Genomic DNA, 57,671 nt, shown 5'->3' on the forward strand with positions numbered 1-57,671 from the left:
GCCCCAACAGCAGACATCGCGACAGCATGCGCTTTGCCCATATAGCCACCACCGATGATCCCAATTCCTATTTCTTTCATGCCGCTGAGTCTTTCTTTTCAGATTCTATTTGCAACCGGTTGCAAAATTAGTATCTTCGGATTCGAAAGCGCGCAAGCAACAATCGCAAAATCGATCAGCGTGAGGAAGAATTAAGCACATGACAAACAAAACTATACATCTGACAACAGCGCAGGCGATCATCAAATATCTCGACAATCAATTCATTGAAATTGACGGTCAAGAGATGCGCGTGTGCGGTGGCGGCTTTGGCATTTTTGGCCATGGTAATGTGACCTGCTTGGGCGAAGCGCTCTATGATGTACGTGACACGCTGCCTTTGTATCGCGGCCAAAACGAGCAAGGCATGGGATTCGCGGCTGCGGCCTATGCCAAACAATGGTTGCGTCAACGTTTCATGCTTTGCACCGCAAGTGCGGGCCCCGGCACAACGAACCTTTTGACGTCAGCGGGACTGGCCCACGCCAACCGTTTGCCGATGTTGTTGCTCTGCGGGGATGCCTTTACCACCCGCCTGCCCGACCCTGTTTTGCAACAGCTTGAGCATTTCAACAATCCCACCGTTGGCGTAAACGACGCATTCAAAGCCGTTACCCGTTTCTGGGACCGGATCACGCATCCGGCACAAATCTTGCAATCTTTGCCTGCGGCACTGGCCACCATGATGGACCCAACGGATTGTGGGCCTGCATTCATTGGATTGCCGCAGGACGTCCAAGGCTGGACATACGAATATCCTGAAAGCTTTTTCGAGAAACGCGTTCACCGTATGCGCCGCCAAGCTCCTGATGTGGCGGATGTGGCAGATGCAATTTCTGTGCTGTCCAAAGCGGAACGCCCAATGATCATCGCTGGCGGTGGCGTTCAGTATTCTGGCGCAGTGGCGGAACTCACGGCGTTTGCCGAAACTCATAACATCCCCGTGGTGGAAACCATCGCAGGTCGCGCCAATTTGCTGCAAGATCACGCGCTGAACATCGGGCCTGTTGGTGTGACAGGCTCGAACAGCGCCAATTCCATCGCAGAAAAGGCGGATGTGATCGTCGCAGTCGGCACGCGCCTGCAAGATTTCACCACTGGATCGTGGACCGCCTTCGCGCAAGACGCCAAAATCATCGGCGTCAACGTCGGTCGTCACGACGCGATGAAACACATGTCTGTGCCTGTTGTGGGCGACGCGAAACTCAGCTTGCCTGCTTTGTCGGCAGCCCTTGGTGAATACGCGAGCCCCGCCACTTGGACAGCCTTTGCCAAAGAAGAGCGCTTCAAATGGGTTGCCTATACAGATAAAGTCACCACAGTCGGAAATGGACCGAACTCTTATGCTCAAACCATTCGCGTGGTGAACGATCTGTGCGATCCACGTGACCGCGTTGTCGCCGCGGCAGGTGGCTTGCCTGCAGAGGTCACAGCCCATTGGCAGACCAAAGACATAGGCACAGTTGATGTGGAATTCGGGTTTTCCTGCATGGGGTACGAGATCGCAGGCGGCTGGGGCGCACGTATCGCGCAGCATGAGCGCGAGCCAGAGCGCGACACCATCGTGTTCACTGGCGATGGGTCTTACATGTTGATGAACTCGGATGTGTATTCATCCGTTTTGTCAGGCCACAAGATGATCATCTGTGTCCTCGACAACGGTGGCTTTGCCGTGATCAACAAACTGCAAAACAACACCGGCAACGAGAGTTTCAACAACCTGCTAGAAGATTGCCCAACGATCAAAGCGCCTTTTGCCGTCGATTTTGAAGCGCATGCCAAATCCATGGGTGCCAATGCCGAAACCGTGGCAAACCCGCATGAGTTCGGCGAAGCCTTCAAACGCGCACAGGCGTCAGACAAAACATGCGTCATCGTGATGAAGGTCGACGCCTATGATGGCTGGACTACCGAAGGTCACACATGGTGGGAAGTGGGCACGCCGCATGTCACCACGCATAAAAAGATCGCCGAAAAGCATCTAGAGACCGAAGCCTCGCGCACCAAACAACGAAAGGGTGTGTAATGGACGTACTTGCAGGCATCAAAAAGAATAACTTCGTTGTCGTCGGTCGCGTGGGCATGGACCTGTTCACAGGCCCTGATGGCGCGACCGAAACGGCAGATCAGTTCACAGCAGATATGGGCGGATCGTCTGCCAATATTGCGGCGGGCGTTGTGAAGCTTGGCGGTAAAGCCTCGCTTGTAACCCGCGTCTCAGACGACGCAGTGGGGCGATTTTGCACCAACAAGCTGGATCACTACGGCGTTGGCCGCGACCATGTGAAACCCATAGGGGGCGAATTTCGCAACTCTCTGGCGCTGTATGAAAGTCGTATCGAAGATCATCAATCGGTGATCTACCGCAATAGTGCCGCTGATTTTGAAATGACCGTCGAGGATGTGGAGGCCGTTGATTATGCTTCTTACGGCGCTTTGGTCACGGCGGGCACCGTTTTTGCGGCAGAGCCATCACGGTCTGCAACATTTCGGGCCTTTGAATTGGCGCGAGCGGCGGGTATTCCGATCATCTTTGATGTCGATTACAGGCCTTACAGCTGGCCCTCAGCAAAGGTCGCCGAAGAGGTTCTGTCAAAAGCTGGCGCGCTGTCTGATGTCATCATTGGCAATGACGAAGAGTTCGGCTTTATGGCTGGCGGCATCGACAAAGGCATGGACAAGGCCCGCGCCCTTGCCGCCTCAACAGCAACCATTGTTGTTTACAAAATGGGCGAACATGGCGCTGTGACCTTTGCCGATGGCGCAGAAATTCGCACCGGTATTTTCCCCGTCACGGCTCTCAAACCCACCGGTGCTGGCGACAGTTTTATGGCAGGGCTTTTGGCCTCTATCGCTGATGGCTATCCGCTCAAAGATGCCGTGCTGCGCGGCTCGGCTTGTGCGGCCATCGTGGTTGCAAAACCCGGTTGCGCCCCTGCAATGCCTTTCCCTGCCGATCTCGAAGATTTTCTGGTCAATCATCCTGGCCCAACCCAAGTTACCTAAGGAATTCAAATGCATATCGCCCCATACGACAATAAAAATATTCCCATTGTAGACGCAGATGATGCGACAGTTCCACTCAACTATTTGAATATCGTCAAGCTGAAAGCAGGCGAAGCCTTTGAATATCAAGTGCCCGGATACGAAACCTGCATCGTACCTGCCACAGGCACCATCGACGTGAGCGTTGAAGGCGCTGAGTACAAGGCCATCGGCAACCGTACTTTGGATGTTTGGGACGGCGAACCAGAGGGCGTTTACGTGCCAGTTGGCGCGAAAGTGACTTTCGTGGCGATCCGCGATACCGAGACATTCATCGCAGGTGCGCGTTACGACAAAGTGCTTGAACCTTTTGATGTGCGTGTAGCGCAGTTGGACAAAGTACAATATGGCTCAGACGACACCAAAACGCACCGCAAGATCAAGCACATCTTGGGTCAAGCGCATCACGACAAAGTCGGCCGCTTGCTGGTGTCTGAACTGTTCACGGTTGGTGAAGGCGGCTGGTCTGGCTTTCCTGCGCACAAACATGACACGGACCGCAAAGACGCCGATGGCAATATCATCGAGACACGCCACGACGAGACCTATAATTTCCGTTTCCGTCCGAACCACGGCTCTGGCGTACAGATCATTCAACACGAAGAAGGCAAACCAGGCGATGCCTACCAGTTGATGGATAGATCAACGATTTTGCTGCGCAGCGGTTACCACCCATGTGTCGCGATGCCGGGCTACGAGATGTACTATTTCACCATTTTGGGCGGGCTTTCACAGCGCAGCTTGGTGCAGTTCTTTCAGCCAACACATGCCTACCAAATTGAAACGATCCCTGGGATCAAAGACATGGTGGCGAAATTTAAATGACACTGGTCACACTCGCACAGGCCCTTCAACCAGCCCTCACAGGTGGTTACGCTGTGGCCGGTTTGGTCACGCTTGGTTGGGAAGACATGCGCGCCTATGTGGCTGCCGCAGAAGCAGAGGGCTGTCCAGTAATTTTGCAGGCTGGCCCATCTTGTCGTGCCCATACGCCTTTGCCAATCTTGGGCAAAATGTTCCGGCATTTGGCTGAAAATGCCAGCGTACCGGTCGTCGCACATCTTGATCACGGATATACCTTTGAGGAATGCCAAGAAGCACTGGATTCAGGCTTTACCTCTTTAATGTATGACGGGTCGCGAAAGCCCTTGAACCAAAACATTGATGAGACAGCGCGAATCGCGGAAATGGCCCATAAGGCGGGTATTTCTTGCGAAGGCGAAATCGGTTTTGTTGGTTACGCCGATGGTGAAAATTCCGCAGGGACTGATCCTGAAGAGGCGGCGAAGTTCGCGACTGAGTCTGGCGTAGATGCAATGGCGATTTCAGTCGGCAACGTGCATTTGCAGCAAGACAAAGAGGGCGGCTTGGACATGCAGCGCATCCGTGCAATCGAGGCGGTGACAACTGTTCCGCTTGTCATTCATGGCGGCTCTGGCGTGCCTGTAGCGCAGCGAACCGAACTTGCGACAAGCTCTAAAATCTGCAAATTCAACATTGGCACCGAATTGCGGATGGCCTTTGGTGCGGCCCTGCGCGAGGCTGTAAATGCCGACCCATCCCGCTTTGATCGCGTGACCATTTTGAAAGAAACCCACGATCCATTGGTCGCGGCGACACGAAACGTTTTGCGGGCCTTTGGTCCTGCCAACAAAGGATAGCGCCATGCTGAACATTGGAATTTTGGGCTGCGGCCGCATCGGGCAAGTGCATGCGCGGTCCCTGATGCGCATGCCTGACGCAAAAATAGTCGCCCTTGCCGATGCCTTTCCCGCCTCAGCAGAAGCGCTGGCGGGCACCACGGGGGCACAGGTTCGCGACGTCAATACGATCATCGCCAGCGACGATGTGGACGCTATCATCATCTGCACGCCAACAGACACGCATTACGATTTGATCCACGCGGCGGCGAAAGCAGGCAAAGCGATTTTTTGCGAAAAACCGATTGATATGTCGGCAGACCGTATTCGCGATTGTATCAAAGTGGTCCAAGATAACGATGTCGCTTTTATGACCGCATTCAATCGGCGTTTTGATCCGAACTTTGCCAACGTCCAAGCGCGCATTGCGGCGGGCGAAGTGGGTGATGTTGAAATCGTGACGATCCTGTCGCGCGATCCTGCCGCGCCCCCTATCAGCTATATTGAAAGCTCGGGCGGCATTTTTCGTGACATGATGATTCATGATTTCGATATGGCGCGTTTTTTACTTGGGGAAGAGCCTGTGCAAATCTTTGCGGTCGGGTCTGCTTTGGTAGACCCCGCGATTGGCGCGGCAGGCGATGTTGATACAGCTGCGGTGACGTTGACCACGACAAGCGGCAAAATCTGTCAGATTTCAAACTCGCGCCGTGCCAGCTATGGCTATGATCAACGTCTTGAAGTGCACGGGGCCAAAGGCATGTTGCGTGCGGAGAACCTGCTTGAAAACACTGTGGAAGTTGCGACTGAAACAGGCTTTCGCCGTGCGCCAACGCTCAACTTTTTCCTGGAGCGTTACGAGACGGCTTATCTGTCTGAGATGCAGCATTTCATTAATGCTCTGACCAATGGCACCCCAGTAATGCCAAGCATCACAGATGGTTTGAAAGCTCAGCTTTTGGCAGATGCAGCCACGGAGTCGTTCAAGACAGGCAAGCCTGTCACTGTTTAATATAGATTATCATAACATATTGAAACGGGGGCCCTTTTGGAGCCCCCGTTTTGCATTGATTGCCTGTAAAACTGTAATAGTTACGCAGCAGAATCCGTGTTGAACATCAGATGCACCTTGACGGCTTGAGTACGATCGCCCGCCAATTCAAAGGCTTCAACAGCCCTGTCCAATGGCATTTGCGCCGTGATCATCGGACGCACGTCGATGCTGCGAGTCGATATAGCAGTCACGGCTTGTTGGAACTCATTGTAGAACCGGAAGGTGCCGCGATGGGTCAATTCTTTGGCCACTAAAACCCCAAGCGGAATGGCTGTATCGCCGCCCATACCGACCTGAACTATGACGCCGCGCGGACGCAAGGCTCCCAACGCGCTAACCAGTGCAGGCGCAGCACCTGTACATTCGAAAGCTGCATCGAAATAGCCTTTACCTTGGGCATATCCGGCCATGGTTGTGGTGTCGCTCATAACATTAATGGTTGTCGTAGCACCCATGTCAGAGGCGACTTTTAACGGCACATCTTGCAGATCAGCCACGACAATCTCGGACGCGCCAGCCGCTTTGGCCAAAGCCGTACAGAGCACACCAATCGGCCCTGCCCCCATCACCAATACGCGCTTGCCTTGTAAATCACCCGCAAGGCTATGAGCATGCATGCAGACGGCCAAAGGTTCTGAACAAGCCGCCTCAGCCACAGACACATCGCCTGTCACCGGTACACATTGCGCCGCAGGCAGAGTGATTTTATCGCGGTACATCCCTTGCACATGCGGCGTCCGCATCGCCGATCCGCTAAAGATCATATCGGTGCAATGCATCTCAAGCCCCTGCGTGCAATATTCACATGTGCCGCAATTGATGCTGGGGTTCAGCGCAACCATATCGCCCACTTTTAGCCCCGTTACACCTTCGCCAATCGCCTCGACGAAACCTGCAGCCTCGTGCCCCAAGATGATAGGCTCCTTCACGCGGATGGCTCCAAAACCGCCATGCTGATAATAATGCAGATCAGATCCGCAAATTCCACCAGCGCCAAGCGCCACACGCACTTCACCCGCTTTGGGCGCGACAACATCACGGGTTTCGATACGCAGATCTTTTGCCTCATGAAGGCAGCACACTCGGGTTTTCATAAACGTTCCTAAGTCTAAAATTGGATTACGGCGCGGGCTTGTCAATCGCCACAAAGCGCAACGGTTTTCTTATACGACAGATCTTTCGACAGACTGATGGTGCAATCATCGTCGACAAATTACAGCGTAATGTATGCGCATACATTTTTGATTGTCAACGTACTCAAAAGCCCCTTGCGGCGTCACATTTAATGCCTAATGATCACAAAATGGCAGATGGAATTTTTAACAAAAGAGACACAAGCCGCGTGACGATGACAGACGTCGGACGCCTTGCTGGGGTAACCCAAGTGACGGTATCACGCGCCCTCTCACATCCAGACAAGGTCTCAAAGGATACATTGCGTCGCATACAAGACGCCATTGATGCAACAGGATTTGTACCCAATGCGGTCGCAGGGGCATTGGCATCCAAACGATCCAATCTGGTGTCCGCATTGATCCCGTCTTTGACAAATGTCGTCTACACCTCTTTCATGGCCACGTTTTCACAACATCTGCGTCAACATGGGTATCAGGTATTGCTGTCAGAAACCGGATTTGATGCTGCATCTGAGGACGCATTGATTGCCACGCACCTGTCGCGCAGACCTGATGCCATACTATTGACCGGCATTCACCACAGCGACAAAGCCCGAAAACAGTTGCAGGGCGCAGGTATTCCAGTTGTTGAAATTTGGGACATCACAGACGATCCGATTGATATCTGCGTAGGCTTCAATCATCACGCCGCAGGGCGTGCCGTCGCGGAATATCTAAAAGCAAAAGGTCACGCCTTTGCTGCAACCATAACCGCTGATGATGAACGCGCCTTGCGCAGACAGTCAGCCTTTGCCGAACGGTTTACTGCGCTCTCTCAAAGCGCGGTGCCAGATGCAAATACAGGCGGCACCGCCAGCATAGGTGCAGGACGCGAGGCTATGGCACACCTTATTGATCATAGTGATTTTCGCAAAGGCGCGGTGTTTTGCAGTTCTGATTTATCTGCTCATGGAGCCATAATTGAACTGCACACACGTGGATATAAAGTGCCCCAAGATATCGCTGTGGTTGGTTTTGGCGATCAGGATTTCGCAGGCGATATCGACCCAGCCTTGACCACGGTTGCCGTGGATCGACTGCAACTGGGGCATCTCGCGGCCAATTCCGTGTTGGACAAATTGGCGGGACGGCCTACAAAATCCGTCCACGACCTTGGTTTTAAAATTTTAACACGCCTGTCAGCTTAGCCCTTTGGGGAAAGCGGTTCTAACAGCCGTGGCTGTGGGGAATAGGCAAAGCTCGAACCGTGTTTTAAATCTCTTTATCTTCCTCAGGTGTATTCAGCGTAGACCATGTATCATCACGCGCTGGCGCAGGCGGCGTTTCACACTCGCCGCGATGAATGTTCGCCTTAGCGATAAAGTTGGCCGAAATAGGCGCTGTGACGAATAAGAACGCCATGATCAACAACTCATGCACAGATCCTTCGCCCAGAGCAAAGGAATGAAGGGTCGAGGCCAACAATAGCATCCCAATACCGATGGTGCCAACTTTCGTGGGCGCATGGAGCCGCGTCATAGGATCGTTGAATTTCAAAAGCCCGATCACGCCAATAATGATAAAGCCTGAGCCAATCAGCAAAGACAGCGCTGCGAGGTAGGTTCCGATGATTTCAAAAGTCATTCGATAATATCTCCGCGCAAGATGAACCGCGCCAAAGCCACGGTTGATACGAACCCTAGCATGGCGATCAACAATGACACTTCAAAATAGATATGCGTGCCCTGTTGAATCCCCAAGACAACCACCAGACCCAGCGCGTTCACAACCATTGTGTCCAGCGCAAGGATGCGATCCCCCGGTGTTGGCCCTAAAACCAGTCGAACCATGGATAGGACTTGCCCAAGCGCAAGGGCGACAAAAGCGATGATCAATGCGATGTCCATAACGGATGAAGCTGTCGTCATGAGAAGATCTCCTTCAGTCGATCTTGGTATCGGGTCATGATGTCGTCGCGCACGGCGTCAGGGTCATCTGTGTGCAGCACATGCACCAAAAGGCTATGCCCTTCGTCAGAAACATCCGCAGACACGGTGCCCGGCGTCAAAGTGATCGTTCCAGCCAAGAGTGTGATGGCTTCGGGCTGTTTCAATTCAAGCGGCACTACAATCCAAGTCGGTTTCAGTTTGGAATTTGGCACGGTCAATACGACCCAAGCCACTTGAATATTGGCAACAACAATGTCCCAAACGACCATAAAGCTATAAGAGCACAGCTTACCCAAACGCAAACTTTTAGGCCTATCAGGCCACCAAATTGATGTGCCCCAAGGAATCAAAATACCAAGGATGACACCAAAGACAGCCATGCCCGCAGTGACTTCCTTTTGTAGAATAACCCAGACGACAGCCAAAAGCAGCGTCAGAAAAGGATGCGGCATCAGCCATTTAAAGGTGCGGACCATATCAGTGACCCTCCTCTTGCGTGCTTGAATGATCATCGGATGCAGGAGTGCTCAACTTACCTGCTGTGTCCAAAACCTTAGACATGTAAGGCTGCGGCGCGAAAAGTTGCGCAGCCATCGTTGTAGCATATCCATGGACCTGACCGGCAAAGACGGACAGCGCAATCAACAGTGATAGCAAACCACCGACCGCGACATAGGACAACACAGTCGGGCGCTCGAACTCTGATGGATCTTCAAGCGGTGTCTCGCCTTGGGCTTTCCAAAACACAATACTGCCAGCGCGCACAAATCCGACGATGCCGATAAGGCTTGATCCCAACACGATCGCCCAAATCCACACCATAAGGCCGGATTCATAGGAAGCATTCAGCACCAAAAGTTTCCCAAAGAAACCTGACAACGGCGGCAAACCTGCCATGGCAATCGCGCCCACAAAAAACAATCCTGCGGTCAAAGCATTGCCGAGGACAGGCGGTTGTGATGTCAGGTCAAGATTGGCCCGCCCTGTGCGCACCAAATCAACGACCAAGAACAAAGCAGCGCCCGCCAAAGTTGAATGAATGATATAGTAAAGCGCTGCCGCGATCCCTTCAGGCGTGAACAATGAAATCGAAACCATGACCATGCCCATCGATCCGATCACAGCAAAGGCGACCAAACGATCCAGTTTTTTCGCAGCCAAGATGCCCACCATACCAACAGCGACAGATATCAACGCCGCAGGCATCAACCAAACATCGTGCAAACCCGCTGTAACTGATAGGTCTGGCGGAAAGATCATCGTATAAACGCGAATGATCGCATAGGCCCCGACTTTGGTCATAATCGCGAACAAGGCGGCCACCGGCGCAGGCGCCTCGGCATAGCTTGATGGCAGCCAAAAATGCAACGGCACCACGGCGGCTTTGATCGCAAACACAAGCAGCAACAGCACTGCTGCGACGCGGATGCCCACTGTGTCAGCCGCCCCGATCATCGCCACGCGATTGGCCAAATCAGCCATGTTCAACGTGCCTGTTTCTGCATAGATCGACGCCAGTGCGAACAAGAACAGGGTGGAGCCGATCAGGTTGAACAGCACATATTGCACGCCCGCGCGCAATCGCGGAGTACCGCCCCCATGGATCATCAACCCATAGGAGGCAATCAACAGCACTTCGAAAAACACAAACAAGTTGAACAAGTCACCCGTCAAGAATGCGCCCATGATGCCCATTAATTGAAATTGGAACAACGCGTGGAAATGCCGTCCGCGATTGTCCCAGCCGGACCCTATTGCATAAAGCAACACAAACAGCGCCAAGACAGCCGTCAGTAAGACCATCATCGTCGACAGGCGGTCTCCGACCAAAACAATCCCAAAGGGCGCGGCCCAGTCGCTGAGTTGGTATAATAAAATTGTGCCATCCGAGACCTGGAAAACAAGTCCCAAGGCAATTGCAATCAGTGCCAAAACACCCGCAACAGAAAAACTTCTTTGAATGCCAATGTGATAGCGCGCGGCCAGCACAATAAAAGGCGCCAACAATGCGGGCAAAACGATGGGTGCGATCAACCAATGGGTCATGACTGCCCCTCCGCTTTAGAATCCGACGTTTCAGGCTGATCATCCACGTGATCGTCATCAGACCCCAAAAAGGCCCCCAAGCCGATCATCACCACAACGGCTGTCATGCCAAAGGAAATAACAATAGCGGTCAGCACCAAAGCTTGTGGCAATGGGTCTGTATACGTGGTGACGCCATCACTTAAGATCGGAGGTGCGCCGACGGTCAAACGCCCAGAGGCAAAGATAAACACGTTCACAGCATATGTGAGCAGGGAAATCCCCATGATCACAGGGAATGTACGCAGGCGCAGCGTGAGATAAATACCGCCAGCAGTCAAAATGCCGATGGCTGATGCAACGAGAAATTCCATGTTACACCTCCTCCTTTGCTTGACCGCTTGTGGCGGAATCTGGGTCGTCTCTTGAGGGATCAATATCCATTGGGTATTCGTTGTCCGCCATATTGGCCCGTTTGGCCAGACGCGAGAAGCTTTCCAGCGACAGCATCACCGCGCCGACCACCGCCAAGAAAACACCTAGATCGAACAATGCAGCCGTGGCCAATTCGAACTTGTGGAACGGCGGAATGCGCACATAGGTAAAGGCCGAGGTCAAGAAGGGCTTGCCGACGAACCAAGACCCAATGCCCGTGAACCCAGCGATTAAAACGCCAGCGCCAATCACCCCATGATAGGGATATCTCAAACGCGACGATGTCCAAGCAAAGCCACTGGCCATATACTGCATAACAACCGCGATCGACACGATAAGCCCCGCGATAAAGCCGCCACCCGGTTCATTGTGGCCGCGCAAGAAGATGTAGAACCCAACCAACAGAACCACAGGCATGATCACGCGGGTCAGGACGACCATCATTATCGGATGCTTATTACCTGCCCGTTTTTGATCAGGTTTGCGGTTCAACAGACGCGCCCGCACAGGCCCGCCAAGCAATGTTTCAGTCAGCGCGTAAATTAACAAAGCTGCGATCCCAAGCACGATGATCTCGCCGTAGGTATCAAAGCCACGAAAATCGACCAAGATCACGTTGACAACATTGTTGCCGCCCCCACCCTTGTAGGAATTGGCCAAGTGGAATTCGGAAATTGGCGGCGCAACGGATGTGCGCAACATGTAGTAATAGGCCAAGCCGAATGTCGCCAAGCCACCAGCAATTGCCACGCCAGCATCACGAACACGGCGTAAAACTGTACTTTCGACGGGGGTGAATTTCGGCAAAAAGTTAAGCGCTAAAAGCAGCAGGATGATGGTAACAACTTCGACAGTGAATTGCGTCATCGCCAAATCAGGCGCGCTGAAGAACACGAAACCGATAGAGACCATAAGGCCCACGATGCCGATCAAAATCAGCGACAAAAGTCGATTGCGGTGCATCAAAACCAACCCTGCCGTTGCAGCGACAAGCATCACCCAGCCTGCAATCACAACAGGGCTAGCGGCTTGGGCTTCACGCGTTGGCGCTCCAAGTGTTCCTGTTGCCCAAGCATGAAATCCAGCAGCTATGATCGTGATCGCGCCGATGGCAGCAAAACGTGAGAATGCGCCATTGTGTAGCGGCAAGATCAACAAACGCGCGCCTTGCGTGACAAACTCAACAATGGCCTCAAAGATCGGTTTGGCTTCAGGGCGCGGAGTGCGATCCCACAGACGCAGCGCGGGATTGAACACTGCAATCATGACCAAGCCACCCGCGACAGCAATAATCGACATGAACAAGGCAGGCACCAATCCGTGCCAAATCTTGAAATGCGCGCTTGGCAAATCGGCGGCACCGCCCAGCACAGATGCAGTCACGAGTTTGACGAAAGGTTCTGCGACAAACGGAGCAACTCCAATGACCACGACCAACACTGCCAAAATCGCAGGTGGCATCCACAGGCCGGGATTTGGATCATGTGGTTTGGCAGGGTAATCGTCGCGCACAGGCCCAAAGAATACATGGCCGATCAAACGGAAACAATAAGCGGCTGAAAAAACAGAGCCGAAGGTGGCCAGTGCCGGCACCAGCCAATGCGACCCAAACAGAACCGTGTGATGGGCTTCCTCTAACATCATTTCTTTGGACAAGAACCCGTTGAGCAATGGAATGCCCGCCATCGATAGGGCCGCCAGTGACGCAATCATAAAGGTCACAGGCATCAGTTTTCTCAAGCCCCCCAACCGACGGATGTCGCGGGTGTGCGCTTCGTGATCGATAATCCCTGCGGACATAAACAAAGCAGCCTTGAAGGTCGCGTGGTTTAAAATATGGAACACGGCGGCCATGGCGCCGAAGGCTGTGCCTGTGCCCAAAAGCATCGTGATCAGACCAAGGTGGCTGACCGTTGAAAAGGCCAAGAGCGCTTTCAGATCATGTTTGAACAAGGCGATCACGGCACCCAGCACCATTGTGATCAAGCCAGCAGAGGTCACAATCACAAACCATTCTGGCGTGCCTGACAAAACGGGCCACATGCGCGCCATCAAGAAAATACCCGCTTTCACCATCGTCGCAGAGTGCAAATATGCCGAAACGGGTGTGGGAGCTGACATCGCGTGCGGCAGCCAGAAATGGAACGGAAACTGCGCTGATTTGGTGAAGCAACCAAGGAGAATCAAGATCAACGCCGTCACATACAGCGGATCAGCTTGGATCAAATCGCGGTTTTGCAAAATCACGCTTAGATCATAACTGCCCACGATCTGACCCAAGATCAGCATCCCACCGATCATCGCCAAACCGCCCATGCCAGTAACCGTCAACGCCATCCGCGCGCCTTGGCGTCCTGCGGGCAGATGTTTCCAATATCCGATCAGTAAGAAAGACGATAGTGATGTAATTTCCCAGAAGACAAGCAAAAGCAATATGTTGTCACTCAGAACAATCCCGACCATCGCCCCTTGGAACAACAACAGATAGGTGAAAAATTCACCCATATTATCGTCACGGCTGAGATAATTGCGTGCATAGGCGATGATCAAAAGACCGATCCCCAAGATCAGCGTGGCAAAGAAAAAGCCCAATCCGTCCAGCATCAAGGTAAAGTTCAAGCCGAGCACAGGCATCCAGTCGATGCCCACCATAACCACGTCGCCCGCAAGGACTGTGGGAAGGTTGCTCAACAGGCCAATAAAGGCGAGCAGTGAAACCGTAAATGTGACGCCAGCACAGGCCGAGCGACCAGCGGAATTCATAAGGCCGGGCAAAAGAGCGCCAAAGAAGGGCAAAGCAACGATGAAAAAGAGGGACACGAGAGCTCCTTATTTGGACGTTTTTGTCACTTTGGCAAAACTAAAGCCGTTTCCCAAGACTGCAAGTCCATTTGACAAAATTAGTCGTGAATTACGCTCTTATTAGTACGACCTTTTTCAGCGCGAAAAATAATCGCATAATCACCACTCTCAAGAGGCTCATCTTTGCAAAATAAGTCAATCCCGTGCCACTATCGAGAACATGACCGAGCCTTTCAACAACTATGGCATGCGCGCCGAAACACGCGTACAATGTCCCGATGAACGATGTGCGCACACTTTCTCCAGAACATATCTTGGTCTGCCCGCAATGCGATGCAGCCTATAATTTGGCGCGCCCGAAAACAGGCGAACGTGCCGTCTGCGCAAGGTGCCACACCGTACTCATTCGAAACAAACATGAAGCTGGTATCCAAATTATCGCGTTATCATTGGCCATCGCGATTTTGATTGTTGCTGCAACGTTTTTTCCGTTTCTGACGATCAATGCCGCAGGGGCCAGCAACTCAGCGTCTTTGTTGGATGCAGCCTTGGCCTTTAGCGACGGGCCCTTGATGATTTTATCACTGACCACCGCAGCCTTGATTGTTGTGGTGCCTTTTGTGCGTGTTATTTTAACAGTCTACGTGTTGTCGCCGATTGTCTTAAATCGCCCCCCCGCACGCGGAGCCATGGGTGCATTTCGCCTTTCAGAAGCCCTTAGACCGTGGTCTATGGTGGAAATATTCGCGCTTGGCTGTGCTGTCGCTTTGATCAAAATCAGTGACCTCGCAGATGTATCTTTTGGTTCGGCATTTTGGATGTTTGCCGTACTTGTCTTTTTGGTTGTCATTCAAGACAATTTGATTTGTAGGTGGTCGATATGGGACTCGCTGGAGACACCCAAGAAATCTTAAGTGCGAAAGACATCGGCGTCATTGCATGCACGCGATGTACCCGCGCTTGGCCTGCGGGCACCACAACCTGTGGGCGTTGCGGAGCATCCATAAAGCCCAACAATAACAAAAGCCTGCAACGGGTTTGGGCGCTATGGCTGGCAGGTCTCATGTGCTACGTGCCCGCCAACATGTACCCTATGCTGCAAACCCGTACGCTGCTTCAGGTTCAACAAGATACCATAGTCGGAGGCGCAATCGAGCTTGTTCATCACGACGCAATTGGTATTGCGATCGTCATCTTGCTTGCAAGTGTGGTCATTCCTCTGGGTAAATTTATCGCCATCGCCTTCCTAGCAATTTCTGTGACCAAACGGTCGTCAATGTCCAACCATCAACGGCAACTCTTGTTTGAAATCGTAGAAGCCATAGGTCGCTGGTCGATGATTGATATCTTTGTCGTTGCGATCATGTCATCTTTGGTGCAACTGGATACTCTGGCGGCCATTAATCCAGGTATTGCAAGCCTGTTTTTTGCCCTATCTGTGATTTTCACTATGCTTTCTGCGCAAGCCTTCGACACCAAAATGATCTGGGATACGCCCCAAAAGCGTCAAGGAACAACTGAACATGACTGACACCCCGACAACCGTCACCATCGAGCCTGTGCGCGGATCTTTATTAAGCCGCCTCTCCGTTGTGTGGATCGTCCCGCTGTTGGCGCTGGTGATTGCTCTTGGCGTCGCGTGGAAATCCTACAGTGACCGCGGGCCGCTCATTTCCATTGAATTTGAAAACGGTGCGGGCATTGCCAAACGCGAAACAGAGCTACGGTATCGTGATATCGCGGTCGGGGTTGTCGAAGATGTCAAATTTTCCAAAGGCTTAGAGACTGTGGTCGCATTTGTGCGACTTGAAAAAGACGTGGCCCCGTATGTTGATGCCGCCTCCTCGTTTTGGGTTGTACAGCCCGAACTCAGCACGCGTGGCGTCACAGGGCTCGATACGGTTTTAAGCGGTGTCTATATCGAAGGCTCATGGGACAGTGATATCGATGGCGCGCAAGATCATTTTATTGGATTATCCGATGCGCCGTTGTCTCGCCATGGCAAAGAAGGCTTAGAAATCACCCTGCGCACAACACCCGGTGGCTCGATCACAGATGACAGCTCGATCTCTTTTCGCGGCATCGAAGTCGGGCGCGTTGGCACTGCAACCATTTCCGAGCAAGGCAATTTCGCAACAGCCAAAGCGATCATTTATCACCCCCACAGTCGGTTGATTTCTCCGTCTACGCGGTTTTGGGATACCTCCGGATTTACATTTTCTGTTGGTCCAAGTGGTGCCGAGATCGATTTTTCATCCGTAGCCACATTGATTGGCGGCGGACTGACGTTTGATACCTTTGTGTCAGAAAGCGGCGTCGTGCGCGAAGGCGCTGAATTTGATGTTTACGAAGATGAAACCTCGGCGCGAAACAGTCTTTTCAATGCCTCCGAAGTGGAGGTGTTGGAAATGCGCGTTGTCTTTGATGAAAGCGTGTCCGGACTGGCCGTGAACGCCCCTGTTGAGCTGAACGGGTTGCGCATTGGTAAAGTGGGCAGCGTCTCTGGTATTGTCGGACAAGACGCCGCAGGACAACGCCGCGTATTGCTGAATGCTGTTTTATCCATCCAGCCTGCCCGCCTCGGCTTACAACAAGACGTTACCCCAGAAGCCGCGCTGAACTTTTTAACAGAACGTATCAACGACGGGCTGCGCGCACGTCTTGCCTCGGCGGGGCTTTTGTCGGCGGGACTTAAAATCGAACTGGTGCAAGTTGAGAATGCACCGCCCTATGAGGTCGAATCTGGCCCCGGCATTGTTCCGGTCATTCCGACCACCGAGAGCCAAATTTCCGATGCCACAGCAACAGTTGAAGGCGTGATCAACAGGATCAACAACCTGCCGATTGAAGCACTTATGTTCAGTGCCATTCAGTTGCTGAACAGCTCTGAGGCCTTGATTTCAGACACGGATTTGCGCGAAACACCGCAAGATTTACGAGCCTTGCTGAACGATGTACGCGGGATTGTAGCCTCGCAAGACATGCAAAAAATTCCCGTCACCTTGAATGCGACAATCAGCCGTTTCGAGACCCTTTTGACCCAACTTGAAGACGGACAAATGGCCTCAAAACTGGTCACGGCGCTGGACGCAGCAGCCAAAGCCGCAGACGGGGTGAATACATCTGTCGAAGGTGTGCCCGCGCTCATCACGCAGCTCCAAGCCGTCGCCGCAAAAGCGGAAAGCCTGCCTCTTGCGGATTTGACAACACAGTTGACCGCGCTCACGTCTTCTGCCGATCAAATACTTGGAACAGAGGCGGCAAAAAAATTACCCGCAGACCTTGGCGCGGCGCTGAATGAACTTAACGAGACATTGGCAGAACTGCGCAGAGGTGGCGCTGTGACAAACATAAACGCAACGCTAGACTCTACGCGTAAAGCCGCTGATGCTGTTGCAATCGCGACCCAAGACCTGCCAACACTGGTCGAACGTATTCAACGTGTTTTGACTCAAGCAAGTGCCACCATCGAAGGCTATAACAAGGGCGATGTGATCAGCCGCGACGCACAAGCTGCCCTGCGTGACATTTCGCAGGCTGCTGACGCCATGACATCACTGGCACGCATGCTAGAACGCAATCCAAACTCACTCATTCGAGGACGATAACGATGACCCTTTTCAAAGCTGCCCTTGTTGGAGCCACCCTCGTTCTCGCGTCCTGTGGAGCCGCCCCAGACCGCTATACTGTGACGGCCCCTGTTGTGACAGAAAAGCTGCGCATCGGATTTAGCGCTGTTGAAGTGAGCGATGTCTCATTGCCAACATATGCAGCAGCCGATGAAATTGTGGTTCAAGATGCCACTGGGAAACTGGTTCCTAGCGGCGCGGCCCTTTGGGCCGATACCCCAGAGCGCTCTGTCGCCTTGGAACTCACTCGCAATCTCGCCAAGCTTACAAATGCCCGCGTGGCCTCTGAGCCTTGGCCGTTTGAGGCTTTCCCTGATGCCCGTTTAGATGTTCGTTTTGAAAGTCTTGTTGCTCAAGCTGATGGGCAATTCCGCGCCACGGGACAGTATTTTGTCGGCGTCACAGATGAACGACGCGAACGTTCGGGGCTGTTTGATCTAACCGTGCCATTTGACACAACAGGCGGCCCCCAAGCTGTGGCGCAAGCACGCGGCCAAATCATTTTGGATCTCGCAACTTATATCGCCAGCAAGGGCCTGAAATAACGTAAATCGCGGGCTGTAAGCGACCAAAATCGACGCACATGTAAAATTTGGCTAGCCGCAGTGTCTCACTGTCGGCAAAAACGTGGTGAGGTTATAAGCGCGGATCACAGGTCGGCAGTCACTCCGTATCATTTCCGATTTCGGTATGCAGTTGTTCCACATCAGTTCCGTTGCTCTCACCCCTCGCACCAACTGTCTTGTTTTGTAACACTCTCCATTTCCTCAGTCTCGAATTCAAATAGTTTCAATTTATCGGATGTGACTTAAACGAATCTTCACTCCTTCAAGGCATTCCTCAGAGTTTATGGACACTCGCGTCCAATTTCACTGCAACTCGCACCGGACCTCTGTGGACAATTATCCTGCGCGATGAGGAGAGACTGATGAACGTTTTTAAGAAAATCAAATTAGCGCAAAAATTGCCCATGGCGATGATTGGCTTAACGGCCTTGGCAATCTGTGTGTCTGGGGTCGTTTCCTATTCGCATGCCTCTAAGGCCCTCTTGCGCGAAGCTGAAGAAAAACTCTCAACCATTGCCGAGGCGCGCCAAATAGAATTACAATCATTGTTAAACGGCATTGATGGTGATCTACGCAGTCAATCAAATAACCCAACGGTGCTGTCCGCAATACGTGGATTTGGCGAAGCTTGGCGCGTTCTTCCAGATGATCCCACAGCCTATCTTCAAGGCGTTTATATCGATCAAAACCCGAATATCGAAGGCGAAAAGCACCTCCTCGATGCGGCAGAAGATGGGTCTGGCTACAGTCGGGTCCACAAGCTTTATCACTCTTATTTTCGCAACATCGTTGACGAAAAAGGCTATAATGATGTCTTCATTTTCAACTTAGACGGCGACCTCGTGTACTCCGTTTTCAAAAAACACGATTATGCAACGAACTTTATCAACGGCCCATTCAAAGACACCGGTTTGGGAGCCACTGTAAAGGCTGTTATCGCAGCATCGACTGATTCCGCCGCCATAGAAAATACAAACGTTATATTTGAAGATTTTCAAGCTTATGCCCCCTCTCACGGCGCACCTGCGTCCTTTATTGGAGCACCTATCGTCGACCGACGAGGTGCACACAAAGGCGTCATAGCGTTTCAAATATCAATGGATCAATTCAATTCAATCACACAACGCATGACAGGCCTAGGCAGCACAGGCGAAACATATCTCGTGGGATCTGATTTGAAATTGCGAAACGACCGGATCCACTCAGAAGGCAGTGCTGCCTTGGTTCCAACCGTGGACAACCAAGCTGCACGCCAAGCAATCGCCGGTGAAACAGGTTTGGTACGTGAAACTGAGGTCGCCTCAGAGTTAGGCCATGTTCACGAACATCTCGCAGCTTATCTTCCGATTGATTATCATGGAATACGCTGGGGTTTTATTGCCGAGCAGACGATCGAAGAAATTTTATTACCCGCCAATCACTTACGCAATGAAATGGTCCGTGATGGCCTATTGATGATCATTGCCGCGGCCATAATCACCTATCTCATTTCTCGAACGATTTCCAATCCTCTGTCTCGTGTTGAAAACTCCATGCGCAAAGTCTCCGCAGGTGATTTCTCTGGTGATGTGCCTGGTACCCACCGCGGCGATGAAATTGGCGGCATCGCCAACGCTCTTGATGAATTTCGCAACGCTCTGGGGCGAGCTGAAAAAGCCACAAGCGACGGCCTATTCAAAGGCGCCGCATTTGAAGGGTCTTCCGCCGCTTTGATGATGATAGACCAAGACTTCACCATCACATATATGAACACAGCGGCCCTTACGCTTATGATGGATCATCAAGAAACATTCCAAGGCCTGTTCCCTGACTTTGACGCTCAAGACCTTGTCGGGAAAAGCATCGACGTTTTCCATAAATCGCCCGAACACAATCGCAAAATTCTTTCTGATCCTTCAATGATGCCATATGCGACTGACATTAAAGTTAGAGATGTATATTTCTCTCTGGACATCAATTCGGTCAGCGATCTCGATGGCAAACAAATTGGATGCGTCTTGGAATGGAAAGACGTTACAGAAATCAGAACCAGCGCGGCCATCATTGCAGCTCTCGACGCCAATCAAGCGAAAGCAGAATTCGATCTCTCAGGCAATTTGGTCTGCGCAAACAAGAGCTTTACACAAATGACTGGGCTTGAAAACGAAGCTCTCATCGGGCTTAAACATGATGATTTATTTAAGTCTTATCCCGTCCAAGAACCTGAGCATGAATCCATTTGGAAACAATTGCTGGATGGCGACAGCATTTACGGACGCTTCAATTTTATATCGAAGAACGGCGACGGGGCCGTGTTAGATGGAACATTCTGCCCAGTCAAAGACGCTAGCGGCAAACCATTTCGTATTATTATGCTCGGAACAGACATAACTGAAAACGAAAGGGCACTCCGCGATGCTCAAATCGAGCAAGAGAAAATGAAAGCTGAGCAGGATAAAGTTGTTGAGAGCCTGAGAGTTGGCTTGAAACGCCTTGCAGATGGCGATCTAACGAACACGATCACCGAACCTTTTTCTCAGGATTACGAAACACTTCGCTGCGACTTCAACCTCGCGATGACAAACTTATTGGATGCGATGAGCAGCGTTGTCGAAAACGCAGGCAAGATCCGTGGTGAAGCAAGTGAAATTTCGATCGCGGCAGATAATCTATCTCACCGTACAGAACAGCAAGCTGCAACTCTTGAAGAAACTGCCACGGCTTTGGATCAGCTAACATCATCCGTGAGCTCAGCTGCTGAGGGCGCAAATGAAGCAAGTGAAATGGTCGCCTCAGCCAAAGCAAACGCTGAAGCATCCGGTGTCGTAGTGCAAGAAGCCGTCGAAGCTATGAGTGAAATTGAAACCTCCTCAAATCAAATTTCAAAAATCACTTCGGTCATTGATGATATTGCATTCCAAACCAATCTCCTTGCTTTAAATGCCGGCGTCGAGGCGGCAAGGGCCGGCGAGGCTGGCCGTGGGTTTGCTGTTGTCGCCTCTGAAGTTCGAACCCTTGCACAAAGATCGTCGGAAGCGGCACGTGAAATCAATGATCTTATATCTAAATCAGGTTCCTTAGTGAAACGAGGGGTCGGTCTCGTCGGCCAAACAGGAGACGCTTTGAAAGGCATTGTGAGCTCAGTATCCGAAATTGCGAACAATGTTTCCGAAATTGCGGAATCGTCTCGTGAGCAATCAAGCGGACTTGCCGAAATCAATGCAGCGGTAAATCAACTAGATCAGGTCACTCAACAAAATGCGGCAATGTTTGAGGAAACCACTGCTGCCAGTCACGCTCTCACAAGAGAGGCGGAAAACTTGAATGTTACGACATCACGATTTGTGACCACTTCCATCGATACAAAAAGTCCCCCTAGTGTCGTTAAGGCAGACTTCACAACAAAAGTTCCTGACACAATCAACCACAAGACACATCCAACGGAAAGTGTCCAACGCGTGGCAAATCTACCAGACCAATCGACACGAAACATGATCAGCGATGACTGGGAGGATTTCTAGCTTACTCATCGCACTTCCATACATCACCAAAAACAATATTACAGGAATGTCATGTGAACCAATATCGTGTACTTATAGTCGATGACTCTCCCACAATGCGGCGCTTAATTCGCTCTCTCCTTGAAAAAGATTCGAGGGTTTTGGTTGTCGCAGAGGCTGGCACCGCGCGAGAAGCACGAGATGCCGTCAACACGTATAAACCGGACGTAATTTCACTTGATGTTGAAATGCCGAATATGAGTGGGCTTGAGTTTTTAGAAAAACTGATGCGACATAGGCCAATGCCTGTGGTGATGGTCAGCACGTTGACAAAAAAAGGCAGTTCAATTGCAATAAAAGCACTTTCCCTTGGTGCAATTGAATGCGTTGAAAAACCTAAGCTCGGCCAGCAGAAAGACACATTCTCAAACCTAGCAGACTCCATAGTTATGGCAGCGCAGGCTAGGATGAGTTTACGCCCATCGAGACAGCTCACTCCCACAATAAAACCCCAAAGACGTTTTAAAAGAATTTGTTTACTTGGGGGATCAACGGGAGCAGTCGACGCATTGGAGCGTGTACTACTTAAATTTCCTGTAAATTGCCCGCCTACGCTCATTACACAACATATGCCAGAGCCATTTCTTGTTAGTTTTGCCGCGAGATTAAATCATATAATGGCACCCAAAGTATCGTTGGCGCAAGACGGGCAGTCAATTCTACCAGGGACTGTAATGATTGCACCAGGCGGTAACTTCCATTTAAACATTTCGAAACAACATGATTATCGTGCGACTTTACTTAAGGGGCCTCCGGTTTCTGGCCACCGGCCGTCAGTTGACTCAATGATGCTCTCCGCAGTTCACGCAGCTCCACAAATTGTTGCAGGGATATTAACTGGTATGGGGCGCGATGGAGCAAAAGGTATGTGCGAATTGCGTGCGAATGGCGCAAAAACTTTAGGTCAATCGAAAGAGACTTGTGTTGTATTTGGTATGCCCAAAGTGGCTGGGCAATTGGGAGGGATCGAAAAGTGGGTAGATATTGACAACTTCGGTGATGAAATGCTTGCTTTAGCGGAAATTCCGGCTCGGGCGGCTGCCCTATGACAAATACTTCACAAAAAACATTGCAAGGAAAGTCAACTTATATCTCCCAAGGAGAATTTGCTGTCGAAAGTTCGCCTGATGTGACTATTTCCACCATCCTTGGTTCTTGTATCGCGGCCTGCATTTGGGATCCCGTCGTACAAGTAGGTGGGATGAACCATTTTCTGTTACCCGGTGGACCTCAAACCTCAGAAGAAGGTGTCAATTCGCTTGGCGCAAATGCAATGGAATTGTTGATCAATACCCTGACGCGTTCAGGGGCTCAAAAAAAACGTCTCCGAGCGAAAGTCTTTGGCGGTGCGGAAATGTATCGCGGCCTGACTGATGCAGGCCCCCGTAACGTAAAATTTATTCTAAGCTACTTGGAGCGTGAAGGCATCCCTTGTGAGGCTCAAAGCTTGGGGGGATCACAAGCTAGACGTATCGAATTCACCCCCGCAAACGGCCGTGCGCGTCAGAAATTAGTTGAAGATGCTCACATCATAGAAACCGAGCCAAAGGTTGCATCATCGAGTGATGTTGAATTGTTTTAGTTCGAAATAGCACCTTTCAGCCTTTTATTTGGTAATCCTTGCTGCAACAAAGACAGTTTTAACTCGGTTACATTAGCAGACCATGCCGCGCTGTTAGATCATTATCTGGTCACTTACGCTCAATGCGGTTGGTGTTTCTTATGGGCGGCACCATATAACCAAAGAACCGAATGAAAGCAGCGCGCCATAGCCTCAGTTGCGCTGCGCGCATCAACTTTATTGGTTACCGAATCCGCAACTGGCTATCAGGATCAAAAAAGACAGCTTTTCCCATATTAAACGACAGCGTCGTATACGTTTCTGGGACCACTTGTGCGTCTGCACGCAGCCGCGCAATCACTTCTTTACCGCCCAATTTTGTCACCGCGAAGGTGTCAGACCCTGCGGGTTCGACCACTTCGATCAAGCATTCTGCGTCGACAACATTTTGAGCTGTACGATCAGCACCTTCAGGGTCCGTCAAAGCCTCAGGCCGGATACCAAAAATCACTTGCTTGCCGACATAAGACCGCATCGCCGGTGTGTCTTCCACAGGTAACAAAATTGGCGCGTTTTCTGTATCCGACAACTGCACTTTCAGCCCATCTTCGTCTATAATCTGAGCAGTCAAAAGGTTCATGGATGGCGAGCCCATGAACTCCGCCACAAACATGTTGGTCGGATTGTTGTAAACATCGTCTGGCGTACCAAACTGTTGTAGATACCCATCTTTCAATACGGCAATTTTAGTCGCAAGCGTCAGGGCTTCGATCTGATCATGGGTGACATAAACGATTGTTGTGCCCATGCGCTTGTGCAAGCGCTTGATTTCGGTCCGCATATCAACACGCAATTTCGCATCAAGGTTCGACAACGGTTCATCGAACAAAAACACCTGCGGATCGCGCACCAAAGCACGCCCCATCGCAACACGTTGCCTTTGACCACCGGACAATTGACTGGGCTTACGATGGAGAAGCTCGCGGATTTGCAATGTATCGGCGACCTTGTTGATGGCCTCTTCACGTACGGCTTTGTCGATCTTGCGGATTTCCATACCAAAGCTGATATTTTGAGCCACTGTCATATTGGGGTAGAGCGCGTAGGATTGGAACACCATAGCGATGTCTCGCTGCGACGGGTGAAGCCCCGCGACAGATTCAGGGCCGATTTTGATGTCGCCAGAGGTGATTTCCTCGAGGCCTGCAATGGTGTTCAAAAGCGTGGATTTCCCACATCCCGATGGACCAACCAGCACCAGAAAGCCACCGTCTTCGATTTCGAGATCAATGCCCTTTAGGACTTCGACGGTCCCGTAGGATTTTTTAAGATTCTCAATTGTTAGAGATGCCATGTCTTTATCCTTTGACTGCGCCGGCCATCAAGCCGCGCACGAAGTATCGTCCTGAGACGATGTAAACAAACAGTGTGGGGAGCGCAGCCATGATCGCGCCAGCGAAATGTACGTTGTACTCTTTCACCCCAGTCGAGGAATTCACGAGGTTGTTGAGCGCCACGGTCATCGGCGTCGAATCGAACCCCGAGAAAGACGCACCAAACAAAAAGTCATTCCATTGATTGGTGAACTGCCAAATCACTGTAACCACGATGATTGGCCCAGAACTCGGGAGCAAAATACGCATGAATATCTGCATGAACGACGCGCCGTCGATCTGAGCCGCACGGATCAATTCGGTTGGGAATGCTGCATAATAATTGCGGAAGAACAGCGTCGAGAACCCAATTCCATAAACAAAGTGAATAAGGATCAAACCTTGAATCGTACCCGAGATGCCCAAGAACCCAAGAACTTTTGCGGCGGGAATCAATACGATTTGGAAGGGAATGAAACAGGACAGTAGAAGCATGGCAAACACAGCGCCATGGCCTTTGAACTGCCACTTCGTAAGCACATACCCATTCAACGCCCCTACAATCGTCGACAAAGTAACGGCCGGAATAACGATCATAAAAGAGTTCATGAAGTAGGGTTTTAAGCCTGTCGCCTCGACACCAATCTGCGCGTTGGACCATGCATCGCGCCAAGGCTCCAACGTCCAAACATTCGGCAGGGCCATCAAATCACCGCCGCGGATTTCATCAAGGGGCTTGAACGAATTTGCGACCATCACGTAGAGCGGCAACAGATAGTAAATCACGAAAAAGATCAAAACAGTGTAGATCAAGGCACGCGTCATCCGCGATCCAGCTACGGCGTTATCTTGAGAAATACGGCTCATTGCTGGTCTCCGCTTTTCAGCTCACTGTAGACATATGGCACGATGATCGAAAAAATCATGATCAACATGATGATCGCCGATGATGCGCCGACGCCCATTTGGTTGCGCGTAAATGTGTAGGAATACATAAAGGTCGCGGGCAGTTCTGTCGCACGTCCAGGACCACCACCTGTAAGGGCAATCACCAAATCGTAAGCCTTAATAGCCAAATGCGCGAGCACCACAAAAGCAGACAAGAACACTGGGCGCATCATGGGAATGATAATCCGACGATAAATCGTGACGCCACTTGCACCGTCAATCTGGGCCGCCTTGATAATTTCGTTATCGACACCACGCAAGCCAGCCAAGAACATCGCCATAACAAACCCTGAGGATTGCCAAACAGCGGCCATCACAACCGTGTAGATCGCATAATCGCGGTTTTTGATCCAATCAAAATGAAAGCTGGCCCAGCCCCATGCATGCATCGTGTTTTCAATACCGATGCCAGGGTCCAAGAACCATTTCCATGCAGTACCGGTGACGATGAACGACAAGGCCATTGGGTAGAGGTAGATCGGGCGAATGAACCCTTCTGCGCGAATTTTTTGGTCTAACAGGATCGCAAGAAAAAGCCCTAAAGCAGATGAAATCCCAATGTAGAGAATGCCAAAAATGGCCAAGTTGGTGACGGCCGTATTCCAGTGGCGCAGTCCAAACAGCCTGCTATAGTTTTCAAAACCCACCCAGCCATATGACGGAAGCATCTTGGAATCGGTCATCGAAAGATAGCCAGTGTAGAGGATGAATCCGTAGACGAACAACACAACCAGCAAAAAGCTGGGCGCGAGCACAAGTCTGGGAATCCATCGCTGGATGAGAAATTTCATGAGATGTCTCTGATCATTGTTGGGAAAGGTTGCAGGGCCTTGATAGCCCCATCAGCTTTGAAATATGCCGCGCAATCGAAACTGCGCGGCATAAGTTTAGAAACGTCAGTTTTTATTGTGCGTCGAGTACAGCGTTGACCATTTCTTCTGCGGCTTCAGTCGCGTCATATTCACCGTTGAAATGCGCGGTCACAACGTCGTAGATCGCGTTTTTAACAGCTGCAGGATTGGCGTGACCATGCGCCATGGAGCCATAAAGACCACCACCTGCATTGGCTTCGGCAAAGTCGGCCATGCCTTTTTTACCGCAATCGTCGAACGCATCGTTTGGCACATCTGTACGTGCAGGAACTGAGCCTTTGACCACGTTAAACGCCGATTGGAAAGCTGGGCTCATCACCGCAGAGGCCATCGCCATTTGGCTGTCAGAGGCTTCACCTTGATCGAACATCACGAATTGGTCTGAGTTGAATGTGACCAAACCTTGTGTACCAGGGAAACGGATACAAACAAAATCTTCACCCGGTGTTTTGCCCGCTTTCAAGAATTCGCCTTTGGCCCAATCGCCCATCATTTGCATGCCAGCGGTGCCTTCGATCACCATCGCGGATGCGAGGTTCCAGTCACGACCAGAGAAGTTATCATCCACGTAAGAGCGCAAAACTGCCATGCGATTGAAGGCTTCAACCATCATGTCGCCACCAAGCGCGTCTTCGTCCATGTCGATGAAGGCCGCTTTGTAGAAATCAGCGCCAAGACCCAAGACAACGGCATCAAAAATTGTCGCGTCTTGCCATGCTTGGCCTCCATGCGCCAAAGGCGTGATACCATTGGCTTTCATCGCATCAAGAACTGTGACGAGTTCTTCCCAGCTTGTCGGGGCTTTTCCGCCAGCGGCATCAAGCGCAGCTTTGTTCACCCAAACCCAGTTGGTTGAGTGCACGTTTACGGGCGCTGCGATCCAGTTGCCATCATGCTTTGAGAAATCTTGCAATGCAGCAGGGACAACGGCGTCCCAACCTTCAGCTTCGGCAACGGAATTCAAGTTCGCCAAATTGCCGGTTGAACCCGCCCAATCTTTGATGTCGAAACCGAGCATCTGAGCCGCAGTTGGCGCATCACCAGCCACAACGCGTGCGCGCAAAACGGTCATCGCATCGCTGCCGCCGCCGCCCGCGATTGGCATATCTTGCCAACCAACACCTTGGCTGGCCAAATCATCTTTCAACACACCCAAAGCGGCCGCTTCGCCGCCTGCAGTCCACCAATGTAGAACCTCTACATCATCGGCTGACGCCATGCCTGCAAAAGCTGAAACCGCGGCTGCGGCCACGGTTGTCTTTAAAAATTTATTAATTTTCATATCTCATTCCTCCCTTGAGATCCGAAGATATTCCTCGGCCTTGCTGCATTTATAACGTTGTAAACATCACCTCTGTCAAGTAAGATTTTTTGTTAAAATCTAAGATTACGTTAAAAATAATAAGGGTGATTAAATGTATATCGATATATTTTTTGAACGCGCCTATAACGTGCAAGGAGGATGAACGATTTAAAGTATGCCACAAAAAAGCACATCAAAGCGACTCACGCTTAAAACCGTTGCGGATACTGCGGGCTTGGCCGTGACCACGGTGTCAAAAGCACTTGCAAACGACCCCAAGATCGCGCTTGCAACACGGGAGCGTGTGCAGAAGATTGCGATTGAATTGGGCTATGTACCGGATCGCGCGGCGCAGCGTTTACGCACAGGAAAGACCAAGGTGATCAGCCTTGTACTGGATCGCCATGACGAACTTTTCGGCTTTAGTAACTCGTTGATTTACGGTCTGATGCAAGCCTTGGAAAACACAGGTTACCACTTGGTCATCACGCCACATTTTGCAGGGGGCGAAGGGGTTTCTGCTGTCGAACATATCGTCAAAAATCATTTGGCAGACGGCATAATAATCACACGGACATCACCGACAGACGAACGTGTGAGATATCTTATGGAGGCTGGTTTCCCATTTGTTTCACATGGGCGAACAAATTTTGGCACGCCACATTCCTATTTCGACTTTGATAACGAACGCTTCGCAGAACTCGCGGTAGAACGACTTGCAGCGAAGGGGGCAAAAAAAGTTGGCATGATACTGCCCCCAGAGTGGTTGACCTTTCATCAATACCTTATGTCAGGCCTCATTCGCGCGGCGAATAAACATGGTCTGGAATACGTATTCGCAGACAACGTGACCTTAGACAGCACTTTAGATGAAATAAACGCTTGGGCCACGGAAATTGCCAAAAGCCCTGACCGCCCTGACGCCTTTATCTTTGTCGGTGAGGCATCCTATTGTGCAGCTCTCAGTGCTTTTCGCAAATGTGGATTGACACGATCAAGAGATTTTGAGGCCGTGGTCAAACGCAACTCAGAGCTCATCCACCAAATCGATGACGGCGTAGATCTTGTTTTTGAAGACATTCAAAAAGCAGGTAAAGCAATGGGTGAATTTCTGCTCAATCAGCTGAATAACCCATCAGATCCGCCACGACACTATATTGACGCTCCGTGACACCTACGCGAGGTTAGAAAGAGGTGAGGCGACCAGTTTCTCACCGCTCATCTCACCCACTCATTCAGTCACATCTTTTACGCACGCTTAACGTGCTGCGTTTGTACGCCAAGCTTATCAATACCAAGACGAAGCGTTTCACCGCCAGACAGGTATTTCGGCGGCGTCAATCCCATGCCAACACCTGGAGGCGTTCCGGTGGAGATGACATCACCAGGCTGCAAGCTCATGAACTGAGAACAATAGGCGATGAGATGTGGAACTTTATAGACCATCGTCGATGTTGACCCATTTTGGTAACGAACGCCATCAACCTCAAGCCAAAGCCCAAGCGCATCAAAATCGCCAACCTCGTCAGGTGTCACCAGCCACGGGCCAGTTGGGCCGAAAGTGTCACAGCCTTTGCCTTTATCCCATGTGCCTGCCCGCTCGATTTGATACTCACGTTCGGACACATCATTGATGACGCAGAACCCAGCGATGTGGTCCAACGCATTGGCCTCATCAATGTAGCTGCCACCCTTGCCGATAACGATACCAAGCTCGACTTCCCAATCGGTCTTTTTCGACCCCTTCGGAATGAGTACATCGTCATCAGGACCAACGATAGCGGATGTCCATTTGTTGAAAATAACGGGCTCTGGCGGGACCTCTAATCCACTTTCAGCGGCGTGATCGGCATAGTTCAGGCCGATGCACACGAACTTGCCCGTTTGACCAACACATGACCCAAGGCGCAAATCGTCCTGCGGCGTGCCTGTGACAATTGGCAAGCTGTTAACATCTAAGGCTTTAAGGCGCGCAATGGTTTCTGGCAGCAGGGCTGCGCCCGCAATATCTGTAACGTGATCCGACAAGTCACGGACCCGTCCATCTGCATCAAGGCAACCGGGTTTTTCTTGACCCTTGGGGCCGTAGCGCAATAATTTCATGTGGTCCTCGAACTTCTATAAATGTAGGTTCCGCAGCCCCCACAAGGGAACTGCGGCAATGTTAAAATCAATCGTAAAGAACGGCCTGAATTTCGGCGTTATCGATGTTGGATTGATCGTAGTAGTAGAAACCCGTGTCGATGACCGCTGGAAGCGTTTCACCGTTTTTCGCAGCCAAAGCCGCTTTTACGGTTTCATAGCCAATGCCAACTGGGTTCTGTGTGATCGCGCCAGCCATCAAGCCTGCACGAATTGCGTCGGTCTGTGCTTTACCAGAGTCGTAGCCGATGATGGTCACGCCTTCTGTGCCCATTTCGCGGGCGGCGTTCACGATACCAATCGCAGAACCTTCGTTGGTGCCAAACATACCGTTCAGATCAGGGTTCGCCGTCAAGATCGCTTTCGCAACCTCAGTAGATTGCAACTGATCACCCGCACCGTATTGGACGCTGACAACTTCAATATTAGGGTAATTCGCTTCGATTTGGTTCAAGAAACCATCACGGCGGTCAATACCAGTACGGCTTGTTTGGTCATGTGCAACAACGGCCACTTTACCTGTTCCACCTAGGAACTCAGCCATTTTGTCAGCAGCCAAAGCCGCCGCTGCAACGTTATCTGTTGTTGCAGTGGACGCAGGAATGTCACTGTCGACACCGCTGTCAAACGCGATGACAGGAATGCCAGCTTCATGCGCTTGACGCAAAAGCGGGATGGCAGCTTGACTGTCGAGCGCGGCAAAACCGATTGCCGCAGGATTGTTTGCCAAAGCAGCAGCCAACATGTCGATCTGACGATCAACCATAGTTTCATTATCTGGGCCTTCGAATGTGATGCGAACACCGAATTCTTCAGCCGCTTGATCGGCACCTGATTTCACAGCCTGCCAGAACTGGTGCTGGAAGCCTTTTGAAACGAGTGGGATGTAAAGTTCATCTTGTGCAAATGCGGCTGGCGCAGATGCGATTGCAATGGACGCACTCAGTGCGGCGACGAGGGTACGACGTGACAACATGATGGTTCCTCCTAAGTTGTCGATGATGCAGCCCGGATCTCCTCCCGGACAACGAAATTTTTATCTTTATTTGGCGTTCTTACGGCGCATCATATCGGCGTAAACAGCCAGAATGATGATCGCGCCAGTGACAACGGTTTGCCATTCTTGAGCCACGGACAAAACACGCAGACCGTTGGTCAACACCGCCATAATCAACGCACCAATGAGTGAGCCAAGTATAGAGCCACGCCCACCGGACAATGACGTCCCGCCGATGACAACTGCTGCAATCGCTTCAAGTTCATATCCAAGACCCAGTGCAGGTTGCGCAGAGTTCAAACGTGACGCAATCAGCAAACCAGCGATGCCAACGATAGAGCCTGCAAGCGCATAGATCGCGATTTTCCAACGATCCGTGTTCACACCAGACAGGCGCACAGATTCTTCATTAGAACCAAGTGCAAAGCAGTAACGCCCCAGCACTGTGCGGTTCAAAATGTAAGCTGTGGCCCCTGCGACGATGAACAAAATCAGCACTCCATTGGGAATTGGCAGACCAGGCAGAACCTCACCAATCAAAGACCCGCGAGAGATTTCGCTAAAACCCGGAGTGTCATTGAAATAGATCGGCCGCGTGCCTGAAATCACAAGGCTGAGGCCTTTGAGGATCAACATCATACCAAGGGTTGCGATGAACGGTGGGATCGCCATTTTGGCCACAAAACTGCCAGAGCAGGCACCACAAAGCGCGCCTGTCAAAACCGCCGCAAGTACGCCCAAGGGCAGAGGTAAGCCAGCATAGGTCAAAACAACGCCAGTGATCACCGCACAAAATGTCATCATTGTCCCAACAGACAAATCGATACCACCCGTGATAATCACCAAAGTGACCGCAATCGCCAGAACGCCATTCACAGACGTAGCCTGCAAGATGGCCAGCATATTAGAAGTTTGCATAAAGTTCGGAGAGGCGATTGAAAAACCGATCAGTAGCACAACCAAGCTGGCGAAGGCCAAAACGCGTTGGTGCGTGCCTGCTGCAATGATCTTTGAAAGGGTCGATTTGGGCGCATCAACTGCTGTCGTGGTCATGAGAGGTCCTCCATTGCACTCAACGCAGTGTCGCGTTGTGTGGCCAATTCCATAATCTGTTCTTGTGTGGTGCTTTCACCGCCAGGCAAGATCCCGGTCAGCCGTCCTTCGCACATCACCGCGATACGGTGGCTGAGACGCATCACCTCAGGCAGTTCAGACGATATCACGATGATCGCACGTCCCTGTGCCGCGAGGTCTTCAAGCAAAGCGTAAATTTCTGATTTCGCGCCGATATCGATGCCGCGTGTTGGCTCATCAAAGATCAACACATCACAGTCGCGTAACAGCCATTTGGCTATCACGACTTTTTGCTGGTTCCCGCCAGAGAGCAACCGCACGTCTTGGGTGTCAGACGGTGTGCGAATGCCCAATTTTTCAATGTAATCAATCGCGATGTCCCGCATTGCGTTTTCATCCAACACGCCTGCGCGATTGGTAAATTGCGTCAAATTGGCCATCGCGACATTCGCACGCACGGTCATATCAACGGCCAGACCAAAATGTTTACGGTCCTCCGATAGATAGCCAATGCCAGCTTCAACAGCGGCATGGGGCGTGCGGATATCAACAGATTGGCCCGCGACCAAAATCTCGCCCGCGTCACGCGGATCAGCGCCAAAAATGATCCGTGCCACTTCGGTGCGCCCTGCCCCCATCAAACCGGCAAAGCCCAAAATCTCGCCCTTGCGCACATCAAAGCTGACATCACGCACCTCTTTGCCACGCGACAAGTTCCGCACTTCCAAAGCGACAGCATTTTGTGATGTATCAGGAATATCAGGGCCGTTTTGTGTGACTTCACGCCCCACCATCAACTGGATGATCGTCTTTAGCGGCGTGTCGGCTGCTTCAACCGTATCAATATAAGCCCCATCGCGTAGAATAGTCACGCGGTCAGCGATGCGTTTGATCTCATCCATACGGTGACTGATATAAACAATGCCAACACCGTCGGCTTTAAGCTTATCGATAACCTTGAACAGTTCGGAAATCTCTGCGTCATTCAACGCAGCTGTTGGTTCGTCCATGATCAAAACGCGCGGATTGTACGACAACGCCTTGGCGATTTCTATCAACTGCTGACGCGCAATGGTTTGCGTGCCAACCTTGGTACGCGGGTCCATCGCCAAATTGAGCGAGGCAAAAATCTCTGCGGTTTTGGCATTGAGCGCGGGCTCATCCAAACGCCCAAAACTGCGACGTGGTTCGCGTCCGATCAGCACGTTTTGCGCTGCGGTCAGATCGTTCATCAAGCTGAGCTCTTGGTGAATGATGCCGATTCCCAGACCTTGCGCAGCACGTGGGCTGTCAGGGGACACAGGTTTGCCATCGACAAACATTTCACCGCCGTCAGGCACATAAATGCCGGACATGATTTTCATCAGGGTCGATTTGCCCGCACCATTTTCCCCCATAAGGGCATGGACTTCGCCGGGTTTCAGATCGAATTGCACGCCTTTAAGCGCATGAACGCCCGGAAAGCGTTTTTCGATCCCTTTCATCTCAACTAAATAGCTCATGATTTCGGCTCTCCCCAACCTTGAATCGCGTTGCTAGATGGTGACGCCACCGTCAACCAGCACCGTTTGTCCCGTCATGAAACTGCTGCCATCGGATAGCAGATGCACAACTGTGGGCGTTAAATCGTCTACAGTGGCCAAACGCCCCATAGGTTGACGCGCGATGAAGTCTTTTTCCGCTTGAACAGGATCAGGCGCGCCAGCGATGCGGCCTTGCAATGCAGGCGTATCTACAGTGCCGGGGCAAAGCGCGTTACACCGCAGGTTTTGAGTTACAAAATCAGCGGCAATCGCTTTGGTCAAGCCGATGACAGCGGCTTTGGTCGCACCGTAAGCCGTACGGTCTTTGAAGCCTTTTTCAGACGACGCCATAGACGCCATGTTCAAAATCGACGCTGTCCCCTCGGTCTCTGCACGACGCAAAAGACCGGGCACAAAGGCACGACACATGCGCACCATTGATGTCACGTTCAGATCAACTGAAAACGCCCATGCTGCATCATCAAGCTCTAGAATAGATCCATGATGCACGATGCCCGCACAGTTAAACAATCCGTCCAAATCGGGCAGGTCGGCGGCAAGCGCATCAATGGCGGCAACATCTGTTACATCCAGGACACGGGTTTCAATACCGCTGACACCAGACAGGTTTTCCAGCAAATCACCGTTGATATCAGTGGCAATCACACGCGCCCCAGCAGCAGCACAGGCCCGCGCACTCGCAGCACCGATCCCTTGGCCCGCAGCTGTAATGAGAATTGTTTTGTTTGAAAGCGTCATATCAGTCCCCATGATCACATCACCGCGCCAATTTGCCATGGCACGAATTCAACGCCACCAAATCCAAGCTCTTCGCTTTTTGTCAGCTCGCCTGACGCGATGCGAATAAACGTCTCGAAAATGTCGCGACCTTTGTCATTCAAGGTCGCCCCTCCGCTGACAATATCGCCGCAATTGATGTCCATGTCGTCAGACATCCGCGCGTACATTTCGGAATTGGTAGCGACTTTAATACAAGGCGTCGGCATGTACCCCGACACCGATCCGCGCCCTGTCGTGAACACAATCAAGTTTGCACCAGAGGCGATTTGCCCCGTCACAGAACAAGGGTCGAACCCCGGGCTGTCCATAAAGACAAAGCCCTTTTTATCAATTTTTTCACCAAACAGATAGACATCCGTTAGGGGCGCGCTTCCGCTTTTCGCGACGGCACCAAGGGATTTTTCCAAGATCGTGGTCAAGCCACCGCGTTTGTTGCCGGGACTTGGATTGTTGTCCATCTCACCGTGGTTACGCGCTGTGTAATCTTCCCACCAGCGCACCCGTTCGATCAGTTTTTCACCGACCTCGACCGTTTCAGCGCGGCGGGTCAACAGATGTTCCGCGCCATAAATTTCAGAGGTTTCCGACAAGATCGTGGTGCCGCCATGACGCACCAACAAATCAGATGCAACGCCCAGCGCAGGGTTGGCCGTGATGCCCGAATAACCATCAGAGCCACCACATTGCATCCCCACCATCAGATGAGAAACCGGAGCAGGTTCGCGCGTGGCCGTGTTGGCCAAAGCAGCAAGACTGCGCAGCTCGGCCAAACCTTTTTCGATGGTTTTACGCGTGCCACCCTCGTGCTGGATCGTCATGTAACGCAATGCACCATCAGCACGGATCGGACGACCGCCAACAAGCGCAGAAACCTGCATCACTTCACAGCCAAGTCCGATCAAAAGGATACCGCCAAAGTTCGGGTGCTGAGCATAGCCCGACAACGTACGGAACAAAGTGGCATAGCCCTCGTTCTCGCCCGACATGCCACAACCTGTCCCGTGAGTGATCGGTACGATGCCGTCGATGTTTGGGAAATCATCCAGCAAGCCGGACTTTTCAGCCGCCTCTGCGATGAATTTCGCGACAGAACCTGAACAGTTCACTGAGGTCAAAATACCAAGGTAATTGCGCGTACCAACACTTCCGTCTGTGCGATGGTACCCATTGAAGGTGCGTTGATCTGTGATCGGTTCAAGCACTTTGGCCTCACTTGCGTGGGCGTAATCATTGGTGTGCTCGCCCATGCCGAGATTTTGAACATGCACATGTTCGCCCGCAGCAATATCCGTCGTGGCCTGACCGATTGTTTGACCGTAGCGCAGCACATTTTGACCTGCACTGATCGGCGCGATGGCAATCTTATGCCCCTGCTTCACAGCCTGCTGCACCGTCACGCCAGTAGATGCCTCAACCTCGCCGGCTGCAATATCGGCCAATGCGACCGCGACATTGTCTTGCGAATGTAGAATGAGCATACGGGATGGCTGGGTCATTGGTGTAGTACCTTTGTCTAAGCGGCTTGGCGTTTCCTTCTGTAGTTCTAGCTTGACTTGAATCACCTGTCAACTAACATGTCAGTGCGGGAGGCAAAAATGGACGACCACAACATCACGCTCGATATCAACAGTCTGGATGGCCCTTTGGGTCAGCGCGTCTACACAGTGCTGCGTGACCAGATTTTGACGATGGCATTCAAACCGGGAACCGTGCTGCGCAAGGGCGTACTGTGCGATCAGTTGGGTGTGTCACGTTCGCCGATGACGGAAGCCCTGAACCGGTTATCCTCTGAAGGACTGGTTGATATCATTCCGCAATCTGCCACCCGCGTTTCGCAATTCTCTATGTTTGAGTTGCGCGAAGAAAGTTTTCTGCGCGAAGCCATAGAAGTCGCCATCGTCGCAGAAGTCGCGCAGAACCGTACCGATGAACAACTGACCATTTTATCGCGCAACTTAAGACTGCAAAGCCTTCTGGTCGAAGACGCAGATTTTCAAGGGTTCTTTGAAGCTGACTTGGAATTTCACGCATTGATCTTGGCGTTCAGCGGCTTTCCAAAGGTCGCAGCCACCGCCGAGCAAATGTCCTTGCAATTGCACCGCGCACGGATGCTAATCTTGCCTGAACAAGGTCGCCCTGCCGAAGCCGTCGCTGAACATCACGCCATTCTGGCCTCAATCAAAGACCGTGATGCAGATGCGGCGCGTGCTGCCATGTCACGCCACCTTGGCCAATTGATCACACGTATTGAGCCTCTCGAACGACAACATGCCGAATTCTTTCGCCCAAACTGAAAAGATGAAACCCTATGAACCTAAAGCAAAAAAATGCACTCAATCAACGCACGCGTGTTCCGGTAAATTTGACGCAATTGGGGTTTGGCGCTGCGCCGCTTGGTAACCTGTATCGTAAAATTGAAGACGCCGATGCACAGGCCACGATACAAGCGGCATGGGACGCGGGCATTCGCTATTTTGATACGGCCCCGCAATACGGCTTGGGTCGATCTGAATTGCGCGTCGGACAAGGCCTTGGGCAACATGATCGCGACACGCTCACGTTATCGACAAAAGCAGGTCGAGTTCTGGAAGACTGCGCGCCTGAGGATGTCACCCCCGAAGCCTTTGTCGATGTGCCGCAAAAACGTATCGTGTTCGATTACACCTATGACGGCATCATGCGCAGCGTCGAAGACAGCACCAAGCGCCTTGGCATGGAGACATTCGACATGCTGTTTTTACACGATATAGATGCGGGCACCCACGGCGAAATGGGCGCCGAAGACAAGCTGCGCGAGCTGTTTGCCCATGGCGGCTACCGTGCTCTCACCGAATTGCGCGACGCCGGACGCATTACGGCGATTGGCGCAGGTGTGAACACATGGCAGATTTGCGAGCGTTTATTGAGTGAGGCCGATTTTGACGGCTTTTTGCTTGCGGGTCGATACACCTTGCTGGAACAAGACCCGCTCGAGACCTTCTTGCCGCTCTGCCTCAAACGCGATGTCGGAATCATTCTGGGCGGACCTTACAACTCCGGTATCCTCGCAACAGGTGCTGTAGAAGGCGCACGCTATGATTACGCCCCTGCGCCCGAACAGATACTGGCACGTGTGCGCAATCTCGAAGAAGTCTGCGCCGCCCATAACACGCCCTTGATCGCGGCTGCGCTTCAGTTTCCACTGGGTCATAGCGCCGTAAAATCGGTGATCCCCGGTGCCTCGACCCCCGACGAAGTCCGCCAAAATGTCAAAATCTTCGAAACGCCCATCCCTGCCGCGCTTTGGTCTGATCTAAAATCTCAAGGCCTTATCCGCCAAGACGCCCCAATCCCCGAGGAATGCCCAGATGCTTCGTAACATCCCGCCTATTTTGTCGCCTGATATCTTATGGAGCCTGCGCGCGATGGGGCACGGGGACGAGTTGGTCATCGTTGACGCCAACTTTCCCGCGACAGCACTGGGCGCGCGATGTCACCGGCTGGATGGCTTAACCGCGACAGACGTCTTAAAGGCCGTGCTCACGGTGATGCCTTTGGACAGCTATGTGCCAGACCCGGCCTTGGTGATGGAAGTCGTGGGCGATCCCGACGCAGTCCCGCCTATCGTGGCAGAGTTTCAGACCATCACGCTAGAGACAGCAGACAACCCTGTGACTTTGGGCAAATTAGAACGCTTTGCCTTTTACGATCGTGCGAAAACGGCCTTTGCAATCATCCAAACCGGTGAGACGCGTCTTTATGGAAATATCATCGTTAAAAAAGGCGTGATCGACCAATGATTATCGACGCTCATCAACATTTTTGGCAATTGACACGTGGCGACTATGATTGGCTGACGCCAGAAATTGCCCCTGTCTATCGCGATTTCATGCCAGACGACTTGGCGCCGCATTTGTCACGCAATGGCATCGACGGTACAATCTTGGTGCAGGCGGCTCCGACTGTTGCAGAGACAGGTTTTTTACTTAAGATCGCAGAGCGTACACCATTTGTTTTAGGAGTTGTAGGCTGGACAGATTTCACCGCAACAACTGCGGCAAACGACATCGAACAGCTTGCCAAGCACCCTAAACTGGTGGGCTTGCGTCCGATGATCCAAGATATCGCTGACGACACTTGGATGCTGCGTCCCGATCTTGCGCCAGCGTTTGAGGCAATGATCGAATACGATTTGACCTTTGACGCTTTGGTGCTGCCGCGACATCTGCCGCATCTGCGTGCGCTGCTGTCCCGCCACCCCAGATTGCGCACCGTCATTGATCACGGGGCCAAACCCGACATCGCAGATGCAAAGTTTGTGTCTTGGGCCAACGATATGGAAGCCATCGCGCATGACACCAATGCTTATTGCAAGCTGTCGGGTTTATTGACCGAAGCGGGCACGGATTGGACCAAGGCCGATGTCGCGCCCTACGTCACGCACTTGTTTGATAAGTTCGGCCCGCGCCGATTGGTCTGGGGCAGCGATTGGCCTGTTTTAACCTTAGCAGCCAGCTATGACGATTGGCACGAAATGGCGACTGCATTCATACCAAACGCATCGGATAGGAATTCGATTTTCGGCGCAAACGCCCTTGATCTGTACCGGCGCGCCTCAAAATGAATATGGGCTAAGTGTACTGAGACGCGCAGCGCGTTTCAAAATCATTTAGAAAAGCTTTGATCTGCTGCGCAAATGTCGGGTCTTGCAAGGTCTGTGCAATATCGCGTGCCGAAAGGTTCATAAGACTGAATCGCAAGAACAGGTCTGGCATAAAACGGCCACTCACCGTCGCCAAAACCAACCGCAGCTGCGCCAGCATATCATCCCCACGGTGAGAGGCGTGCAACAACACGATAGGTTTTACGATAATCTCGTCACGCGACACCAGCCAATCGATCGCATTTTTAAGCCCGCCCGGGATGGCACGCACATATTCTGGACTTGCGATGATAAGTCCGTCGCTGTCACGTATCATCTTTGCAAACGCTTCAACCGTCGCCGGCAAGGCACCGCCTTCAAAATCAGGCGAGAAAACCGGCAAGTCTGCGACGCCCGAGAACACCGTCACGGTATGATCCGGCGCAGCAATGTCTGAGACTGCATTGAGCATCGCTGTATTGGTCGATGTGGCGCGCGCACTGCCAGAAATGGCGAGAAAATTCATAGAGTCACCTTTAGGCCAGACGCGTGGCATTCAAAAAAATAAGGCCGTGTTTGGTCATCCGCATTGCGACACAAGCGCCGCATATTATTTACGCCTCAGGATGGCCATGCCCCCAAGCGGGCGAGCGAGGCCCACCATACGGCTGCAAGTTCACACAGAGCTGATAAATTGTCTTGCCGTCTTGGTCGAACACAAGATGCTTGGTCGCAAAGACAATATAACGGATTGGGTTCTCAGGTGTCGCGATTTTACCAACCCCATCAAGGCGATCCCAACCCTGATCATCAAAACGTTCACCGACATGCAAGGACATGAACGGAGATTTAGACTGGAACATCGCCACAGGTTTATGCGCACCAGAGATGTCACATAGAACAAGTTCGTAAAGATCAGGCATTGGGGCATACTCTTTCGTGAAATGGTACAGGGACCCTACCCCACCACAAGAACGTCACAAGCGAAAAACTGATCCACCTTAATCTGCCTGAGCTTTGCGCAGCGCGTTGCGAACGGCCCCCAATACGGTATTCAATTCCTCGATTGGCACACCACCAAAGGCCAAACGCAAGGCTTGAGGCACCGCGACAGTGGTCGCAAAAGAGGCCGCGCCAGAGACTGATATGCCCTCTTCCTTCAGCTGGCTGACGATAGGATCAGCGCGTAGACTGGGATCAAGCGGTAACCAAGCGAAACCTGCGTTGCGGTGCGACAAGATAGGAATATCACCCAAAGCAGCTCGACAAATCTGTTGACGCTCACCACCGTCCCGCCGTCGGGTGTCCATCGATGCCGCCAAAGTCCCATCTTCGATCCAGCCAGTCACCAAGCCTGAAATCAACGCCGGCGCATTCCACGTTGTCGCACGGATCGCCTCGACCAGTCGCTCAATATGCGTTTGAGGCGCAATCACATACCCCAAGCGCAATCCCGTTGCGATGCTTTTGGAAAACCCGCCAATATGCACGGTCCGTTCTGGCGCGATGGACAAAAACGTTCGCGGCGGGTCGGGTTCAAGAAAGGCGTAAGCGGCATCTTCAACAATCAACAGATCATGTTTACGTGCCACTTCAATCAAGCGCAGTCGCGTTGCCTCATCCATCACAGAGCCCAGAGGGCTATGGACGGTAGGCATCAGATAAACCGCTTTGATGTGCCTTGCACAACAGTGCCTATCCAAATTATCAGGGTCCATGACGCCCGCGCGGCTTTCAATTGGAACGATCTTTACACCTTGCATCGCGCAGACAGATTTAAAGCCCGGATAGGTCAAGGGATCGGCGGCCACGACATCACCGGGGCGCAAAAGACCCAATGCTGTGATCGCCAAACCATGTTGTCCGCCAGACGTCACAAGCAGGCATTCAGGGTCAACCGCACCAAGCGAGGCCTCAAGGTTTTCGGCGATGATCCGTCGCTCATGAATCCGCCCGCCATGTGGTTGATAGCGCAGCATGGCCTCAAGATCACCTGCCGTTGCAAGCTTGCGCAGCCCTGCCCGCAAAATGTCCGCGTCTCCCGCATCCCCCGGCATATTGAACACAAGATCGACAAGACCGTCATTTGCGGTTTGATGTGCTCCCAGCGTGATTGGCAGGCCAAGATCACGTACGAAAGTGCCACGCCCCGCTTCGCCCACGACCAAGCCTCTACGTTCCAATTCGCCATACACGCGGGTTGCCGTGGCAAGCGCGATGTCGAACTGTTCCGCAAAAGCCCGATGTGTTGGCAGCTTGGTCCCTGGGGTCAGTTTACCCTTTTGGATCGCGCGCGCGAGTGTATCGGCAAGATGTAAGTATCGGGCTTTGGGCATGGGTTCACTGTATCTAGGACAATTTTAAAATTGCCATAGTTTTGTCCACTTGGCAATTGAGGGCAGGTAATTCCCAAAGGTGATACAATGACAAAACTCATCCCTGCATCCTTGCTCGCTATTGCGCTGTTCACGGTGACCTTTGCAGTGAACCTGCAAGCTCCGCTTTACGACATCTATGCGGCGACAAGTGACGTGGGTGCGACTGCCGTGACCATTGCTTTCGCGGCCTATGTCGGGGGGCTTATGCCAACACTGCTGTTACTTGGCGGGCTGTCCGATCGCATCGGGCGACGGATACCGATTGCACTGGCATTGCTCCTTGGTGCAGGCGCGACGTTGCTGTTGGTGCAGGCTCCCAGTTGGATCAGCCTTGTGATTGCGCGTCTGTTGCTTGGGATCGGAACGGGTTTAGCGACCACCGCAGGAACTGCCTATATGACAGAGATTTTAGGCGAGACCCGCGCACGCAACGCGGCGCTGACTGTGACATCCGCGACATCACTTGGTTTTGGCGGTGGGGCTTTGGCCACAGGTATCAGCCTTGGTTTACAAGGTCCCAGCCTGCTGCCAGTCAGCTACATTGTTTTGTTGATCGCAGCACCGATTTTAGCGCTCATTGCATTTACACTACCACGAGAGGACCGCCCCAAGCGCGTCTCAGTTCTGCGTCTTCCTGTTTTCCCCAAAGGCACATGGGTCTTTGGCTGCGCTATGGCTTTGGCATGGTCCACAACCGGCATGACAATCGCTGTGGTACCGCTTGAACTGGCGGCAAACGGCCTTGGAGGCTGGACGGGCTTGGTGATTTTCTTAGCGATTTTTGTCGGATTTCTGTGCCAACCCATTGCGCGATGCATGAGCAACACGCAGTCACTCGCGCTGGGGTTTGGCCTGATTCCACTTGGTTTTCTCGTACTGCTAGCTGGCGTATGGTTGCACACACTTGCTTTGGTTTTGATTGGCACCTGCATCACAAGTGCGGCAAGCTATGGATTTAGCTATCTCGCCGCGCTGTCCGAAGTCACGCTGCATGCCCCACGAGATCGGGCGCGCGCCACAGCAGGACTGTTTGCCTACGCCTATTTCGGATTTTCTCTGCCCGTGATCGCCAGCGGTGCCTTGGCCGATTGGCTTGGGTTGCTCGCAGCGATGATTGTCTTTGCCATGGCGCAGGTCTTTGTTACAGCCATCCTCGTTTTGCTGTGGTGGCGACAATCTAGGGCGTCTGCCTTATCTGTTAGTGCGCGCTAGCCTATCACCCATGACGAGGCGCAGCCGTTGATCCACGCTCTTTTAAAAAAGTATCGATCACATGGCCTCGAGACGTCAGAACAGTTGCGCTGAGCAAACGCGAAAACAGCGTAGCTGTCCAAACGCCACCTTATGAGGGATCTTGTTGACCCCATGCCAAAAGCTGTGGACAGTTAAGACAATCACCGAAGGCCCTTAAACCAGATGTATAAGTCAAACCAATTTAACCCTATGCTGTCAGAGCACCTAGACCTGTTTACCCTGTGTCAAAGCGAAACAGCCGAAAAACTGGGCATACATAACATGCCCCAAGATGCCGATGTGATCGAGAATTTGAGACAACTCTGTCTCAACGTGCTAAATCCGGCAATCGTCCATTTTGATTTGCCTTTGTTCGTCACCAGCGGATACCGTTGTCCTAGGCTGAACGCAGAGATCGGCGGGCTGGAGAACTCGCAGCATCTTTTAGGCCAAGCCGCAGATATTATGATGGGCGGCATCCGCAACGATGAGCTTGCAAAATGGATTATTGAAAACACAGATTTCGATGAGGTCATTCTTGAAAAGTTTGATCCTGACAGTGGCGCGTACGGCTGGGTCCATGCATCCTACAACACGAACAATAATAGAAACCGCGTGACCACCTTTGATGGGACGACATTCCATGATGGGTTTCACTATTTCGATCTGGGCCAGTCCACTTAAGCCCCCTGCATGCCCTCAAATTTGACCACTCAGCTTTGGCCATTCCTAAAACGGAATCTGTCGGTCCTTTGCTGCGCATTGAATGAAAACGGACGCTAAGCCTACTATGATTGGCTGACAAAAATCAGCGGATTTTCAGAATCAAATTTCTCTGAACCAAGAATAGCCTTGAGCAACAGCCCCTAATTAGGGGCGAAAAGAATGGGGCTGTCGGCTGGCGCCCCTGCACAGAATCCTTAAAATTTCATATATATTTCTACTACTTAAGAAAAAACACACCAAATTAGAATGAAGCAAACATGACAGTTGTTTACAAAACGAAACTTGTGTGCCCAATATGGGATACTAATCAAGTATACTAGTCTGCATGACCAATTGCAGCCTGTTATAGTCTGGGAGGACACCATGTTTAATTTCAAATCAACTGCGGCATTTGCCGTTGGCGCTATTGCTGCGACTGCTATTATGGCAACTTCGGTTTCCGCCGAAACAGCTTTGCGCGGCGCAAGCCTGTTCGACGAAGAGCACGCCTACACAAAAACTTTGCGCGAATTCGAACGCCTTGTCGGTGAAAACTATGATGGCGATGTGTCTTTTGACGTCAGCCTGAACGGCGAACTTGGCGACGAAAGTGATTTTGTAACGTTCTTGCAGCAAGGTGTTGCGATCGATTACGCAGTTATGGCACCGTCCAACATGGCAACATTCGCCCCCTCTATCCCGCTCATGGATATGCCATTCTTGTTCCGCGACCTCGATCACTGGAACACAGCCCTTTCCAGCGGCGTTATGGCCCCTCTCGAAGCTGAGCTTCTGGAAAAAGCGAACATCCGCATCATCGGTTACGCAGGTGGCGGCGTTCGCAACCTCGCATCAGCAAAACCAATCGGCAACATGGAAGAGCTGACAGGCCACAAGATGCGCGTTATGGGCGCACCGATCCAAGCGAAAACATTCGCAGCGATCCAAGCCTCACCAGCTGCCATCGCGTACAACGAAGTGTACAACGCGATCCAAACGGGCGTAATCGGCGGATTTGAAAACGAAGCGGCATCGATCCAGAACCTCAAGTTCTACGAAGTTGCGCCGAACATCACGTTGACACGCCACGCGATCACAGTGCGCCCCTTGGTGATGTCTGAAAGCACATTCTCTAAACTTGATGCTGATCTGCAAGCCGCCGTTTTGAAAGCTGGCGCGGAAGCTGGTGCATTTGGTCGTGAGTTGGAAAGCCGTCAAGACGGTGAGAAAATGCAAGAAATGATCGATGCTGGTCAGGTTATGGTTCAAGAATTTGAAGGCCGTGACAAGCTGCTTGAGATGGTTATCCCAGTTCAAGACGCTTACGCAGCTGAGCTTGGTGCGACTGAACTTTTGAACGCAATCCGCGCTCAATAAGAACGCTTTGCATCGCATGAGTGTCGGCGCCCATTCGCGGCGCCGACATGTCTTTGAGGGTTAGGGGATTAAAATGATTGGACGGATGCTGGATCAGCTTTGCAATGGGTTGAGAGTCTTGTTGGGCACGCTGATTGCCCTTCTCGCTATTCCGGTCGGAATGCAGGTCTTGGCGCGATATACTGGTGTTATCCCAGTGTATCTTTGGACAGAAGAACTGGCCACATTCATCTTTGTTTGGACGGTCATGATTGGCGCTATGATTGCAGTTTGGGATGGATCACATTTCGATGTGCGCGTCATTCCCGATGCCAAAAGCCCTTTGCTGACCTTGCTGCAAAACGGGTTCGTTTTGGTTATGATCCTCGCCTTCGCACTTGTTTTCACGTGGTACGGGATTGACTACGCAAAATTCGGCTACATCCAAAATTCCGTGATGATGCGGGCCAATATGTTGATCACCTATATCTCACTTCCGATTACTGGTGCAGTCTGGTTTTTGTTCGCAGGGTACCGGCTTTTTGAAGCCATTCAAATCTATAAAAACAGGGCGGGAACCGCAGCATGATTATTACAACTGGCCTCGCCTGTGCCATTCTAGTGGGCGGATTCATTTTCTTGGTCGCGATGCGCATTCCTGTGGCTTTTGCGCTGGCGATTGCGACGGTGCCAATCGTTGCGCTTGAACTGCGCCTGACCCCGTTCATTGTGTTGGACCGAATGTTCCAATCCTATAATTCATTCATCTTGCTTGCTGTGCCGTTCTTCTTACTGGCTGCCAACCTGATGAATTCCGGCAAAGTGACGGACAAACTGATTGAGCTGTCACGCGTCTTAACGGGATGGATGCCTGGCGGCTTGGGGCATGTGAATGTGGCCGTTTCTATGCTGTTTGCGGGCATTTCAGGTTCGTCCACCGCTGACGCGGCAGGATGTGGCAAAATCTTGATCCCAGCGATGATCAAAGAGGGCTACGACCGTCGTTTCGCCATCGCGATCACAGCCTGCTCTTCGGTCATGGGGGTGATTATCCCACCATCGATTCTGATGATCGTTTGGGGCGGTGTCATGCAAACCTCTGTGGGGGCGCTGTTCCTTGCAGGGGCTGTTCCTGGGATTATGATCGGCCTTGCGTTGATGGCAACTGTTTACGGCTATGCAAAAGTCTACAACTATCCAATCATCGGCAAACCGACACTTGCCGAAATTTGGAAAGCGTTTAGAGGCGCATTCCTTGCCATGCTCACACCAGTCTTTGTGATTGGCGGCATTGTCGGCGGTATCGTAACGCCAACAGAAAGCGCGATCATTGCTGCGGGGTATTCATTGATACTCGGGATGTTTGTCTATCGCTCGATCACGGTCAAAGACCTCGGTCACATCTTTTATGACACCGGTAGATTTGCGTCGATCTCGCTTTTTGCAATCGGATCTGCCTCTGCGTTTGGCTGGTTACTGGCCTTTTACCACGTACCGCAATTGGTCGTGGACACGATGACCAGCCTTAATTTTGGCCCCTTCGGAACTGCGCTTGTGATTGCTGGCCTGTTCTTGTTCTTTGGTCTGTTCATTGATGCGATCCCGACAATCATCATTCTTGGTACGGTGCTTTTGCCAGTAGCAACAGCCGCCGAGATTCATCCGGTTGTTTTTGCAATCATCGGAATCGTATCACTGGCTTTTGGTTTGGTGACGCCTCCTTACGGATTGTGTCTGCTGATATCGGCCTCGATTGGGGGCATGAATGTCGTTCAGGTCATGAAGGAGGTCTGCATCATCTTGCTGCCGATGTTGCTGATCTTGTTGTTGATCATCCTCTTTCCAAATATCGCACTTTGGCTGCCGCAAATGTTGATGCCAGAGACTTTCAACTAAAATCAACGCGACATCATTTGCCATTAACGCCACGCCTCATACCGAAGCGTGGCGTTTTCACTGTTGCCTCTGAAAGTTCAAACAGCCCCCAGACATAACAAAAACGACCCCTTAGGGTTTAAATCCATTGTTTCATATTGCCCTGCGAATGAACCAAACCAGCATAGACACAAAATAGATTAAAAATGGGGTACTATCAGATGAAAATGGGTTTTGTTGGACTTGGAAATGTTGGTGGAAAACTGGCTGGTAGCTTGTTGCGCAACGGACATGACCTGACAGTTCTAGACCTCAACGCCGATCTGGTCGCAGACTTTGTCGCTAAGGGCGCGAAATCAACGGACACTCCTGCGGCGTTGATGCAAGCCTGCGATGCGGTCATCACATGTTTGCCGTCTCCGGCAGCTTGTGCCGCAGTTGTTGAAGAAATGATCCCCTTTGTCGAAACCGGCAAAATCTGGATGGAAATGTCGACAACAGAAGTGTCCGAAGTCAAACGACTGGCGGCTCTTGTGACTGAAAAAGGCGGCACAGCGATTGAATGCCCTGTCTCTGGCGGTTGCCACCGCGCGGACACGGGCAATATCTCGATCTTTGCAGGCGCCGATCGTGCGACCTTTGAACGTATGTTGCCGATCCTGACAACCTTGGGCCGCCGCGTTTTGCACACTGGCGAGATCGGGTCTGCCTCAACATTGAAGGTTATGACAAACTATCTGGCGACTGCAAACTTACTGACCTGTTGCGAAGCCTTGGTCACGATGAAAGCCGTGGGCATAGACATGAACACCACCTATGAGGCGATGAAAATCAGCTCAGGCACATCCTTTGTGCATGAAACGGAAAGCCAAGTGATCTTGAACGGGTCGCGCGACATTTCCTTTACTATGGACCTTGTGAAAAAGGACATCGGCCTGTTTCAAAAACTGGCCGAAGACGCAAATGTGCCGCTTGAGATCAGCCCCTTAATGGTCGAGATTTTCAACGATGGCATCGCGAAATATGGCGAACGTGAATTGTCACCCAACATCATTCGCCGCCTTGAAGATGCAACAGGTTTGGATGTTACGGCAACAGGGTTCCCGTTGGAACTGACCGACGAAGAACCAGAAGAGCAAGGCTATGAAGTGATCCCAACCGGTTTGAGCAAGCCCATTTTGGCGGATTGATATCTTCGGTCAAAACAGCCCTTATACCGATGCACATAACATAAAAAAACGGCGCAGAACCTCTGCGCCGTTTTCGTTTTAAGGTTAGGTTGCTTACGCAGTGAACGGGGGACGCACCTTGATTTCGAGGTAGTCTTCCAAACCAAACACACCACCTTCGCGGCCATTGCCGGACTGCTTATAACCGCCAAATGGTGATCCGTAATCAGGGCCACGTCCGTTGATCTGGATCGTCCCCGCACGCAATCGACGTACAACGCGCGACACCCGCGCCTCGTCACTCGATTGAATATAAGCGGCAAGGCCATAATCCGTGTCATTGGCCATCTTGATCGCGTCTTCTTCGCTGTCAAACGGCGTGATAACCAAAACGGGCCCAAAGATTTCTTCGCGTGAAATGCGCATATCGTGATCTACATCACAAAAGATCGTCGGCTTCACATACCAACCCGTCTCCAAACCTTCAGGCTTGCCAAGACCGCCAACCAAAACGCGTGCGCCCTCATCGATGCCGACTTTGATCATCGCTTGCACGCGGTCGTATTGGATTTTGTCAAAAACAGGCCCGATGTGATCGCCTTGCTGCGCAGGATCACCAACGGTTTGGGCCTCGCCCGCAGCTTTCGCGATTTCCAAAACCTCGTCGTAACAGCTGCGCTCGATCAACAAACGCGTTGGCGCGTTGCACGATTGGCCTGTGTTGTAAAAACACCCTTGAACGCTTTCGGTGACGCGCTTTTCCAAATCCGCATCTGCAAACACAAGGTTGGGGGATTTTCCACCCAGCTCCAACGTCACACGTTTCACACCATCGGCCGCATCTTTGGACACGGCAGTCCCTGCGCGGGTAGACCCCGTGAAAGACATCATGGCGATATCTGGGTGGCGCGACATGGCTGAGCCAACAGAAATACCATCGCCTTGCACCAAGTTGAATACGCCCGCAGGATAGCCAGCGGCCTCGACGATTTCAGCGTAGATTTGTGCGGATATTGGCGTGTGCTCTGATGGTTTCAACACACAAGTGGCCCCTGTCGCCAAAGCTGGCACGACCTTCAACGCGATTTGATTGATCGGCCAGTTCCACGGCGTGATCAAACCACAGACACCAATAGGTTCGCGCGAAATGATGTCCCCGTTTGGCAGAGTCTCTTCGTCATCCAAATTTTTGAGCGCTGCGATGAAATCATCTAAATGCCCCAAACCAGACTGCGCCTGCACATCCAATGACATGGTCGCAGGAGCCCCCATTTCGGATGTCATCGCAGCGGCCAAATCACCCAGACGTGCCACTGTGGCCGCCCGCAAGTTTTCAAGCAAGGCCAAGCGTTCGGCTTTTGTTGTCATCGAAAACGTCTCGAAAGCGCGCTTTGCTGCGGCAACAGCACGATCAACGTCTTCGGAATTGCCCATAGATACAGTCCCGATTTGGGCCTCTGTCGCAGGGTTCATGATCGGCATTGTGGCGTCGGACGCTGGATCAACCCAAGCGCCATCAATGTAGAATTTATTCAGTGTCAGCATGATGTGGTTTCCTCAAGACTGGCTATAGATGAATAGCTATGGGGTGACTGGCAATTCTGCCATTTCAATATGCAATTCTGTGCCTTCATAGGGCATTTGGGCGATGGCTTCATCATCCAATTCCAACCCCAAGCCCGGGCTGGTGGGTGGAATGACATAACCATTTTCCCAAGTGATCTCGCCTTTGACTGCACTCATATAAGGACCATCAAATGTCCCTATGCTTTCAAGGACAAGAAAATTTGGACTGCAGGTCGCAATCTGAATATTTGCCGCGGCCACAATAGGCCCGCAATACAGATGCGGCGCGATTTGCGCAGACCGTGTTTCGGCCATCGAGGCGATTTTTTTGGCTTCTAAAAGCCCACCAACACGCCCCAGATTGATCTGCAAAATAGACGCAGCACTGGCTTCTAACATGCGTGCGAATTCGTGCTTGGTGCACAACCGTTCGCCCGCTGCGACAGGGATCGAGGTAAAGCTTGCCACCTGTGCCATGTCAGTCGGGTTTTCGGGCGGCAGCGGTTCTTCGAACCAAAGCGGGTCAAACTCTTCAAGCGCACGCGCCATACGTTTGGCCCCCGACACCGTGAACTGACCATGAGTGCCAAACAACAGATCGGCACGATCGCCCACAGCCTCGCGAATATCCCGACAAAACGCCACGCTACGTGTGATATCCTCAAGCCGTGGTTGATGTCCGTCATAAATGGAAAACGGGCCAGCAGGATCAAATTTGATTGCCGTAAATCCCTGTTCAACCATACCAAGCGCCACTTCGGCAGCGATGGATGAATCGTTATAAGCGTTGGGCTGGCTCGGATCAGGGTACACATCACCAGCGGGGGGATAGATATAGGAATAGCTACGCAAACGATCATGCACACGCCCGCCGAGCAGCTCATATACTGGCAAGTCAGCCGCCTTTCCGATGATGTCCCAGCAGGCCATCTCTAGCCCGCTGAACACACCCATCACACTCACATCGGGGCGCTGGGTAAAACCTGCGCCATAGGATTTGCGAAACAGGACCTCGATATGATGCGGATCAGCCCCATCGAAATGACGGCCAAACATGTCGCGCGCCATGGCGCCGCAGACATCAGGTCCGAAAGTCGCGTTGTAAATCTCGCCAACGCCGGTGATCCCGCAAGCTGTCGTAAGGCGTACGAAAATAAAGTAACGCCCGCCGTGACGCGGTGGTGGATTTCTAACGACAAAGGTTTCTAATTTCTCCAGTTTCATAGAGAATCCTCCAAAATCAAATCTGCAGCACGCATCGCCAACATCATCGTCGGCGCGTTTGTGTTGCCTGAGGTTATGTTCGGGAACGCTGAGGCATCAACGACCCGCAGTCCGCTCACGCCATGAACACGCAGCCTTGCATCAAGCACTGAATCTCCGCGATCGCGCCCCATCCGACAGGTACATGTCGGGTGATATACCGTTTTGGCGCGGTCTTGGAAATCAGCCAACAGTGCGGCATCGTCTAAGACCATCAAATCGGGTGCCTTCGCAGCGGTCGTCACGGCTTGCAGGCTGGCTGTTTTGACAAAGCGTTGCAAGGTTTTCCCCGCGCGAACAGCGGAGGCTTTATCATCTTCGGTGCTGAGCGATTGCGGATTGATGATTGGCGCATCTTGGGGCGATGCGGATGCAATTTCGATAGATCCTACGCTTGTGGGGCGGCAAGGCTGCGCAGAAATTTGATAGCCAGAAGACCTGTCTACGACTGTCGCGCCAGAAGAAGATTCACCATAGGAAACGGGGTTGAAATAGAGCTGCATATCAGGCACCTCGCGGTCAGCCTCAGAGCGCACAAAGCCGCCAACTTGGTTGACAGGTACAGCCAGCGGCCCTTTGCGGCTCAGCACATACCGTGCGCCAGCACATAGCTTTCCAAACGTCCGCCCAAGCGTATTGTTCAAGGTCACTTGATCTGTTGCGAACTGATGGGAAACAACCAGATGGTCTTGCAAGCCACGCCCAACCTGCGGCACATCATGCACGACCTCGACACCGTGACGACGCAACAGATTTTCAGGGCCGATACCAGAAAGCTGTAACAGTTTTGGCGAATTGACAGCGCCTGCACAAACGATGACCTCTTTGCATGCTGTCACTTGGTGTTGCTTTTCGCCGCGACGGAATGCGACGCCAGTGACTTTACCGTTCTCGCTGATCAGACGATCAACCATGGCATGACGGACGATGCATAAATTAGCGCGACGCTGGGCTGGGCGCAAAAAAGCATCAGCCGATGACCAACGACGACCGTTACGCACAGTGCTGCGATAATACCCGATCCCGTCCACATCAGGCGCATTCATATCAGAAACAACGGGATAATTTGCATCCTGTGCTGCCTTAAGAAAATGGTCGGAGAACGCAGACATTTGATCGGACAAATCAGAGACCACAATGGGCCCATCACCGCGTGTCTGGCGTCCTGTTGCAGTCAGTTCTACATGGGTTTCCATCCGGTTATAGACCGCTTTTACGCTATCCCAATCCCAGCCTCGCGCGCCAGATTTGGCCCAATCATCAAAATCATGCGCCAAACCGCGCACATAGGCCATCGCATTGATAGACCCTGAGCCGCCGATCACTTTGCCACGCGGCCAAGATATAGACCGCCCGTTCAATCCCGCATCAGGCGCAGTATGATACCCCCAGTTCAAGGCAGGGTTTGCAACATTTATCGCGTAACCCAAGGGCACCTTGATCCAAAACTGCGCGTCACTGCCGCCCCCCTCAAGCAAGAGGACTTTGTAACGTCCGCATTCAGTCAACCGATTGGCCAAAACGCAGCCTGCAGAGCCTGCTCCGACAATCACAAAGTCGAAATTTGAAAAATCCATACTGATCGCCCGCCTGTTCTTGGGCTTTCATAAACAGCGTCAAAGGTCTGTGTTGCAAACAAATGGATTTGCACCAATGGGGCAAAAAAAATTGACCATCAAGGATTGATCAGCAAAACAAATACATGCACAGGTGGAGTCACAAAAACGGGGTGTATGATCATGAGACGTCTTCCGCATGTGAATTGGTTGCGAACGTTTGAGGCTGCAGCCCGTCACAGTTCGTTTGCAGCGGCTGCAGACGAGCTTTTGTTGACACCTGCCGCCGTCAGCCAACAAATCAAATTGTTGGAAGAAACTCTGGAAATGAAACTGTTCAAACGCCTGCCCAAAGGTGTTGAGTTGACAGACATCGGTCAAGCCTATGCCCAGCCTGTCCGCGCCTCATTTCATGATTTAAAAACCGCCACAGATGACCTGTTCAAACCCAAGACGAAAACAAGCCTGCGCGTACGTGCCTCGATCTCTTTTGGCGTGCTTGTCTTGGCGCCTCGCCTGCATGAATTTCGCGCCTTGCATCCTGAAATCGATATTGTCTTGTCAACCATCGTCTGGTCAGATCGCATGAGCGACGCGACGATTGACGTCGACATTCGCTATGGTGCAGGCGACTGGCCCGAACAAGACATTTGGCCTTTGGGCGAAGGGCAAGCGACCCTTGTGTGTAATCCCAGTGACGCGGCTTTATTTCATCGCGATCCAACGGGCCTGAAAGATGCCGACATCGTGCCGATCATTGGCTCTGAAAACGACTGGCCGCTTATGTTCCAAAAACTGGGATTAGACTGTCCGGTGCCACACCCTTGGATGCCAGTGGATTCCTCGTTGCTGGCTTTGGAAAGTATCGCAACTGGGCGTGGCGTGGCGATTGTAAACAAGATGTTTTCAAAGGGTCACATCAAGCGCGGCTTGCTGACAGCTCCCTTTGAGCAAACACTTAAAACCCAAAACGGGTTCTATTTTGTCGCACAGCCTGATCCCAAAAAACAGGCACAGATCAGCCTGTTCTATGACTGGCTCACATCGATAATCGCGTAACCTAGTCAAGCCCTAGCGGCAGGTTCATCAGTACTCATGACACCTATCGCCATAGTTATCCACGGGCCGAAGGCAGCGTCATATTAACTCCCAACCAAAGGGGCATATGAGCGGCACCCTGCCCTGTGATAATCTATGTCAATCAAGATCGTTTTGATACAGGATCAAATCGGCAGCCACGCTTTCATCAAGAATACGTTCCGCATTGGGCAGGTCGTTGCCACTGGCGCGTTGCAATGCAGCCTCAGGCGTCAGGCCATGATCGATCCAGCGTTGCAGCAATCTGTTACGCAACACCTGACGCGGTGGAGAGACAAAAACAGTCGCAGAAAAGAGATCTTTCAACGACGACCAAGGGGCGGATTTGAGCAAAAGGTAATTGCCTTCAACCACGACAATGGGCGTCTTGGGGTGGATGGAAAGCGCCCCCGCAACCGACAGGTCCATCCCGCGATCAAATCGCGGAAAGAACAGCTCATGAGATTGATCGTGCAAACGGCCAAGTGCGGCACAGAACCCATGCGCATTAAATGTTTCTGGCGCGCCTTTGCGGTCAAAAAGCCCTTTGGCCTTCAAGATAGCATTATCAAGGTGGTAGCCATCCATAGGCACGAGTGCGGCCATCGGGATTTCCCCTTTGGCCGCATCATTCAACGCAATGACAACAGCTTCGGCCAAGGTTGATTTGCCTGATGCTGGCGGGCCTGCGATACCGATCACGGTTCTACCGCTGTCAGTCAATCCAGCGCGCGCCATGGCACAAACCGCTTCAACATCAGCCTGAAAGGGCGTCATGCCCTTAGGCCGCCACACTTTCCGGCGTCAGATGCCTCACAATAGGCTGATAAAGCCACACTCAGCCCATCGCTCCAAATCATGCGTAACCAATGATCGAAAGCCGCAGTAAATGCAGGATTTTGTGCCAAATCACCATAGATTGACTGCTGATCAAGCCAAGCCTGCGGACGCGAGCGCGCGGCTTCGGCCGTCGCCTGAAGTGCGTCCCACATTGGATCGTTCGGCTCGATCTGGCTGCCGTCCTCACGTGTGCCCTGACACATACGCGCCCATGCGGCCTCGACCAAGGCGAAGCCGTCCAGCGGTGTGCCTTTATCGATGGCTTTGCGCACCAAAGGCAAAACGAAACCCGGGTGACGCGCACTGCCGTCATAAGCCACGCGACGAGTCGTATCGCGGATCTTTGAATTTGAAAAACGAGACTTGATCAAAGTGACATAGTTCTCTGGTGTCATGTCAGGAACGGCCTCGACGTGCGGAACAACCTCGTCTAGGGCAACTTTTTCAAACAACCCAGCGATCAGCGGATGCTCCATACAGTCAGAAATCGTCTCAACCGATAGAACCTCTGCCACATTAGCGATAACTTGGTGACCCGCATTCAGGATGCGAATTTTCATCGTCTCAAAGGCATGCACGTTGTCGGTAAAGGTCACACCAACCTTTTCCCACGCGGGGCGACCGGCGCAAAAATCGTCTTCTATCACCCATTGACGGAAATTTTCATGGCTCACAGGGGCTGTGTCATCGACGCCTGCTGCACGCGCGGTCTCAATCAAAGCAGGTCCAGTGGACGGCACGATGGAATCGACCATTGAATTCGGGAAGCTACAGTTTTCAACAATCCAGTCGGCCAAATCGGGGGCCTGAAGGCGCGCAAGGCCAACAATGGTTTGACGCAAGACATCGCCATTGCCTTGCAAATTGTCACAGCTTTGCGCCGTAAACGGACCTGTACCCGCAGTGCGGCGCATTTTCAAAGCTGCAACCATAGCGCCAAAAGCTGTGCGCGGCGTGTCAGGATGCTCTGCATCATAGGCGATATCAGGATGCGCGGTATCAAAGGCTTGGGTCACGGGATCGATATAATAGCCACTTTCGGTGACCGTAAGGGCGACAATACGAATGTCAGGTTGCGCCATCCGGTTGATCAACGCCCCGTTGCCATCTTCGATCGGTACGTAATCAATCATCGAACCGACCACTTCCATGGATTGCCCTTGTGGAGACAATTCGATCAAAGTCGTCATGTAGTCCTGCGCCACAAGGCGTGCACGCATATCGGTGTCATAAGACCGAACGCCCGCGCCAACGATGGCCCAATCGAGCGCCTCACCTTGCTGCATCAGCCGGTGCAAATACCACGACTGATGCGCACGGTGAAAATTACCGACCCCGATGTGGACAATGCCCGGCGTGAGAGCGCTGCGATCATAGTTTGGACGCAAAACGTCTTTAGGAAGATCGCCGAGGTTGGCATTATTGAGCTTCATTTCACGCAATCCTTAAACCCGCGGCATCGAACCGATGCATTTCATTTTTACGCGGATTCAATCCAATTTTATCACCATGCTTGAGGCTAACATCCCCAATAGCGCGTACCGTCAACATCTCACCTAAGCCTGTGTTATGAATATGGAAAAATGTATCAGAACCGAGATGTTCAGCCACACCGACAGTCCCGTTCCATTCACCTTCGCCATCAACAACATCGATGTGTTCAGGGCGCACGCCGATCGTATGCGCATCGTATTTGGCCGCTTCTTCACCGGTGATCAGGTTCATCTTAGGTGACCCAATAAAGCCAGCCACAAAGACGTTGCGCGGGGTGCGATACAACTCAAGCGGACTACCGATCTGTTCGATCACACCGGCCTGCAGAACCACAATTTTGTCAGCCATTGTCATGGCTTCGACCTGATCGTGTGTCACATAAACCATCGTGGTTTTCAGGCGTTTGTGCAGTTCGGAGATTTCCAAACGCATGCCCACACGCAAGGCGGCATCAAGATTTGACAAAGGTTCGTCAAACAAGAAAGCCGAAGGTTCACGCACAATCGCACGGCCAATGGCAACACGCTGGCGTTGACCACCTGACAACTGACCTGGGCGACGATCGATATAGTCTTTCAGGTTCAAAACTTCGGCAGCCGCATTGACGCGTTTGTCGATTTCAGCCTGATCCATCTTTGCCATTTTCAACGGGAAAGCGATATTCTTGCGCACCGACATATGCGGGTAAAGCGCATACGATTGGAACACCATCGCCAGCCCGCGCTTGGCAGGAACCAATGAAGTCGCATCCGTGCCGTCAATTTCGATATGACCAGAGGAGATGTCTTCCAATCCTGCAATCAGACGCAGCAAGGTTGATTTACCGCAACCAGATGGCCCGACGAAGACTGTGAATTCACCTTCGTGAATGGTGAGATCAAGTGGCGGAATGACTTGGGTATTGCCAAAGCTTTTGGTCACTTGTTTGAGTTCGATTTGTCCCATGAGCAAGGTTCCTTATTTCACCGCGCCAAAAGTCAGGCCGCGGACAAGTTGTTTCTGGCTGAACCAGCCAAGGATGAGAATTGGAGCGATCGCCATTGTAGAGGCCGCACTGAGTTTCGCGAAAAACAAACCTTCAGGGCTAGAATAGCTTGCAATAAAGGCTGTCAAAGGCGCCGCTTTGGCGGCTGTCAGATTGAGCGTCCAAAAGGCTTCGTTCCAAGCCAGAATGAAGTTGAGCAACAAGGTCGACGCGATGCCGGGAATGGCCATTGGCGTCAGGATATAGAAAATCTCTTCGCGAAGTGTCGCGCCATCCATACGAGATGCCTCAAGGATTTCGCCCGGAATTTCGCGGAAATACGTGTAGAGCATCCAAACGATGATCGGCATATTTGACAACATCAAGACCATGATCAAACCGAACCGCGTATCCAAAAGGTTCAACCAAACAAACAGCAGCGATAATGGGTACAGCGCACCCACTGCAGGCATCATCTTGGTCGACAACATCCAAAGAAGAATGTTTTTCGTTTTGGCAGAAGGCACAAAAGCCATCGACCATGCTGCCGGCACCGCGATGATGATACCCAACACCGTCGATCCCCCTGCAATAATCACGGAATTCCACAAAAACCGCATGTAGTCGGACCGTTCTTGGACCACTGCATAATTTTCCAACGTCCAGTCGAAGTTGAAAAACACTGGTGGATTGCTGATCGCCTGAGCCTCAGTCTTAAAACTGGTCAGAATGGTCCAAAAGATTGGAAAAAAGATCAACAAACCAATAAGCCATGCAGCGGCGGTCGTGATGATCTTGCGTTGCGTTGATACTGAACGTGCCATGTGTCCGTCCCTATTGATCGAGGTTTTTGCCGACAATGCGCATCAAAAAGATTGCAATGATATTGGCAAGGATGATGGCATAGACGCCGCCTGCGGACCCAAGTCCGATGTTCTGGCTGTCAATGACACGTTGGAAGATGAGAAAGGTTAGTGTGCGCGTCCCGAAGGCCCCGCCAGTCGTCACGAATATCTCTGCAAAGATAGACAACAGAAAGATTGTCATGATGAGCGTTACGATGGTAATCGCCCGTCCCATGTGCGGCAAAACGATATAAGCGAACCGTTGAAGCGGGTGGGCGCCGTCCATTTCAGACGCTT

At 51.9% G+C, this 57,671-nt stretch carries 54 protein-coding genes (2 of these 54 only partly in view); 25 read left to right on the forward strand and 29 right to left on the reverse strand.

The window, feature by feature from the left end:
* On the reverse strand, window positions 1-80 hold the beginning of the coding sequence (locus KO503_RS11270) for a Gfo/Idh/MocA family protein (RefSeq protein WP_215991646.1). 1,018 nt of this gene lie to the left of the window's left edge; 80 of the gene's 1,098 nt are visible here — the first part of the coding sequence; it begins with the start codon at window positions 78-80; its stop codon lies off the left edge, out of view.
* A gap of 119 nt (window positions 81-199) precedes the next feature.
* On the opposite strand from KO503_RS11270, the gene iolD reads away from it, so the two are divergent.
* Genes iolD through iolG form a run of 5 tightly spaced genes read left to right on the forward strand, consistent with a single transcriptional unit; the run spans window position 200 to window position 5,736 of the window.
* Window positions 200-2,065, forward strand: a complete 1,866-nt coding sequence (iolD, locus tag KO503_RS11275) for a 3D-(3,5/4)-trihydroxycyclohexane-1,2-dione acylhydrolase (decyclizing) (protein WP_215991647.1) — start codon at window positions 200-202, stop codon at window positions 2,063-2,065.
* Window positions 2,065-3,045, forward strand: a complete 981-nt coding sequence (gene iolC, locus KO503_RS11280; protein ID WP_215991648.1) for a 5-dehydro-2-deoxygluconokinase — start codon at window positions 2,065-2,067, stop codon at window positions 3,043-3,045. Before iolD ends, iolC begins: the two co-directional genes overlap by 1 nt.
* A gap of 9 nt (window positions 3,046-3,054) precedes the next feature.
* Window positions 3,055-3,909, forward strand: a complete 855-nt coding sequence (locus KO503_RS11285) for a 5-deoxy-glucuronate isomerase (RefSeq protein WP_215991649.1) — start codon at window positions 3,055-3,057, stop codon at window positions 3,907-3,909.
* On the forward strand, window positions 3,906-4,745 hold the full coding sequence (locus tag KO503_RS11290; protein ID WP_215991650.1) for a class II fructose-bisphosphate aldolase: 840 nt from the start codon (window positions 3,906-3,908) through the stop codon (window positions 4,743-4,745). Before KO503_RS11285 ends, KO503_RS11290 begins: the two co-directional genes overlap by 4 nt.
* Window positions 4,746-4,749: 4 nt before the next feature.
* Window positions 4,750-5,736 (forward strand): inositol 2-dehydrogenase, encoded by a 987-nt coding sequence (iolG, locus tag KO503_RS11295; RefSeq protein ID WP_215991651.1) that lies wholly within the window; start codon window positions 4,750-4,752, stop codon window positions 5,734-5,736.
* Window positions 5,737-5,816: 80 nt separating this feature from the next.
* On the opposite strand, the gene KO503_RS11300 is transcribed toward iolG, so the two are convergent.
* Entirely contained in the window at window positions 5,817-6,872 is a 1,056-nt protein-coding gene (locus tag KO503_RS11300; RefSeq protein WP_215991652.1) for an L-idonate 5-dehydrogenase, read from the reverse strand.
* Between the two features lie 209 nt (window positions 6,873-7,081).
* On the opposite strand from KO503_RS11300, the gene KO503_RS11305 reads away from it, so the two are divergent.
* Complete coding sequence (locus KO503_RS11305) at window positions 7,082-8,101, forward strand: LacI family DNA-binding transcriptional regulator (protein WP_252731047.1); 1,020 nt, start codon at window positions 7,082-7,084, stop codon at window positions 8,099-8,101.
* A gap of 64 nt (window positions 8,102-8,165) precedes the next feature.
* Here the strand turns inward: KO503_RS11305 and mnhG are convergent, their stop codons facing one another.
* The 6 genes from mnhG to KO503_RS11335 are packed head-to-tail and all read right to left on the reverse strand — an operon-like array spanning window position 8,166 to window position 14,122.
* Window positions 8,166-8,537 carry a monovalent cation/H(+) antiporter subunit G gene (gene mnhG / locus KO503_RS11310; protein ID WP_215942419.1) on the reverse strand — a complete coding sequence of 124 codons (372 nt, stop codon included), beginning with the start codon at window positions 8,535-8,537 and terminating at the stop codon, window positions 8,166-8,168.
* Window positions 8,534-8,821, reverse strand: a complete 288-nt coding sequence (locus tag KO503_RS11315; RefSeq protein WP_215991653.1) for a K+/H+ antiporter subunit F — start codon at window positions 8,819-8,821, stop codon at window positions 8,534-8,536. The genes mnhG and KO503_RS11315 overlap by 4 nt, the downstream gene beginning before the upstream one ends.
* Window positions 8,818-9,318, reverse strand: coding sequence for a Na+/H+ antiporter subunit E (locus KO503_RS11320; protein ID WP_215991654.1), 501 nt, complete (start codon window positions 9,316-9,318; stop codon window positions 8,818-8,820). The genes KO503_RS11315 and KO503_RS11320 overlap by 4 nt, the downstream gene beginning before the upstream one ends.
* A 1-nt stretch (window position 9,319) precedes the next feature.
* A complete protein-coding gene (locus tag KO503_RS11325) occupies window positions 9,320-10,888 on the reverse strand; it encodes a monovalent cation/H+ antiporter subunit D (protein WP_215991655.1) in 1,569 nt (522 codons plus the stop codon).
* Window positions 10,885-11,241 carry a Na+/H+ antiporter subunit C gene (locus KO503_RS11330; RefSeq protein WP_215991656.1) on the reverse strand — a complete coding sequence of 119 codons (357 nt, stop codon included), beginning with the start codon at window positions 11,239-11,241 and terminating at the stop codon, window positions 10,885-10,887. The genes KO503_RS11325 and KO503_RS11330 overlap by 4 nt, the downstream gene beginning before the upstream one ends.
* Window position 11,242: 1 nt before the next feature.
* On the reverse strand, window positions 11,243-14,122 hold the full coding sequence (locus tag KO503_RS11335) for a monovalent cation/H+ antiporter subunit A (protein WP_215991657.1): 2,880 nt from the start codon (window positions 14,120-14,122) through the stop codon (window positions 11,243-11,245).
* Window positions 14,123-14,382: 260 nt separating this feature from the next.
* On the opposite strand from KO503_RS11335, the gene KO503_RS11340 reads away from it, so the two are divergent.
* The 7 genes from KO503_RS11340 to KO503_RS11370 all read left to right on the forward strand — a co-directional run bounded on the left by KO503_RS11340 (window position 14,383) and on the right by KO503_RS11370 (window position 23,420).
* A complete protein-coding gene (locus KO503_RS11340) occupies window positions 14,383-15,018 on the forward strand; it encodes a paraquat-inducible protein A (protein ID WP_215991658.1) in 636 nt (211 codons plus the stop codon).
* Entirely contained in the window at window positions 14,985-15,635 is a 651-nt protein-coding gene (locus tag KO503_RS11345) for a paraquat-inducible protein A (protein ID WP_215991659.1), read from the forward strand. The genes KO503_RS11340 and KO503_RS11345 overlap by 34 nt, the downstream gene beginning before the upstream one ends.
* On the forward strand, window positions 15,628-17,712 hold the full coding sequence (locus KO503_RS11350; protein WP_215991660.1) for an intermembrane transport protein PqiB: 2,085 nt from the start codon (window positions 15,628-15,630) through the stop codon (window positions 17,710-17,712). Before KO503_RS11345 ends, KO503_RS11350 begins: the two co-directional genes overlap by 8 nt.
* Window positions 17,713-17,714: 2 nt before the next feature.
* Entirely contained in the window at window positions 17,715-18,278 is a 564-nt protein-coding gene (locus tag KO503_RS11355) for a PqiC family protein (RefSeq protein ID WP_215991661.1), read from the forward strand.
* A gap of 383 nt (window positions 18,279-18,661) precedes the next feature.
* Window positions 18,662-21,799: a methyl-accepting chemotaxis protein gene (locus tag KO503_RS11360; protein ID WP_215991662.1), complete on the forward strand. Its 3,138-nt coding sequence runs from the start codon at window positions 18,662-18,664 to the stop codon at window positions 21,797-21,799.
* Window positions 21,800-21,852: 53 nt separating this feature from the next.
* Window positions 21,853-22,887 carry a protein-glutamate methylesterase/protein-glutamine glutaminase gene (locus tag KO503_RS11365; RefSeq protein WP_303504683.1) on the forward strand — a complete coding sequence of 345 codons (1,035 nt, stop codon included), beginning with the start codon at window positions 21,853-21,855 and terminating at the stop codon, window positions 22,885-22,887.
* Window positions 22,884-23,420: a chemotaxis protein CheD gene (locus KO503_RS11370; protein ID WP_215991663.1), complete on the forward strand. Its 537-nt coding sequence runs from the start codon at window positions 22,884-22,886 to the stop codon at window positions 23,418-23,420. Before KO503_RS11365 ends, KO503_RS11370 begins: the two co-directional genes overlap by 4 nt.
* A gap of 223 nt (window positions 23,421-23,643) precedes the next feature.
* On the opposite strand, the gene KO503_RS11375 is transcribed toward KO503_RS11370, so the two are convergent.
* From KO503_RS11375 to KO503_RS11390, 4 genes are all read right to left on the reverse strand, one after another.
* Window positions 23,644-24,753, reverse strand: a complete 1,110-nt coding sequence (locus tag KO503_RS11375; RefSeq protein WP_215991664.1) for an ABC transporter ATP-binding protein — start codon at window positions 24,751-24,753, stop codon at window positions 23,644-23,646.
* 4 nt (window positions 24,754-24,757) lie between these two features.
* Complete coding sequence (locus tag KO503_RS11380) at window positions 24,758-25,639, reverse strand: carbohydrate ABC transporter permease (protein WP_215991665.1); 882 nt, start codon at window positions 25,637-25,639, stop codon at window positions 24,758-24,760.
* Window positions 25,636-26,511 carry a carbohydrate ABC transporter permease gene (locus KO503_RS11385; RefSeq protein ID WP_215943929.1) on the reverse strand — a complete coding sequence of 292 codons (876 nt, stop codon included), beginning with the start codon at window positions 26,509-26,511 and terminating at the stop codon, window positions 25,636-25,638. The genes KO503_RS11380 and KO503_RS11385 overlap by 4 nt, the downstream gene beginning before the upstream one ends.
* 112 nt (window positions 26,512-26,623) lie before the next feature.
* Window positions 26,624-27,874, reverse strand: coding sequence for an ABC transporter substrate-binding protein (locus KO503_RS11390; RefSeq protein WP_215991666.1), 1,251 nt, complete (start codon window positions 27,872-27,874; stop codon window positions 26,624-26,626).
* Between the two features lie 196 nt (window positions 27,875-28,070).
* On the opposite strand from KO503_RS11390, the gene KO503_RS11395 reads away from it, so the two are divergent.
* A complete protein-coding gene (locus KO503_RS11395) occupies window positions 28,071-29,066 on the forward strand; it encodes a LacI family transcriptional regulator (protein ID WP_215991667.1) in 996 nt (331 codons plus the stop codon).
* 77 nt (window positions 29,067-29,143) lie between these two features.
* Here KO503_RS11395 and KO503_RS11400 read toward each other — a convergent pair whose 3' ends face one another.
* The 6 genes from KO503_RS11400 to KO503_RS11425 form a co-directional block, all read right to left on the reverse strand.
* Window positions 29,144-29,998, reverse strand: a complete 855-nt coding sequence (locus tag KO503_RS11400) for a fumarylacetoacetate hydrolase family protein (RefSeq protein ID WP_215991668.1) — start codon at window positions 29,996-29,998, stop codon at window positions 29,144-29,146.
* Window positions 29,999-30,065: 67 nt separating this feature from the next.
* Window positions 30,066-31,013 (reverse strand): ABC transporter substrate-binding protein, encoded by a 948-nt coding sequence (locus KO503_RS11405; RefSeq protein ID WP_215991669.1) that lies wholly within the window; start codon window positions 31,011-31,013, stop codon window positions 30,066-30,068.
* A gap of 66 nt (window positions 31,014-31,079) precedes the next feature.
* Window positions 31,080-32,087 carry an ABC transporter permease gene (locus tag KO503_RS11410; RefSeq protein ID WP_215991670.1) on the reverse strand — a complete coding sequence of 336 codons (1,008 nt, stop codon included), beginning with the start codon at window positions 32,085-32,087 and terminating at the stop codon, window positions 31,080-31,082.
* Window positions 32,084-33,610: a sugar ABC transporter ATP-binding protein gene (locus KO503_RS11415; RefSeq protein WP_215991671.1), complete on the reverse strand. Its 1,527-nt coding sequence runs from the start codon at window positions 33,608-33,610 to the stop codon at window positions 32,084-32,086. Before KO503_RS11415 ends, KO503_RS11410 begins: the two co-directional genes overlap by 4 nt.
* A gap of 33 nt (window positions 33,611-33,643) precedes the next feature.
* Window positions 33,644-34,390 (reverse strand): SDR family oxidoreductase, encoded by a 747-nt coding sequence (locus KO503_RS11420; protein WP_215991672.1) that lies wholly within the window; start codon window positions 34,388-34,390, stop codon window positions 33,644-33,646.
* 14 nt (window positions 34,391-34,404) lie between these two features.
* A complete protein-coding gene (locus tag KO503_RS11425; protein WP_215991673.1) occupies window positions 34,405-35,928 on the reverse strand; it encodes a UxaA family hydrolase in 1,524 nt (507 codons plus the stop codon).
* Between the two features lie 99 nt (window positions 35,929-36,027).
* On the opposite strand from KO503_RS11425, the gene KO503_RS11430 reads away from it, so the two are divergent.
* Genes KO503_RS11430 through KO503_RS11445 form a run of 4 tightly spaced genes read left to right on the forward strand, consistent with a single transcriptional unit; the run spans window position 36,028 to window position 39,035 of the window.
* Complete coding sequence (locus tag KO503_RS11430) at window positions 36,028-36,726, forward strand: GntR family transcriptional regulator (RefSeq protein WP_215991674.1); 699 nt, start codon at window positions 36,028-36,030, stop codon at window positions 36,724-36,726.
* 14 nt (window positions 36,727-36,740) lie between these two features.
* A complete protein-coding gene (locus tag KO503_RS11435; protein WP_215991675.1) occupies window positions 36,741-37,790 on the forward strand; it encodes an aldo/keto reductase in 1,050 nt (349 codons plus the stop codon).
* Entirely contained in the window at window positions 37,780-38,211 is a 432-nt protein-coding gene (locus KO503_RS11440) for an RbsD/FucU family protein (protein WP_215991676.1), read from the forward strand. The genes KO503_RS11435 and KO503_RS11440 overlap by 11 nt, the downstream gene beginning before the upstream one ends.
* Window positions 38,208-39,035 (forward strand): amidohydrolase family protein, encoded by an 828-nt coding sequence (locus tag KO503_RS11445; protein WP_215991677.1) that lies wholly within the window; start codon window positions 38,208-38,210, stop codon window positions 39,033-39,035. Before KO503_RS11440 ends, KO503_RS11445 begins: the two co-directional genes overlap by 4 nt.
* A gap of 7 nt (window positions 39,036-39,042) precedes the next feature.
* Here KO503_RS11445 and KO503_RS11450 read toward each other — a convergent pair whose 3' ends face one another.
* The 3 genes from KO503_RS11450 to KO503_RS11460 all read right to left on the reverse strand — a co-directional run bounded on the left by KO503_RS11450 (window position 39,043) and on the right by KO503_RS11460 (window position 41,389).
* Window positions 39,043-39,579, reverse strand: coding sequence for an NADPH-dependent FMN reductase (locus KO503_RS11450; protein ID WP_215991678.1), 537 nt, complete (start codon window positions 39,577-39,579; stop codon window positions 39,043-39,045).
* 88 nt (window positions 39,580-39,667) lie between these two features.
* The gene (locus KO503_RS11455; RefSeq protein WP_215991679.1) at window positions 39,668-39,976 is read right to left on the reverse strand and encodes a hypothetical protein; all 309 of its coding nucleotides are present in this window, start codon (window positions 39,974-39,976) and stop codon (window positions 39,668-39,670) included.
* 78 nt (window positions 39,977-40,054) lie between these two features.
* Window positions 40,055-41,389, reverse strand: coding sequence for a PLP-dependent aminotransferase family protein (locus KO503_RS11460; RefSeq protein ID WP_215991680.1), 1,335 nt, complete (start codon window positions 41,387-41,389; stop codon window positions 40,055-40,057).
* 87 nt (window positions 41,390-41,476) lie between these two features.
* On the opposite strand from KO503_RS11460, the gene KO503_RS11465 reads away from it, so the two are divergent.
* The 6 genes from KO503_RS11465 (at window position 41,477) to KO503_RS11490 (ending at window position 47,790) form a co-directional block, all read left to right on the forward strand.
* Window positions 41,477-42,643: an MFS transporter gene (locus KO503_RS11465; protein ID WP_215991681.1), complete on the forward strand. Its 1,167-nt coding sequence runs from the start codon at window positions 41,477-41,479 to the stop codon at window positions 42,641-42,643.
* A gap of 204 nt (window positions 42,644-42,847) precedes the next feature.
* Window positions 42,848-43,348, forward strand: a complete 501-nt coding sequence (locus KO503_RS11470) for a D-Ala-D-Ala carboxypeptidase family metallohydrolase (protein ID WP_215991682.1) — start codon at window positions 42,848-42,850, stop codon at window positions 43,346-43,348.
* Between the two features lie 405 nt (window positions 43,349-43,753).
* Complete coding sequence (locus KO503_RS11475; protein ID WP_215991683.1) at window positions 43,754-44,746, forward strand: TRAP transporter substrate-binding protein; 993 nt, start codon at window positions 43,754-43,756, stop codon at window positions 44,744-44,746.
* Between the two features lie 73 nt (window positions 44,747-44,819).
* The gene (locus KO503_RS11480) at window positions 44,820-45,314 is read left to right on the forward strand and encodes a TRAP transporter small permease (protein ID WP_215991684.1); all 495 of its coding nucleotides are present in this window, start codon (window positions 44,820-44,822) and stop codon (window positions 45,312-45,314) included.
* Entirely contained in the window at window positions 45,311-46,621 is a 1,311-nt protein-coding gene (locus KO503_RS11485; RefSeq protein ID WP_215991685.1) for a TRAP transporter large permease, read from the forward strand. The genes KO503_RS11480 and KO503_RS11485 overlap by 4 nt, the downstream gene beginning before the upstream one ends.
* 200 nt (window positions 46,622-46,821) lie before the next feature.
* Entirely contained in the window at window positions 46,822-47,790 is a 969-nt protein-coding gene (locus KO503_RS11490; protein WP_215991686.1) for an NAD(P)-dependent oxidoreductase, read from the forward strand.
* A gap of 93 nt (window positions 47,791-47,883) precedes the next feature.
* Here the strand turns inward: KO503_RS11490 and KO503_RS11495 are convergent, their stop codons facing one another.
* Genes KO503_RS11495 through KO503_RS11505 form a run of 3 tightly spaced genes read right to left on the reverse strand, consistent with a single transcriptional unit; the run spans window position 47,884 to window position 52,175 of the window.
* A complete protein-coding gene (locus KO503_RS11495) occupies window positions 47,884-49,314 on the reverse strand; it encodes an aldehyde dehydrogenase family protein (protein ID WP_215991687.1) in 1,431 nt (476 codons plus the stop codon).
* A 36-nt stretch (window positions 49,315-49,350) separates the two neighbouring features.
* Window positions 49,351-50,559 carry a mandelate racemase/muconate lactonizing enzyme family protein gene (locus KO503_RS11500; protein WP_215991688.1) on the reverse strand — a complete coding sequence of 403 codons (1,209 nt, stop codon included), beginning with the start codon at window positions 50,557-50,559 and terminating at the stop codon, window positions 49,351-49,353.
* Window positions 50,556-52,175, reverse strand: coding sequence for a GMC family oxidoreductase (locus KO503_RS11505; RefSeq protein WP_215991689.1), 1,620 nt, complete (start codon window positions 52,173-52,175; stop codon window positions 50,556-50,558). The genes KO503_RS11500 and KO503_RS11505 overlap by 4 nt, the downstream gene beginning before the upstream one ends.
* Before the next feature lie 162 nt (window positions 52,176-52,337).
* Here KO503_RS11505 and KO503_RS11510 point away from each other — a divergent pair, with 162 nt between their 5' ends.
* The gene (locus KO503_RS11510) at window positions 52,338-53,213 is read left to right on the forward strand and encodes a LysR family transcriptional regulator (protein ID WP_215991690.1); all 876 of its coding nucleotides are present in this window, start codon (window positions 52,338-52,340) and stop codon (window positions 53,211-53,213) included.
* Between the two features lie 138 nt (window positions 53,214-53,351).
* Here KO503_RS11510 and KO503_RS11515 read toward each other — a convergent pair whose 3' ends face one another.
* The 5 genes in view from KO503_RS11515 to KO503_RS11535 are tightly spaced (at most 12 nt apart) and all read right to left on the reverse strand, a layout consistent with a single transcriptional unit that may run on beyond the window.
* Window positions 53,352-54,008 (reverse strand): nucleoside triphosphate hydrolase, encoded by a 657-nt coding sequence (locus KO503_RS11515; RefSeq protein ID WP_215991691.1) that lies wholly within the window; start codon window positions 54,006-54,008, stop codon window positions 53,352-53,354.
* Entirely contained in the window at window positions 54,005-55,504 is a 1,500-nt protein-coding gene (locus tag KO503_RS11520; protein WP_215991692.1) for a mannitol dehydrogenase family protein, read from the reverse strand. Before KO503_RS11520 ends, KO503_RS11515 begins: the two co-directional genes overlap by 4 nt.
* A 1-nt stretch (window position 55,505) precedes the next feature.
* Window positions 55,506-56,510 (reverse strand): ABC transporter ATP-binding protein, encoded by a 1,005-nt coding sequence (locus KO503_RS11525; protein WP_215945225.1) that lies wholly within the window; start codon window positions 56,508-56,510, stop codon window positions 55,506-55,508.
* A 12-nt stretch (window positions 56,511-56,522) separates the two neighbouring features.
* The gene (locus KO503_RS11530) at window positions 56,523-57,353 is read right to left on the reverse strand and encodes a carbohydrate ABC transporter permease (RefSeq protein ID WP_215991693.1); all 831 of its coding nucleotides are present in this window, start codon (window positions 57,351-57,353) and stop codon (window positions 56,523-56,525) included.
* A gap of 10 nt (window positions 57,354-57,363) precedes the next feature.
* Window positions 57,364-57,671, reverse strand: the end of a protein-coding gene (locus KO503_RS11535; protein WP_215991694.1) for a carbohydrate ABC transporter permease. Its footprint extends 571 nt past the window's final position; the window shows 308 of its 879 coding nt (coding positions 572-879); the start codon falls outside the window, past its right edge; the stop codon is at window positions 57,364-57,366.

Source organism: Pacificibacter marinus (assembly GCF_018860505.1).
GTDB lineage: Bacteria > Pseudomonadota > Alphaproteobacteria > Rhodobacterales > Rhodobacteraceae > Celeribacter > Celeribacter marinus_B.

Bases quoted from the DNA above. Each gene is read 5' to 3' on its own strand.
- KO503_RS11465 (WP_215991681.1), top strand. From the start codon at position 41,477: ATGACAAAACTCATCCCTGCATCCTTGCTCGCTATTGCGCTGTTCACG.
- KO503_RS11410 (WP_215991670.1), bottom strand. From the start codon at position 32,087: ATGACCACGACAGCAGTTGATGCGCCCAAATCGACCCTTTCAAAGATC.
- KO503_RS11300 (WP_215991652.1), bottom strand. From the start codon at position 6,872: ATGAAAACCCGAGTGTGCTGCCTTCATGAGGCAAAAGATCTGCGTATC.
- iolG (WP_215991651.1), top strand. From the start codon at position 4,750: ATGCTGAACATTGGAATTTTGGGCTGCGGCCGCATCGGGCAAGTGCAT.
- KO503_RS11455 (WP_215991679.1), bottom strand. From the start codon at position 39,976: ATGCCTGATCTTTACGAACTTGTTCTATGTGACATCTCTGGTGCGCAT.
- KO503_RS11405 (WP_215991669.1), bottom strand. From the start codon at position 31,013: ATGTTGTCACGTCGTACCCTCGTCGCCGCACTGAGTGCGTCCATTGCA.
- KO503_RS11345 (WP_215991659.1), top strand. From the start codon at position 14,985: ATGGGACTCGCTGGAGACACCCAAGAAATCTTAAGTGCGAAAGACATC.
- KO503_RS11385 (WP_215943929.1), bottom strand. From the start codon at position 26,511: ATGAAATTTCTCATCCAGCGATGGATTCCCAGACTTGTGCTCGCGCCC.
- KO503_RS11515 (WP_215991691.1), bottom strand. From the start codon at position 54,008: ATGACGCCCTTTCAGGCTGATGTTGAAGCGGTTTGTGCCATGGCGCGC.
- KO503_RS11520 (WP_215991692.1), bottom strand. From the start codon at position 55,504: ATGAAGCTCAATAATGCCAACCTCGGCGATCTTCCTAAAGACGTTTTG.
- KO503_RS11450 (WP_215991678.1), bottom strand. From the start codon at position 39,579: ATGAATTTTCTCGCCATTTCTGGCAGTGCGCGCGCCACATCGACCAAT.
- KO503_RS11495 (WP_215991687.1), bottom strand. From the start codon at position 49,314: ATGCTGACACTGAATAAATTCTACATTGATGGCGCTTGGGTTGATCCA.
- KO503_RS11525 (WP_215945225.1), bottom strand. From the start codon at position 56,510: ATGGGACAAATCGAACTCAAACAAGTGACCAAAAGCTTTGGCAATACC.
- KO503_RS11330 (WP_215991656.1), bottom strand. From the start codon at position 11,241: ATGGAATTTCTCGTTGCATCAGCCATCGGCATTTTGACTGCTGGCGGT.
- KO503_RS11475 (WP_215991683.1), top strand. From the start codon at position 43,754: ATGTTTAATTTCAAATCAACTGCGGCATTTGCCGTTGGCGCTATTGCT.
- KO503_RS11285 (WP_215991649.1), top strand. From the start codon at position 3,055: ATGCATATCGCCCCATACGACAATAAAAATATTCCCATTGTAGACGCA.
- KO503_RS11490 (WP_215991686.1), top strand. From the start codon at position 46,822: ATGAAAATGGGTTTTGTTGGACTTGGAAATGTTGGTGGAAAACTGGCT.
- KO503_RS11470 (WP_215991682.1), top strand. From the start codon at position 42,848: ATGTATAAGTCAAACCAATTTAACCCTATGCTGTCAGAGCACCTAGAC.
- KO503_RS11500 (WP_215991688.1), bottom strand. From the start codon at position 50,559: ATGAAACTGGAGAAATTAGAAACCTTTGTCGTTAGAAATCCACCACCG.
- iolC (WP_215991648.1), top strand. From the start codon at position 2,065: ATGGACGTACTTGCAGGCATCAAAAAGAATAACTTCGTTGTCGTCGGT.
- KO503_RS11510 (WP_215991690.1), top strand. From the start codon at position 52,338: ATGAGACGTCTTCCGCATGTGAATTGGTTGCGAACGTTTGAGGCTGCA.
- KO503_RS11445 (WP_215991677.1), top strand. From the start codon at position 38,208: ATGATTATCGACGCTCATCAACATTTTTGGCAATTGACACGTGGCGAC.
- KO503_RS11435 (WP_215991675.1), top strand. From the start codon at position 36,741: ATGAACCTAAAGCAAAAAAATGCACTCAATCAACGCACGCGTGTTCCG.
- iolD (WP_215991647.1), top strand. From the start codon at position 200: ATGACAAACAAAACTATACATCTGACAACAGCGCAGGCGATCATCAAA.
- KO503_RS11305 (WP_252731047.1), top strand. From the start codon at position 7,082: ATGGCAGATGGAATTTTTAACAAAAGAGACACAAGCCGCGTGACGATG.
- KO503_RS11355 (WP_215991661.1), top strand. From the start codon at position 17,715: ATGACCCTTTTCAAAGCTGCCCTTGTTGGAGCCACCCTCGTTCTCGCG.
- KO503_RS11415 (WP_215991671.1), bottom strand. From the start codon at position 33,610: ATGAGCTATTTAGTTGAGATGAAAGGGATCGAAAAACGCTTTCCGGGC.
- KO503_RS11460 (WP_215991680.1), bottom strand. From the start codon at position 41,389: ATGCCCAAAGCCCGATACTTACATCTTGCCGATACACTCGCGCGCGCG.
- KO503_RS11530 (WP_215991693.1), bottom strand. From the start codon at position 57,353: ATGGCACGTTCAGTATCAACGCAACGCAAGATCATCACGACCGCCGCT.
- KO503_RS11350 (WP_215991660.1), top strand. From the start codon at position 15,628: ATGACTGACACCCCGACAACCGTCACCATCGAGCCTGTGCGCGGATCT.
- KO503_RS11340 (WP_215991658.1), top strand. From the start codon at position 14,383: ATGAACGATGTGCGCACACTTTCTCCAGAACATATCTTGGTCTGCCCG.
- KO503_RS11485 (WP_215991685.1), top strand. From the start codon at position 45,311: ATGATTATTACAACTGGCCTCGCCTGTGCCATTCTAGTGGGCGGATTC.
- mnhG (WP_215942419.1), bottom strand. From the start codon at position 8,537: ATGACTTTTGAAATCATCGGAACCTACCTCGCAGCGCTGTCTTTGCTG.
- KO503_RS11360 (WP_215991662.1), top strand. From the start codon at position 18,662: ATGAACGTTTTTAAGAAAATCAAATTAGCGCAAAAATTGCCCATGGCG.
- KO503_RS11370 (WP_215991663.1), top strand. From the start codon at position 22,884: ATGACAAATACTTCACAAAAAACATTGCAAGGAAAGTCAACTTATATC.
- KO503_RS11480 (WP_215991684.1), top strand. From the start codon at position 44,820: ATGATTGGACGGATGCTGGATCAGCTTTGCAATGGGTTGAGAGTCTTG.
- KO503_RS11390 (WP_215991666.1), bottom strand. From the start codon at position 27,874: ATGAAAATTAATAAATTTTTAAAGACAACCGTGGCCGCAGCCGCGGTT.
- KO503_RS11290 (WP_215991650.1), top strand. From the start codon at position 3,906: ATGACACTGGTCACACTCGCACAGGCCCTTCAACCAGCCCTCACAGGT.
- KO503_RS11505 (WP_215991689.1), bottom strand. From the start codon at position 52,175: ATGGATTTTTCAAATTTCGACTTTGTGATTGTCGGAGCAGGCTCTGCA.
- KO503_RS11380 (WP_215991665.1), bottom strand. From the start codon at position 25,639: ATGAGCCGTATTTCTCAAGATAACGCCGTAGCTGGATCGCGGATGACG.
- KO503_RS11430 (WP_215991674.1), top strand. From the start codon at position 36,028: ATGGACGACCACAACATCACGCTCGATATCAACAGTCTGGATGGCCCT.
- KO503_RS11320 (WP_215991654.1), bottom strand. From the start codon at position 9,318: ATGGTCCGCACCTTTAAATGGCTGATGCCGCATCCTTTTCTGACGCTG.
- KO503_RS11325 (WP_215991655.1), bottom strand. From the start codon at position 10,888: ATGACCCATTGGTTGATCGCACCCATCGTTTTGCCCGCATTGTTGGCG.
- KO503_RS11400 (WP_215991668.1), bottom strand. From the start codon at position 29,998: ATGAAATTATTGCGCTACGGCCCCAAGGGTCAAGAAAAACCCGGTTGC.
- KO503_RS11425 (WP_215991673.1), bottom strand. From the start codon at position 35,928: ATGACCCAGCCATCCCGTATGCTCATTCTACATTCGCAAGACAATGTC.
- KO503_RS11395 (WP_215991667.1), top strand. From the start codon at position 28,071: ATGCCACAAAAAAGCACATCAAAGCGACTCACGCTTAAAACCGTTGCG.
- KO503_RS11440 (WP_215991676.1), top strand. From the start codon at position 37,780: ATGCTTCGTAACATCCCGCCTATTTTGTCGCCTGATATCTTATGGAGC.
- KO503_RS11420 (WP_215991672.1), bottom strand. From the start codon at position 34,390: ATGACGCTTTCAAACAAAACAATTCTCATTACAGCTGCGGGCCAAGGG.
- KO503_RS11315 (WP_215991653.1), bottom strand. From the start codon at position 8,821: ATGACGACAGCTTCATCCGTTATGGACATCGCATTGATCATCGCTTTT.
- KO503_RS11375 (WP_215991664.1), bottom strand. From the start codon at position 24,753: ATGGCATCTCTAACAATTGAGAATCTTAAAAAATCCTACGGGACCGTC.